The organism is Egibacteraceae bacterium (assembly GCA_040905805.1).
Classification (GTDB): domain Bacteria; phylum Actinomycetota; class Nitriliruptoria; order Euzebyales; family Egibacteraceae; genus DATLGH01.
Window position 1 is genome coordinate 16,879 of record JBBDQS010000138.1, and the last position, 54,260, is coordinate 71,138.

Annotated in this window: 46 protein-coding genes and 1 tRNA gene; 13 read left to right on the plus strand and 34 right to left on the minus strand. The window is 71.8% G+C overall.

The annotated features are described in order from the left end of the window. The 4 genes from WD250_15160 to WD250_15175 form a co-directional block, all read right to left on the minus strand. A partial coding sequence (locus WD250_15160) for a hypothetical protein (protein MEX2621554.1) occupies positions 1–848 on the minus strand: 848 nt, incomplete at its 3' end. A 3-nt stretch (positions 849–851) separates the two neighbouring features. Then, positions 852–1,178: a hypothetical protein gene (locus WD250_15165; GenBank protein MEX2621555.1), complete on the minus strand. Its 327-nt coding sequence runs from the start codon at positions 1,176–1,178 to the stop codon at positions 852–854. Then, positions 1,175–2,575 (minus strand): replicative DNA helicase, encoded by a 1,401-nt coding sequence (gene dnaB / locus WD250_15170; GenBank protein ID MEX2621556.1) that lies wholly within the window; start codon positions 2,573–2,575, stop codon positions 1,175–1,177. The genes WD250_15165 and dnaB overlap by 4 nt, the downstream gene beginning before the upstream one ends. After that, positions 2,572–3,468, minus strand: a complete 897-nt coding sequence (locus WD250_15175; protein ID MEX2621557.1) for a DUF4417 domain-containing protein — start codon at positions 3,466–3,468, stop codon at positions 2,572–2,574. The genes dnaB and WD250_15175 overlap by 4 nt, the downstream gene beginning before the upstream one ends. Before the next feature lie 490 nt (positions 3,469–3,958). Between WD250_15175 and WD250_15180 the strand changes: the two genes are divergently transcribed. Then, positions 3,959–4,699, plus strand: a complete 741-nt coding sequence (locus tag WD250_15180) for a phage Gp37/Gp68 family protein (GenBank protein ID MEX2621558.1) — start codon at positions 3,959–3,961, stop codon at positions 4,697–4,699. Here the strand turns inward: WD250_15180 and WD250_15185 are convergent. Then, positions 4,696–5,832, minus strand: a complete 1,137-nt coding sequence (locus tag WD250_15185; protein ID MEX2621559.1) for a three-Cys-motif partner protein TcmP — start codon at positions 5,830–5,832, stop codon at positions 4,696–4,698. The two genes, WD250_15180 and WD250_15185, sit on opposite strands and share 4 nt — an antisense overlap. A 244-nt stretch (positions 5,833–6,076) precedes the next feature. Here WD250_15185 and WD250_15190 point away from each other — a divergent pair, with 244 nt between their 5' ends. Further along, the gene (locus WD250_15190) at positions 6,077–6,853 is read left to right on the plus strand and encodes an AAA family ATPase (protein MEX2621560.1); all 777 of its coding nucleotides are present in this window, start codon (positions 6,077–6,079) and stop codon (positions 6,851–6,853) included. A gap of 71 nt (positions 6,854–6,924) precedes the next feature. Here the strand turns inward: WD250_15190 and WD250_15195 are convergent, their stop codons facing one another. Then, the gene (locus WD250_15195) at positions 6,925–8,787 is read right to left on the minus strand and encodes a hypothetical protein (protein MEX2621561.1); all 1,863 of its coding nucleotides are present in this window, start codon (positions 8,785–8,787) and stop codon (positions 6,925–6,927) included. Positions 8,788–8,914: 127 nt separating this feature from the next. Here WD250_15195 and WD250_15200 point away from each other — a divergent pair, with 127 nt between their 5' ends. Continuing rightward, a complete protein-coding gene (locus tag WD250_15200) occupies positions 8,915–9,874 on the plus strand; it encodes a hypothetical protein (GenBank protein MEX2621562.1) in 960 nt (319 codons plus the stop codon). Positions 9,875–10,205: 331 nt separating this feature from the next. Here the strand turns inward: WD250_15200 and WD250_15205 are convergent, their stop codons facing one another. The 12 genes from WD250_15205 to WD250_15260 all read right to left on the minus strand — a co-directional run bounded on the left by WD250_15205 (position 10,206) and on the right by WD250_15260 (position 23,520). After that, positions 10,206–11,330 carry a ParB N-terminal domain-containing protein gene (locus tag WD250_15205; GenBank protein ID MEX2621563.1) on the minus strand — a complete coding sequence of 375 codons (1,125 nt, stop codon included), beginning with the start codon at positions 11,328–11,330 and terminating at the stop codon, positions 10,206–10,208. Next, a complete protein-coding gene (locus WD250_15210) occupies positions 11,327–12,280 on the minus strand; it encodes a replication-relaxation family protein (protein ID MEX2621564.1) in 954 nt (317 codons plus the stop codon). Before WD250_15210 ends, WD250_15205 begins: the two co-directional genes overlap by 4 nt. Then, positions 12,277–14,541: a hypothetical protein gene (locus WD250_15215; protein MEX2621565.1), complete on the minus strand. Its 2,265-nt coding sequence runs from the start codon at positions 14,539–14,541 to the stop codon at positions 12,277–12,279. The genes WD250_15210 and WD250_15215 overlap by 4 nt, the downstream gene beginning before the upstream one ends. Beyond that, positions 14,538–15,074: a hypothetical protein gene (locus tag WD250_15220; protein MEX2621566.1), complete on the minus strand. Its 537-nt coding sequence runs from the start codon at positions 15,072–15,074 to the stop codon at positions 14,538–14,540. The genes WD250_15215 and WD250_15220 overlap by 4 nt, the downstream gene beginning before the upstream one ends. Positions 15,075–15,334: 260 nt before the next feature. Beyond that, positions 15,335–16,495, minus strand: a complete 1,161-nt coding sequence (locus WD250_15225) for a peptidoglycan DD-metalloendopeptidase family protein (GenBank protein ID MEX2621567.1) — start codon at positions 16,493–16,495, stop codon at positions 15,335–15,337. Next, complete coding sequence (locus tag WD250_15230; GenBank protein MEX2621568.1) at positions 16,492–18,231, minus strand: type IV secretion system protein; 1,740 nt, start codon at positions 18,229–18,231, stop codon at positions 16,492–16,494. The genes WD250_15225 and WD250_15230 overlap by 4 nt, the downstream gene beginning before the upstream one ends. After that, positions 18,228–20,711: an ATP-binding protein gene (locus WD250_15235; protein ID MEX2621569.1), complete on the minus strand. Its 2,484-nt coding sequence runs from the start codon at positions 20,709–20,711 to the stop codon at positions 18,228–18,230. The genes WD250_15230 and WD250_15235 overlap by 4 nt, the downstream gene beginning before the upstream one ends. A 2-nt stretch (positions 20,712–20,713) precedes the next feature. Next, positions 20,714–21,133, minus strand: coding sequence for a hypothetical protein (locus tag WD250_15240; protein ID MEX2621570.1), 420 nt, complete (start codon positions 21,131–21,133; stop codon positions 20,714–20,716). Then, the gene (locus WD250_15245) at positions 21,108–21,425 is read right to left on the minus strand and encodes a hypothetical protein (protein MEX2621571.1); all 318 of its coding nucleotides are present in this window, start codon (positions 21,423–21,425) and stop codon (positions 21,108–21,110) included. Before WD250_15245 ends, WD250_15240 begins: the two co-directional genes overlap by 26 nt. A gap of 10 nt (positions 21,426–21,435) precedes the next feature. Continuing rightward, positions 21,436–22,341, minus strand: coding sequence for a conjugal transfer protein (locus WD250_15250; protein MEX2621572.1), 906 nt, complete (start codon positions 22,339–22,341; stop codon positions 21,436–21,438). Further along, entirely contained in the window at positions 22,338–22,535 is a 198-nt protein-coding gene (locus WD250_15255) for a hypothetical protein (protein MEX2621573.1), read from the minus strand. The genes WD250_15250 and WD250_15255 overlap by 4 nt, the downstream gene beginning before the upstream one ends. Further along, on the minus strand, positions 22,528–23,520 hold the full coding sequence (locus WD250_15260) for a hypothetical protein (protein MEX2621574.1): 993 nt from the start codon (positions 23,518–23,520) through the stop codon (positions 22,528–22,530). The genes WD250_15255 and WD250_15260 overlap by 8 nt, the downstream gene beginning before the upstream one ends. Before the next feature lie 128 nt (positions 23,521–23,648). Between WD250_15260 and WD250_15265 the strand changes: the two genes are divergently transcribed. Then, the gene (locus WD250_15265; GenBank protein MEX2621575.1) at positions 23,649–23,987 is read left to right on the plus strand and encodes a helix-turn-helix domain-containing protein; all 339 of its coding nucleotides are present in this window, start codon (positions 23,649–23,651) and stop codon (positions 23,985–23,987) included. Next, entirely contained in the window at positions 23,984–25,267 is a 1,284-nt protein-coding gene (locus WD250_15270; protein MEX2621576.1) for a site-specific integrase, read from the plus strand. The genes WD250_15265 and WD250_15270 overlap by 4 nt, the downstream gene beginning before the upstream one ends. An 87-nt stretch (positions 25,268–25,354) precedes the next feature. Here WD250_15270 and WD250_15275 read toward each other — a convergent pair. The 9 genes from WD250_15275 to WD250_15315 form a co-directional block, all read right to left on the minus strand. After that, positions 25,355–25,428: transfer RNA gene (locus WD250_15275), tRNA-Met, on the minus strand. A 42-nt stretch (positions 25,429–25,470) separates the two neighbouring features. Then, on the minus strand, positions 25,471–28,509 hold the full coding sequence (locus WD250_15280; GenBank protein MEX2621577.1) for a UPF0182 family protein: 3,039 nt from the start codon (positions 28,507–28,509) through the stop codon (positions 25,471–25,473). Beyond that, on the minus strand, positions 28,506–30,029 hold the full coding sequence (locus WD250_15285) for a DivIVA domain-containing protein (GenBank protein ID MEX2621578.1): 1,524 nt from the start codon (positions 30,027–30,029) through the stop codon (positions 28,506–28,508). Before WD250_15285 ends, WD250_15280 begins: the two co-directional genes overlap by 4 nt. 66 nt (positions 30,030–30,095) lie before the next feature. Then, the gene (locus tag WD250_15290) at positions 30,096–31,316 is read right to left on the minus strand and encodes a hypothetical protein (GenBank protein MEX2621579.1); all 1,221 of its coding nucleotides are present in this window, start codon (positions 31,314–31,316) and stop codon (positions 30,096–30,098) included. Between the two features lie 197 nt (positions 31,317–31,513). Next, on the minus strand, positions 31,514–34,180 hold the full coding sequence (locus WD250_15295; protein MEX2621580.1) for an ATP-binding protein: 2,667 nt from the start codon (positions 34,178–34,180) through the stop codon (positions 31,514–31,516). 56 nt (positions 34,181–34,236) lie between these two features. Beyond that, complete coding sequence (locus WD250_15300) at positions 34,237–35,235, minus strand: rod shape-determining protein (protein ID MEX2621581.1); 999 nt, start codon at positions 35,233–35,235, stop codon at positions 34,237–34,239. 391 nt (positions 35,236–35,626) lie between these two features. Continuing rightward, positions 35,627–36,052: a molybdenum cofactor biosynthesis protein MoaE gene (locus WD250_15305; protein ID MEX2621582.1), complete on the minus strand. Its 426-nt coding sequence runs from the start codon at positions 36,050–36,052 to the stop codon at positions 35,627–35,629. A 22-nt stretch (positions 36,053–36,074) separates the two neighbouring features. Further along, positions 36,075–36,542 carry a DUF4190 domain-containing protein gene (locus tag WD250_15310; protein ID MEX2621583.1) on the minus strand — a complete coding sequence of 156 codons (468 nt, stop codon included), beginning with the start codon at positions 36,540–36,542 and terminating at the stop codon, positions 36,075–36,077. 32 nt (positions 36,543–36,574) lie between these two features. Continuing rightward, positions 36,575–37,618 (minus strand): NAD-dependent epimerase/dehydratase family protein, encoded by a 1,044-nt coding sequence (locus WD250_15315; protein MEX2621584.1) that lies wholly within the window; start codon positions 37,616–37,618, stop codon positions 36,575–36,577. A gap of 145 nt (positions 37,619–37,763) precedes the next feature. Between WD250_15315 and WD250_15320 the strand changes: the two genes are divergently transcribed. Continuing rightward, the gene (locus WD250_15320) at positions 37,764–39,014 is read left to right on the plus strand and encodes a zinc-dependent metalloprotease (GenBank protein ID MEX2621585.1); all 1,251 of its coding nucleotides are present in this window, start codon (positions 37,764–37,766) and stop codon (positions 39,012–39,014) included. A 429-nt stretch (positions 39,015–39,443) separates the two neighbouring features. Further along, the gene (gene ccrA, locus WD250_15325) at positions 39,444–40,793 is read left to right on the plus strand and encodes a crotonyl-CoA carboxylase/reductase (protein MEX2621586.1); all 1,350 of its coding nucleotides are present in this window, start codon (positions 39,444–39,446) and stop codon (positions 40,791–40,793) included. Positions 40,794–40,993: 200 nt separating this feature from the next. Here the strand turns inward: ccrA and WD250_15330 are convergent, their stop codons facing one another. The 3 genes from WD250_15330 to WD250_15340 are packed head-to-tail and all read right to left on the minus strand — an operon-like array spanning position 40,994 to position 43,720. Beyond that, positions 40,994–41,659, minus strand: coding sequence for a hypothetical protein (locus tag WD250_15330; GenBank protein ID MEX2621587.1), 666 nt, complete (start codon positions 41,657–41,659; stop codon positions 40,994–40,996). A 40-nt stretch (positions 41,660–41,699) separates the two neighbouring features. Further along, positions 41,700–43,010, minus strand: a complete 1,311-nt coding sequence (locus WD250_15335) for a HAMP domain-containing sensor histidine kinase (GenBank protein ID MEX2621588.1) — start codon at positions 43,008–43,010, stop codon at positions 41,700–41,702. Beyond that, positions 43,007–43,720, minus strand: a complete 714-nt coding sequence (locus tag WD250_15340; GenBank protein MEX2621589.1) for a response regulator transcription factor — start codon at positions 43,718–43,720, stop codon at positions 43,007–43,009. The genes WD250_15335 and WD250_15340 overlap by 4 nt, the downstream gene beginning before the upstream one ends. 93 nt (positions 43,721–43,813) lie before the next feature. Here WD250_15340 and WD250_15345 point away from each other — a divergent pair, with 93 nt between their 5' ends. Continuing rightward, on the plus strand, positions 43,814–45,022 hold the full coding sequence (locus WD250_15345) for a trypsin-like peptidase domain-containing protein (protein ID MEX2621590.1): 1,209 nt from the start codon (positions 43,814–43,816) through the stop codon (positions 45,020–45,022). Here the strand turns inward: WD250_15345 and WD250_15350 are convergent. Beyond that, on the minus strand, positions 44,988–45,404 hold the full coding sequence (locus WD250_15350) for a hypothetical protein (protein MEX2621591.1): 417 nt from the start codon (positions 45,402–45,404) through the stop codon (positions 44,988–44,990). The genes WD250_15345 and WD250_15350 overlap by 35 nt on opposite strands. Before the next feature lie 140 nt (positions 45,405–45,544). Between WD250_15350 and WD250_15355 the strand changes: the two genes are divergently transcribed. From WD250_15355 to cysS, 3 genes are read left to right on the plus strand one after another with little or no spacing between them, the layout of a single operon-like run. Next, positions 45,545–46,225 carry a ribonuclease HII gene (locus tag WD250_15355; protein MEX2621592.1) on the plus strand — a complete coding sequence of 227 codons (681 nt, stop codon included), beginning with the start codon at positions 45,545–45,547 and terminating at the stop codon, positions 46,223–46,225. A gap of 21 nt (positions 46,226–46,246) precedes the next feature. Continuing rightward, on the plus strand, positions 46,247–46,507 hold the full coding sequence (locus WD250_15360) for a GlsB/YeaQ/YmgE family stress response membrane protein (protein ID MEX2621593.1): 261 nt from the start codon (positions 46,247–46,249) through the stop codon (positions 46,505–46,507). A gap of 40 nt (positions 46,508–46,547) precedes the next feature. Continuing rightward, positions 46,548–47,687 carry a cysteine--tRNA ligase gene (cysS, locus tag WD250_15365; GenBank protein MEX2621594.1) on the plus strand — a complete coding sequence of 380 codons (1,140 nt, stop codon included), beginning with the start codon at positions 46,548–46,550 and terminating at the stop codon, positions 47,685–47,687. Positions 47,688–48,115: 428 nt separating this feature from the next. On the opposite strand, the gene ettA is transcribed toward cysS, so the two are convergent. Then, on the minus strand, positions 48,116–49,795 hold the full coding sequence (gene ettA, locus WD250_15370) for an energy-dependent translational throttle protein EttA (GenBank protein MEX2621595.1): 1,680 nt from the start codon (positions 49,793–49,795) through the stop codon (positions 48,116–48,118). 190 nt (positions 49,796–49,985) lie between these two features. Here ettA and WD250_15375 point away from each other — a divergent pair, with 190 nt between their 5' ends. Continuing rightward, positions 49,986–51,041: a transglycosylase family protein gene (locus WD250_15375; GenBank protein ID MEX2621596.1), complete on the plus strand. Its 1,056-nt coding sequence runs from the start codon at positions 49,986–49,988 to the stop codon at positions 51,039–51,041. 34 nt (positions 51,042–51,075) lie between these two features. Here WD250_15375 and WD250_15380 read toward each other — a convergent pair whose 3' ends face one another. Further along, positions 51,076–52,236, minus strand: coding sequence for a hypothetical protein (locus WD250_15380; protein MEX2621597.1), 1,161 nt, complete (start codon positions 52,234–52,236; stop codon positions 51,076–51,078). A gap of 159 nt (positions 52,237–52,395) precedes the next feature. Beyond that, a complete protein-coding gene (locus tag WD250_15385) occupies positions 52,396–53,280 on the minus strand; it encodes a hypothetical protein (GenBank protein ID MEX2621598.1) in 885 nt (294 codons plus the stop codon). 43 nt (positions 53,281–53,323) lie between these two features. On the opposite strand from WD250_15385, the gene WD250_15390 reads away from it, so the two are divergent. Beyond that, entirely contained in the window at positions 53,324–54,172 is an 849-nt protein-coding gene (locus WD250_15390) for a molybdopterin-binding protein (protein MEX2621599.1), read from the plus strand. The last annotated feature ends 88 nt before the right edge of the window (positions 54,173–54,260 follow it).

Consider the following 54,260-nt stretch of genomic DNA (forward strand, 5'->3'; position numbering starts at 1 on the left):
TCGGCCGCGGCCGCGGTGACGGCCGCGGTGACCATCGCGCGGCGCAGCCCCGACGGCAGAGCGGCGAGCTGCTTGTCGACCAACCCGCTGGCCGCGTTCTTGGCGGTGTCCAGATCGGTGGGGGCCATGTCGGGACAGGCAGCGGTGTGCAGCCGCCGCTCGGCGGCGATGAGCTCACCCAGTCCCCCATCGCCGTCACCGTAAGGATCGAGCTCGGCGAGGCGCTGGTTGACCTCGGCGAGCGCGATGGCGACCTGAGCGGGTGTTGCCTGCCACGTGCCGACGGTGGCGCCCGGGGCGGAGGTGGCTTCGGCGGCTTGCACGTCAGCGAGCGTGTGCCCGTGCACGCTGTCGATCTCGCCTGCGGCCAGCTGACCGTAGCGTTGGGTGGCCTTGGCTTGGATCTTGGCCTTGGAGGGCGAGTCGGAGGGGTAGGCGGGGTTGAGCCAGTGCACCAGCGCACTGCCGCTGACCAGCTGGGGATGCGCGAAGCCCTGCGCCGCCGCGAGCTCCTGCAGCTGGGCCTCGGGGAGGCTGGCCAGCACGTCAGCGGCGCCGACGGCGATGGCAGCATTCCAGTCCTGCTGGTCGTCACCGACGAGACCAGACTGGTCGAGCTCTGCGGTGGCTGTGGTGACCAGCCAGCCGAGATCCTCGTAGAAGTGCGCGGGATCGCTGTGCTCGGCGAGTCCCGCGATCAGCGCGGCGGTGTGGGCGAGCTTGCCCTCGGGCGAAGCAGTGTCAGGGGTCTCCTCGACAAGCTCATCGGCGGGGTCATCGACGAGCTCGCCGTCGTCGGCGGGGGCAACGGTGAAAGCCTCGTGGGTCTTCGCGCTGTCGCTGCCCACCGCCTACGCCTCCGCCTCGATGTTCAGCAAACCGTCGAGGGCGGTCTCCACGGCGTCGCGCAGCGCCATGCCGTCAGCGGGTGCGTCGAGGGGCGCGAGGTCGACCGTGCGTCCGTTGGCGTTCTCGGTCCAGAACTCGACACGGTCGTCCAGTGCCACCGCCGAGGTCGCGTTGAGCCGATCCCGCCAGATGTCCGCGGCGGGTTCCAGCGGCACCCATGAGGCGTGGTGGTGGCTGCCGTGGACGCCCAGAACGCCGACGGGGCGGGTGGCCGCGCCCGTCGTGGGGTCGTTGGCCAGCAGCACCCACAGCTGTGGCGCGGTGGTCACGGCGCCTCCCGGGTGGTGGCCGGGGCGAACTGTGCACGCTCGGCGTGGAAGACCAGGGGCACCATGCCCAGCGCACCGTTGCGGTGCTTGGCCACCGCCAGCTCGGCAGCGCCGGTCACAGGGGGCTGGGCCTGGTAGGCCGCTTCGCGGTACAGCAGCCAGACCAGGTCGGCGTCCTGCTCGAGCCCGCCGGAGCCGCGCAGGTCCGCCAGCTGCGGTCGGCGGTCGGTGCGTTCCTCGGGGCGGCGGGACAGCTGAGACAGCGCGAGCACCGGCAGCTCCAGCTCCTTGGCGAGCAGCTTGAGGCTGCGGGAGGTCTCGGCGAGCTCGCTGGCGTGGTTGTCCATCCGCCGGGGTGGGGCGAGCAGCTGCAGGTAGTCCACGACGACGAGCGCGAGGCCGTGCCGGCGTTGCAGCCGGCGGGCGCGGGCGCGCACGTCCGAGGCCGACAGCCCGGGCGAGTCGTCCAGGTGCAGCGGCGCGTCGGCGAGGCGGCCGACCGCCCCCGAGATCGCCGCCCAATCCGGGTCGCCCAGCTGGCCGGTGCGCAGACGCGACAGCGGCAGGCGGCACTCCGCGGACAGGATGCGCTGGACAATCTCGCCAGCGGACATCTCCAGGGAGAACAGCGCGACGGGCTGGCGCAGCCGAACAGCGGCGTGGGTGGCGATGTTGACCGCCAGGGCGCTCTTGCCGAGCCCGGGCCGGGCGGCCAGCAGCACCAGCGAGGCGGGCTGCAGGCCGGCGGTGAGCCGGTCAAGGTCCGGGTAGCCGGTGGCCAAGCCGGTCACGGGCCCTTGGCCCTCAAGGGCCTCAAGGCGCGCCAGCTGGTCGGTGACGAGGCCGCGGAGGGCGGACAGCTCACCGGGGGTGCGGCGGGCGGCGTGCTCGTGCAGCAGCGTCTCGGCCTGGTCGGCGATCTCCACGGCTGTGTCGCCGTTGTCGGGGTACATGGCCAGCCGGGCGATCTGGCTGGCAGCGTCGAGGATGCGGCGGCGCAGCGCGCAGTCGGCGACGATCCTGGCGTAGTAGGGGGCGGTGGCGGTCGTGGGGGTCGCCGACATGAGGTCGGCGAGCGCCACGGCACCGCCGACGTCGGCGAGCTGGCCGCGGCGCTCGAGCTCGTCGCCGACGGTGATCGGGTCGGCGGGCTCGCCGGCGTCGTGCAGGCCGGTGATGGTCTCGAACACGGTGCGGTTGGTTCCGCGGTAGAAGTCGGCGGGGCGCAGGATCTCGCTGACTTCGTCGATGGCGCTGGCCGACAGCAGCATCGCGCCGAGCACGCTGCCCTCCGCGTCGAGGTTGTGGGGTGGCGCCTGGCCGCTGGGGGCGCTCGGGCCCGGCCGTGGGCCGCTGCGGGGGCCGACGTGGCGGGCGGATGCGGGAGCAGCGCTCATGCCGTTGGCTCCTCCACCACCATCTGCTTGCCGTCCAGGCGCCACGTCGGCGGCGGCTCGGCGAGCAGGTCGGCGTAGTAGCGGACGCTGGCGGCGAACGCGTCGTGGTCGTGCGCGTGGGCGTCCACGCGTCCCTGTGGGGTCATGACGGCGCCGTGGCGGGCGTACTGCTGGGGGTTCTGGGACACCAGGACGAGGCGATCGCCGAACAGCGCGTGCAGCTCGCGGATGCGGCTGCGTCGGGAGGTGCCGCAGGCGATCAGCCGTGTGCCGGCGGGCAGCAGCAGCGACAGGTAGGCCAGGCCGGGCAGCGCCATGTCGTTCCACGAGGCGTCGCGGCGGAACGTCTGCAGGTTGATCGCCACGGCTGCCGGCGCGGTATCGGCCAGCCAGGCGCCGTAGCGGTCGAGGTCCTCCTGGCGGAACCAGTACAGGTTGGGCACCGCCGGTACGCCGGCGTCGCACAGCTCTTGGGCGAGCAAGAGGTTGCGGCGGAAGTTCAGGAGGTGCTCGGCGCGCGGCTGGTTGCCGTACATCGAGTAGTTGCACGCCAGCACGAGGTCCCACTGCTGCTCGGCGAGGCGTGGGATCAGCTGGCGGCGGCGAGTCCAGAACGCCTCGACGAGGGGATCCTCGCCGTAGCCGACGAGCACGGCCAACTGGTCGTGGTGCAGGCCCAGAGCCTCGCGTGCGGTCGTGTCCGTGAAGCGGGGCACGACGCGGTGGCTGGTTGGGCTGAACACCCGCCGTAGCCCGACCGCGTACGCGGGCCACCGAAGGTCAGCGTCGAAGCGGGCGAGGTCGTGACCGTCCACCTGCGGGATGAACGGCGGTAGCGCGGCGGGCAGCCGGGCCTCGAGCACGATGTCGTCGAAAGCGACCGTGCCGCCCACGTCGCGCATCCATGCCGCGATGTCGGTCCGGCTGCCGCAGCGGATCGGACACTGCCCGCAGCCCGCCTCACCCGCGGCCGCCGCATCGCTCCGGGCGCACCCGCAGTAGGAGCAGCTGGAGTTGCACCCCGAGCACACCGGCTCGGCCGCTTCGGGGTTGCCGACGAAGAACGAGCACCGCGAGCAGTCACAACCTCGCGCCGGAACAGGCACGGAAGCGGCCCGGGGCAGACTGGCCTCTTGGCTGGAACCACACACAACCATAAACTAGCATGTGTTACCATGAATAGTCTAGGACGCCTGGCCGGGCTCGAAGCCAAGTTCGACCTCGACGCCGAAGACGACGCCCCGAGATGCAGGCGGGGTGGCCTGACACGCGGCGGCCGACCGGGTTGTCTCGGCCCCACCGTAGGGTTGACAGAGGCTCAAGGCGCAGCCGGTCCGGTCCGGTTACGGTTTGAGCACGCCACCAAGGGAGACGTGGACAGCGATGGGCGACCGCAGCACGATCGAGTGGACCGAGGCGACATGGAACCCCGTCACCGGCTGCACGAAGGTGTCGGCAGGCTGTGACAACTGCTACGCCGAGACGTTCGCGGAACGGTGGCGCGGTATCCCCGGCCACCCGTACGAGCAGGGCTTCGACCTGAGGTTCTGGCCCGAACGGCTCGACCAGCCCCTTCGGTGGAAGCGTCCGCGGGTCATCTTCGTCAACTCAATGAGCGACCTTTTCCACCAGCGCGTCCCCGCGTCCTACGTCGACCGGGTCCTCGACACGATCAGGGCGACGCCGCACCACACGTACCAGGTACTCACGAAGCGTCCCGGAAAAATGGCGTCGGTCATGCGGCAGCTCCAGCCCGAACCACTCGACAACCTGTGGCTGGGCACGTCCGTCGAGGACGACGACCACGTCAGCCGGGTCGACCACGTCCGCGCAACCCCGGCAGCGGTCAGGTTCCTGTCCCTCGAGCCGCTCCTCGGCCCGGTGCCATCACTCGCCCTGACCGGGATCGACTGGGTCATCGTGGGCGGCGAGTCAGGGCCCGGTCACCGACCGATCGACGCCGGGTGGGTCCGCGACATCCGCGACCGCTGCAACGACGCCGGTGTCGCGTTCTTCTTCAAGCAGTGGGGCGGGGTACGTCCGAAGTCAGGCGGGCGCGCCCTCGACGGACGCACGTGGGACGAGATGCCGAACGCAGCCGTTGCGGAACCCGCCGCCGTCTAGGTTGCTGCTTCCCGGAACGTCACGTACGAGTTATCGGGAAACGAGCCCTTTCGGCGCTCCTTCCCGGGGACGCTCACGTCGGAGACGTGCTCCGCTTCCATCAGCTTCAGTGCTCTAGTCTTCAAGTGGCCCTCCAGGAACGGGGTGTCGCAGACCACGAACTCCTTCAGCCGTTGCACCGACACGGTCTGACCGGCGAACCGCTCAAGGATGGCTTCCTGCAACGGACGGGTGTCGACGTTGTCGCGGGAGAACAGGACCTGCTGTCCGCCGAGCCGCGCGCGGAACTCGTAGCCGCCGCCGGGATCGACTTTCCACATGGCCTCCTTCATCTTGCTGAGGCCGGTGGGATGGCGGGTGGCGTACACGAGGTCGTAGCAGGGCTGGCCGCTCATCGACCACATCCGGAACGCCTGAACGTACTTGAACTCGGCAACCCGCCTGAGCTGTTCGGCGTACAGGTCGATGAGGAACGCACGACGTTCGTAGGTGTCCATCTGCTTCGCTTCGTGCCACTCGGGCGTGCCGAGGAGCTCGTCGAGCGGCGTTTCGAACGCGTCATGATCAGTCCATCGGCTGGCGCTCTGAATGGCGAAGTTGGCGATCAACTCGCACCCGTCGAACGACAGAAGCTCGGCCACCTGATCCATGCGGATGCCCTTCACACCGTACGGATCGATCAGGGCCAGAGTTGGAGCGCCGACGGCGCGCTGGCGTCGGAGCATTTCGATCATCTCCTGTGCGACCGCGGCGAACGGTGAGTTGATCACCTCCCACTCGACCCGCGCACCGGCGGGCAGCCGGCCGTCTAGGTACGCCGCGACACGGGTGCGGAGCCGGTCAGCATGCTTCTTCTTCGTTTCGCAGAAGACGAACCTGAACTCGCACCCTGCGAGGATGTCGGCGGTGTCCCGACGGTTCAGCAGCGCGTCGAGCGCCACGAGCGGCGATCCCATCTCGCCTGTCGTATACCGCCCGGACCCTGCGAGTCCGTCGAAGTAGAGCAGGCGTTGACGGCGGCGCCCCAGGATCGGATACCAAGCATCCAGGTAGCCGCGGAGGATCCTGTGCTTGGCTTCGGTCTGGGGAGCCATCTTGAGGTCGTCGTCGTACGCGTCGCCGTCGTCGCTCAAAATGTCGTCCCCCCTCAAACAGACCTCTGACAAGGTAACAAGGCCACCGGATTCCTCCGAGGATATGCTGGTGCACCGCTGCGCATCGACTCGTGGTGCCGTCCGCGAGCTCGTGCCCTGCGATAAGGCTCGCCGGAACTCGAAGCTCAGCTCGCGGACGACGACTGACCCGCTGCGTCGACCGCCTGCGCCTGGGTGCGCCAGATGGGCGGAGCCGTCGCACCCAGTTGTTACGGTGAACCCCATGAAACCGGTAGGCGCGAAGATCGAGGGCTACAGGCGGTTCGGCGAGTCGAACCACGGGATCGACCTGCGCGGCGACCTCCTGGCCGTGGTCGGCCCGAACGAGGCGGGGAAGTCGTCGCTGCTCGACGCGCTGCTCCGTTTTGGGGACTCCGACCCGATCGACGGCGACGACCTGACCCGGAGCGGGGACGGCACTGCTCGGATCGAGGTGGTGTACCGGCTCGATGACGAGGACAAGGCGTCGCTCCACGAGAGGTTCGACCCGGCCCTGTCGGCCGAGGTGACACGCCTCGTAGTCGCCCGTGACCACAAGGGACGACGATCGGTTCTGCTGAGAGGTCGTGTGCCGAAGCCCTCGGACCTCCTCGACCGCCCGATCAAGAAGCTCGCGGCCGCCCGGAAGAAGCACGGGAACCGGCTCGACGACGAAACCGCGACCGAGCTTATCGAACTGCTGGACGCGTTAGCCAGCGGGAAGCCGCCGACCGAGCCGCCGAGAGAACTGCGCGCGTACGCCGACAGCACCCTTGCCGAACCGGAGGCCGACCCAGCCGACCGTCAGGTCGCAGAGGCACTGAACCGGGTGCTCCGGCTGGCCCACCGGAACCCGAACCAGGCCATGTCCTCGTACCTGTGGAAGCACAGGGCACCGGAGTTCCTCAAGTTCACGACCGCGGACAGGGACCTGCGCGCGGCGTACACGATCACGGAGAAGGGCAAGGAGCGGTGGAACGCCGCCCTGCACAACCTCGCCCGCTTCTCCGGGCTCGGCTAGCGTTCGGTTCCTTGCGCCGGCCGCGTGGGACAACGAGCCAGGCCTGTACCGGGTGTGCTGAGCGGGTACTGTCAACCGTGGGCACGCAGTAACGCCAACCGGCGAACATGGTGTGGCGGCTGTCGGTGGGTGAACGCCTCTGGTAGAGGGGGGAGGCCAATAGGCGGTTCCCACCCGTCACCCCATCGCTCGCTGGCCGTCTGTCCCATGGCGTGCAGGTCAACTGTCCAGCGTGGGATACGACCAAACTGTTCGCCGTATTCACCCATCTGTTCGAGAGCCTGATTGAATCGATCGCGCGCGTCAATGCTTCTCGCTGTGAGGGCCAGTCTCGCATCTACCCGTAAGAAGTTGAGCGCGAACTCGGGGTGCCCGGCAAGGGCCACGTGGCGTTCCCTATCCAACTGCTTGAGTGCGGCCTTATAGAGATCGCCGCTCGGATCCAACATCTCTAGCTTTGTTGCATTCAGCGCGGCCAGTGGTTCAGCTTGGCGGCGCGCCGCAGCGACCCGCCAGTCGTCCGGCATCCCCATCCTTGCCGCTTGGGACCATGATTCGGCGGCTGCTCGGGTCGCAGCGAGAAGATCCTGTGAGGCTTCACGGGGCCCAGACGTCCCAGCTCGGAGACGTCGCACCGGCACCGATGCCTCGACCAGCTTGATCTGCTGTTGCCATTCAGCAGCGTCGCGCACGCCAACCGCCCTCCTGACGTCTCCGTAGTCGGCGCGTAGCCGTTCCAATTGAGCGTCAGCGTAGCGAAACATGCGGTGGCCAGTGGCTACAATTAGTCGATCCATGTGCGTGGGCAGACGGCGCCAATCGTTGGGCGGCAGGATCGCGAGCAGTCTGCGAGCGACGACGAACGCGCCGCTGTCTTCTTCCACTCGCAATAGCTGCAGAAAGCCGCGGAGCGCTCGAACCTCGAGTTCGCCCCAGAGACCCAGCGACGCCTGGTTGTACTGAGGGGCAGCCTGCGGTGGTAGGACGCGGCTTTTCTTGCCGGTTATTCTGGCGATGCTGATGATTCGCAGGGCGGCATGGAACAGTAGCCGGGCCTCTCCTGGTCGAAAGTCATGCAGTCCATTGCGCTGCTCCGCAGCATGGAGTAACCGGGCGACCTCTCCAGACGTCAAGTCCACCTCGTACTGGAGCGCTCGATCCAACAGCATTCGAAGGTCGTTGGGCAAGTCGTCCATCGTATCCAAAGACAGGGGTAACGAATATGTCATAGCCCATGTCTTTACCTCATCGGCAGGAACGAGTGACATCACAAACCGAAGGACATATTTGCCCCTTTGTGGATCGCTGGCGGCTTGGCTACTCCCATCTCTGCTGGCTAGTTCCACCCCAGCTATCTGATCGATGAGGTCAGCGTTGAAAGTATTGTCGAATAGCCCCAATGCGGCCTTAATATCGAAAACTCGCAGGCCCCCAATTCGGCCCGATTGATCAAGGTTAGCCTCATCGTCCTGCTCAGATTCAGTGGGGCGCCGTGTAGTCATCCAGGGGTAGTGGCGGCCAGAACCTGTGTAGTCCTCGGGCACCGTTGGGACGGTTACGGATTCTGCCAACGCTTCGTACGCGCGGGTCATCAACTGTCTGAGCCGCCGCGGTTGGAGCCACTCGATTTCCGAGGGGCGTAACCTCCGGGTGTCTGCTCGAACGCGGATATCGGCGATCTTTTCGCGGGGAGGGCCCAGCAACCCGTAGAACTGGCCGACGGCATCGAGGCCACGTCGCTGGTCACGAGCGTCCCCGTCGGTGCCAGTGAGGCTGATTGCCCGCAGCAGCTCCTCTGCTAGCGCGATCCGCTCGTGCCACATGTCGTTGAGCACCGCGTTGGCTACCCGTCCAGCGAAGATCGGAGGCACAGGCGTTGTTGGTTGCCTACGTTTGAACGCCGCCGCCCGCCAGTTCGTCAGCAAGGCTTTCACTTCGGTAGCCGTGGGGCGCCGAGACGAACTAGCGGCTGATTGCCGGATCTGCATACCCACTCACCTGTGGACCGTTGCGCGGAGTCCATCGTACGGCCCAGGCATACGCCGACGACAAGGAGCTCCCATGACTAGCAAGCGCCACAGCACTCCCCCGCAGTGCGAGCAAGCCGCCTGCAGGACCTGCTCGTCCCTCATCACCCTAGATTGCCAGCCGCACGGCACCTGCATCAACTGCGTTCATCCCCCCGTCTGCGAAGCTCCCCCCTCCCTGCACAACGATGCGTCGGGCAACAGCGCTTCGGCTGACATCGCCGGCACTCCCATCGAGCCGATCGGTCCCTTCGCCCGGCTCAGTGGTGCGACAGCGCTCGCCCTGGGCTTCTCCGCCCGCTACGGTGCGGACCACCTCGGCGTCGCCCGTATCGACCAGCTCAGCAGTGAGCAGCACCGCCAGCTTGACCTGGTTGCCCAGTGGCCGCTGGCAGCGATCCGTTGGCGGCTAGAAAAGGACAACACCGTCCCCTGGGACCTGATCGACTCGGCCATCTTCGAGATGCGCCGTTACTTGGCGTTGATCGCTTTGTCCGACGAACCAGTAGGCATGATCTCACCCTACGTCGACGAGGCGTGGCACGCGTTTGTGCTACACACCCGTGAGTGGGAGGTTTTCTGTCACGTGGTTTACGGAAAGCTCGTGCATCACGCCCCGAACCTTCCTGATGACGTTGCAGCGCCGGTCCCGCCAGAGTTGCAGCGTTACGTAGGCATCTCGAGTGGTGAGACGGCGTCAGCTTGTCACGTTCGTCCTTGTGACGCTGAATACCCGGTCTTCCCTGACCCTGATGCTGACCCTCGTGGCATCCCCAACGGACGCAGTCCGAAACCCGGCGGCCCGATTTCCAGCACACCTGCGTCAGTGGTGACCCTGTACCGGACCATTTTCGCGGAGCCCATGGCACCAGTGTGGTTCGCGCACCTACCCAAGAAATCCATCGAGGAGAACTGCCAGGCTGGACCACTGGACTGCTTCGGCGGTTGCTGGAACGACCACGCTGGACGCATTGCCGACGACGCGTCCGTCTAGAAATATCGATGTCGCAGCCTGCAGAATGCCTATGACCTGAGGAACCGCCCGACAGGCAGTACGACCACAAAGGAGGTGAGCACCAGCATGAGCGATGGAGGATGGCCTAACGGGCCTGGCCCCGAGCCCCAGCACCCGGATGAGCGGTGGGACGATGGCCCGGCGTCTGAGCAGGGAAATAATCCGGCCGACGACGACTAGAAAACCCCGGTCCCCGCCGGGTGGGGCCCGCCGCAGCACCGCGGGGGGCCCCTTCTCCATGAACGCATCACTACACTCCTTGTCGGGCAACTCCCGAAAGCCTGCCTGTCGAGTTTGCGCCAGATCGCGGTTACGCGCCTGTGATGCAGGACAGAGTCTCTTCCAGGCAGAGGCGGAGCGTGCCGGCGTCCCGCTCCGCGAGCACGCCCCCCTTGATGAGAGCGCCGAGCAAGCCCTTTAGGGCCGCAATCGCTTCCGCGACCACCTCAGGCTTGACGAAGTCGGCGTGGCCCACCCCGTTTGCCGCGGCGAGTCCCTGGTGAGTTCGCGCCTCGTTCGCCGCATGACGGATGGCTTCAGCGTTCTCGATGGCGTCCTCTGTCGAGAGTTCCGGCTGGTCGAGACGGGCCTGCACGGCGGCAGCAAGGAGTTGAGGGTCGCGACGAGTGCGGAGGGCGTCCCAGATGTCGCGGGCGGCGGCGCGGTTGCCCTGGTCGAGCTTGAGGTAGCGCAGGCGGGTGTGCAGGGCGACCTTGGCGGCGTCCATCTCGGCGGACAACTCTTGGGGAAGGGTGGCGAACGCGCGGGCGAGCTGTTGGGCCTTTCGTTCGCCGAGCTGGATGCCCAGGCGGCGAAGTACCTCGTCCCATGGCGCTCCCATCCTGGAGTGGCCTGAGCGCAGGCGGAGGCGGTCCAGGGCGCGGAAGCGGGCGATGGGGTCCTCGAGCGCGGTGACCTCGTTCGGGATGGACACGCCGGCGGCGAGCAGCTTGGCAGCCAGCACCGCGCAGCGTTCGTACAGCAGCGCCGCGGCGAGCTCGCCGGGGCGCAGGTCCTCGCGCGCCAGGTTCTCCACGAGTTGCCAGACGCGGCGCTCCTCCTCCGACAACGGCCCTGGGCAGCAGATCGCCGGGATGGTCTCGAACCGCTCGTCGGCGTCTTGGTCGGTGGCCAGCCACTTGGCCGCCCGCAGCCGCCGCTCGCCGGAGACCAGCCTGCGTCGGCCGTCGGGAAGTTCCTCGACGAGGATGGGCTGCAGCACCCCGACGGTGGCGATGGAGCTGATCAGCTCGGCTAGCCCCTCGGGGGTGGTGGACGCGCCGGGCAGGCGACCCTGCACCTCGGTGAACGCCGCCCCTGGACCCGTCAGCGGCAGGAGCTCGAAGCGGCGGCGAGTCAGCCGCTCGGAGCGTGCCAGCCGCCGGGCGACCGTGGTCGGGTCGGTCCGCGAGGAGGCCGTAGCCGCTGCGCTCATCCGTCGGTGCCCGTTGCGGCCAGGGGCTCGCCGAGGTCGGTCACGGCTCGGCCGAGCAGGTCGACGGGCTCGTCTGGTGCCTGCAGGCGGCGCAGCACGCCGGCGAATGGCCCGTGGTGCTGGAGGTCCTCGAGCAGCACCAGCGAGATGGTCGGGGCGTCGGCGTCGCGCAGCACTGGGTCGACGCGCGCCACCGCGGCCAGCATCGCCAGACGCCGCTCCAGCAGGTGGCGTGGCTTGCCGTCGAGCACCACGACCACGCCGGGCAGGCCGGGGTAGCGCCGCCGCCACGCCAGGTCAGCGTCGTCGGGTTGGCGTGGCCGGTAGGTCGCGTAGCGGACGTAGCGGCGGAGCTTGTCCCCCAGCTGTTGCACCGTCATGGTCGCGCGGTCAAGCTCGACGAACCGGTAGACCAGCGTGGTGCGGCCCTGGGTGTGCATGGCGTAGTGCAGCAGCGCGTCGGCCACGAGCAGCTCGCCTCTTCCCGACTGATCACTGGTGCGGTGCGCGACCTCGTGGCGCCAGCTGCGGTGGTCGCAGTCGTGACCGTGGCGACCCGCCCACCGCACGAACGCGATCCCGACGTCGTTGACCGCCAGGGTGTGGCGTTGGAGCATCCCCCCAGCCGAGTCGGGTGTGAGCAGCATCCTCCTGGCACCGACGTGGGGGCCGGCGGCCTCGACCACGTCGGCGCCCTCGGCGGTGACGTACCAGCAGTTCAGGCCCGGGTGGTCGCGGTGGCGGACCCAGTCGAGCAGTCCCCGCCGGTGCAGGTGCGCCGCGATCTGCTGCATCCACCGCAACCCGCGGGTGTGCCCCGGCGGGGTGTGCAGCTCCCGGAGCTGCAGGGTGGTGAGCAGTCGGTGGGTGTAGGCGGACTCGAGCACATCGAGCTCGAGGTCGCGCAGTGGTCGGGTGCGCCGGCGGTGTTCGGTCACGGTGGCGGTCATCGGCTCGGCTCCTCCTTCGTGGGGTCATAGACCAGCGCGTCGGTGACCAGGCCGCTGGCTCGTCCCGGCTTGCCGGGTCTCGAACCATGCTGGGCATCGGCGGGTGCAGTGGGGCGGCGGGTCTGCAGGTGCTCGAGGATCCGCCCGTCGAGCCCGTCGAGCTCGGCCGCGACATCGCCGACGCGTCGTCTGCCGCTGCCCTGGTCCATCGCGGCGGCCAACGCCGGCAGATCCTCGGGGCGGTAGCAGTCGGCCCACATTTCGCTGACGGGCACGCCGCGGACCAGGAACGGCGGGGTGACGTCGCGGCCCAGGGTCACGCTTGCCAGATAGGTGAAGCGCTCCAGCTTGGTGATCGTCTGTGCGGTGACCTCGCCGGCGTACTCGCGGGCCAGCACGGCCGCCGCGCGGGCGTTGACCGTGGTGGTGGCCAGCAGGCTGCGGTTGGTGGTGACCGCGTCGAACGTGGCGGCGGTCAGGCGTTCGGGGTTCTGGTTCAGCAGGAACGCGCGCACCCCGTACTTGGCGGACTGCTCCAGCAGCGCCGCGAGGTTGCCCTGGCTCGCGCCGTCGTAGGTCTGCACCTCGTCGAGGAACACGTAGAAGGGTCGGCGTCGCTCTGGTGGGGTGTCCTTGCGTGACAGCGCGGCCTGCAGCAGGTCGTAGACCAGGAAGTTGGCGACCAGCCGGTCCTTGTCGCCGGTGCCGGCCGGGCACGCGAGCACGACCTTGCCCGCGTCCATGCACCGGCGCACGTCGTAGGCCGAGGTGGGCGAGCCGAGCAGCCCCTTGACCGCCGTGCTCGACGACAGTCGGTCGACAAGGTTGGTGACCGGCGTGATCGCGTCGCCGGGCAGACGGGGAAAGCGGGTGCTCCAGAATGCTTGGCAGTCCCGGGACAGCCACGGCAACACGGCGGCGCGCCAGTCGGCGTCGGCCAGCAGCGAGGTGATCTGGAAGACCGTGGGGGCAAGCTCGGCCGGCAGGTGGCGCGACAGCTCCAGCAGCGACTTGGCCGCCATCGCGGTCAGCGTCAGCGCCCGGTTATTGATCTCCCCCCAGCGCAGCGCGGACGCGAAGCTGTCGACCACCGCGGCCAGGCGCGTCTCGAGCTCGTCGGGGCGCCGGCCGTGCATGGTGAACAGGTTCCAGCCGACTTGCCGGTGGTCCAGTCCGCGCGGGGCGAGGTTGACCTCCACGACCCGGTCGGCGATGTCGGTCAGATGCGGTTTGATGCGTTCGAGTCCGTCCTCGTGGGGGTCGAGGAAGAAGCACCCGTGGCCTGCACGAGCGAGGTGGATGAACTGGTTGATCGCCAGCTCGGTCTTGCCGAAACGGCTGCGCCCGGCCATGTAGCTGAAGTAGGTGTCGGCCAGTGCGACCCCGGCCATCCGCGGTCCCTCGGGCCCGGTCACCAGACCCAGCGGCAGCAGGTCGCGCCGAGCGGTGGTGAAGGTCGGCAGGGCGTGCGGCGGTGGGGGCACGTACCCGCCGCTGCGGGCGACACCGGGTGCGTGGCAGTGGCGGGTGGGCGGCTTCAACCAGCCGGCGATCTCGTGAGCGGTGACCACACCCGCACGGGCAGGGTCGAACCGTCCGCTGGCGAAGCGCTGGTCGAAGCTGCGGCGCCTCCACAGCGAGTCGGAACCCAGGAAGGCCACGCCCAGATGGGTGCCGTGGATGCGCAGCCAGTTGTGGCCGGCCCAGGCTTCCCACGCAGCGACCAGCGCCTGCAGCAGCGCCTGGGGACGGCCGCGGATCGAGCTGGTGCAGCGGACGAGGACTTGAACGCCGAACAGCACGTCGGTGGCAGTGAGGCGATCCGCCAGCACGCGCAGGTCCCGTCGTTCCACGAGGCGTTGGATTTCCTGATCTGGTCCGCCAGTGCGGGACCGTCGTGGGGGCACTGGATGGCCAGCGCCGCTGCGGGCCTGCTCCCAGAGGTTCTGCCAGCGGCCTGACGAACCCGCCCCACCGGATTTGGCGCGGAGCTGTCGCCGGTGGCGTGCCTGCTCCGCCGGGCTGAGCGGCAGGAGGTCCACGACGACGGAGGCGCTCTCGCCGAGGTCGCCCCGCACAAGCCCGCCAGCTCGGACGAAGCCTTCGAGCGGATCGGGTTTGAGGGGCAGTTCACGCAGCGGGCAGGAGCCGTCACGGGCGAGCACGAGCTCGGCGCGCGCGACGTAGACGCGACGCCCCCGTGAGATGTCCCCCCCTCCATGGGGTGACGAGATGACGTCCCCATCTGTCGAGGTGGTCATGAGGCCCCCTCCCGTTCGACGTCGGTACCGGAGGCGTCCGCTCCGGCGGATGCGGGCGCGGCCGAATCGGGCGGCTCCTCAGCCTCGATGGGATGGATCTCGACCTCGTGGAAGCCGGGGTTGCCCAGGATCGAGGATGCCCGGCGGTGCCCCTCGAGGCGGTAGCGGATGGTGCCGTCCCCTTCTGCGTCGAGCCGGAGGCGGACGGCGTGCGCCGAGCGGTGGGTACCTCGACGGATCGCCCGTCGCGTACGAGCGAGCTGCGCGGCGTAGCGATCGATCTCCTCGGGGCTCGGGTCGAACGTGTCGGTGGGCAGCACCTCGAAGCGGACCCGCTGCGCGGGACGCAATGCCCTTCTCGTGAGATGCCTGCGGACCATGGCCAGGACGACCGTCACGGCCACGATGGCCACGACGGTGCGGACGACACCTGGGGTCGCCAGCCCGGCGACCTGTCTCAGCGTCTCCCCCACTTCCTCCCTGATGCTCGTTGTGGTCACGACCTGTTGGGATGCGGTCACTGTGGCAGTCATCTGCATCCGCTGCGTGCGCGCGCCGCGGTCGGAGGGTTCGCAGAACTGGCCCCGTGCTGGGAGGAGTTGTCGGCAAGCCGGGGCCCTGGCAACGGCGGTCGTCGCCGGGACATTCGCGGTGCAACGAGCGTCGAGAGGCGAACCAGGGAGCGCACGGAGCGGCGAACGAGCAGGCGAACGAGGCAGCGAACGAGCAGACGAACGAGGCAGCGCACACCTCGGGCGATGTGTGGCGCGACGTCGGGGGAGGTGGGCGGCCATCAGTGCGTGCACCCCCGAGCGGGTGCCGCGTCAGGCGACAGCGGGATGCCCTCGTACCAGGCGACCAGAAGATCTTGCGGACAGCGGTTGCGGCCCGCTGCGTCGCGGATGCCGAGGTGCAGGTGCGGTCCGGTGGAGTTGCCGGTGTTGCCCGACCACAGCAGCAGATCGCCTGCTGCGACACGGTCACCCTGGGCGACGGCGACCCCAGACGCGTGGCAGTAGATGTAGCGGTACCCGTCGTCGCCGTCTACGACAGCCCCCAGGCCGCAGCGGCTGTTGCGCGCCGGCACGCTGACGACAACGCCGCCGTGGACGGCGTAGACAGGGGTTCCCTCGGCTAGTCCGAGGTCCCAGGCGGGGTAGGTGTGGTGCGGGCGCCGCAGCAACGGGAGCGTCAGCAGGTCACGGTGCACCGGCAGGGCGTAGCTGCCGATAGCGAGGGGTGCTCCCGTGCTTGCCAGGTCGAGATGGTCGTACTGGTCGATCCAGCTGATCACTGATCGCACATACGCGCTCGAGCGGTTGTACGCGAGCAGCGCCTGGGACAGCTGCTGTCGGTCGGTGTAGTCCCCGGGGCGGGTCCAGCACAGGTGAGCGGCGGCGGCGAGCGCCGCGTCGTAGATGTTGTTGGGATCGCGGGTGCCGTCACCGTTGCCGTCCTGACCGAACCGCTCCCAGCTCGACGGGATGAACTGCATGGGGCCGACGGCACGGTCCCACACCGGGTCGCCGTCCCACCTGCCGCCGTCGGTGTCGGGGATGCGGGCGGTGCCGCGTGTGCCGTCCAGGGCGATGCCGATGATGGGCGGGTCGACGGTGCCGTCGGCCAGCACCGTCGCGCCGCCGTGGCTGGCGTGGCCCGACTCGACCTTGCCGATTCCAGCCAGGATCTGCCAGCGGACCGCGCAGCCCTCGCCGAGGTGGGGGGACAGCGTCTCGGCATTGAGGTACGCGTCAAGCACCACCGCAGGGATTCCCTCCACCGCCAAGCCGTGGTCCCCACGCGCGGGGGCGACGCCGAGGGTAGCGACGAGTACAAGCAGCCCGATCAGCCCGGTGGCCAGTCCGAGCAGCGCGGCGATGGCGAGCACCGCCGGGTGGCGCGCGGCGAGCACCCGGCCCGCACGGGCCGCCAGCGCCCGACCGTGCCCGCTCACCCGTCACTCCCCTGAACCTGCCGCTGGCGGGCCCGGAGGAGCTCGCGGCGGTACGCATCGACGGGGTGGGCGGCGGACTGGCGCCACTCGCGCCCGGTGGAGCGGGCCTGCCCGGCGGCGGCGGCCAGACGCTGCTGGACCCTTTGCGTCGCGGCACCCGTGGCCGCGTGGACCCGTGCGGCCCCGCGCGGCGCGGCCCTGGGGAGGTCGATGGTCAGGTTCGCGGCCGTCCGCAGACCGCTGCCGGTCAGCCTGGCGACGCGTGCGCTGGCGCTGGCGGTCCGGCTGGCGCCGGACCCGGTGCCCTCGCCCGGCATCTGCGTGCCTGCCCGACGGTGGGCCCGGTGGACGCTGGCGAAGTGGTGCGCCCTGATGACGGCGCGGTTGCGGGCGAGCTCCCGCAGGTCATGTTCGCCTTCTCCGGCCAGCCGGCCCGCCCCGAGGCCGGACAGGCCACCGGCGAGCGCGGGACGCATCCAGCCGCCGCCGTGCGTGCCGCCGATGCGGGCACCCTCCAGGCGGCGGCCAACACGCGCCACCAACGCCTGGGTGCCGGCGAGCACCCGCCGTCGCAGGATCACCATGGCGACCGTGGCCAGCACCAGGATGGCCAGTCGCTCCCGCACGCTGTGGCCGGCGCTGGACAGCAGCGCGGCGGTCGTCACGAGCATGAACGCCAGCACCGCCGCCATCGCCACGACCACCGCGATGCAGCGCAGACCGGCCGCGACCCAGCGCCACAGCAGCTGCCGGCCGCCCCCGGGCAGCGCGCCCAGGGTGACCGCGAACGGCGTGGCGGCGACGAGCACGACCGCGACCAGCTGCGCGACCACCACCGTGCACGCCACCAGCAGCATCACCGCGAGGACCACCAACGCGGCGAGCAGCACGAGCAAGGCACCCATGAGCCGCTCGACGGAAGGCCGGGCGTTGAACTCGGCGTAGGCACTGCAGGCCGGGCCGGCCGCCGCCATGAGCTCACGTGGCCCGTCACCCGTGCCGTGGGGTCCGGTCGCCAGCGCCTCGTCGCGCGCGTCCGCGCAGTCGCCGCTCAGGATCTCGCCCCAGTTGAGCAGGTCGTGGGGTTGGGCGATGAAGGCGTCCCTGACCCCGTCGGTGAGCGGCTGCAGTGCGTCTGCTACGCCCTCCGGGCTGCCGTCCACGGGATCGCCGCTGGTTGCCACAGTCCGGCCGGTGGCCACCTCGAGCACGGCCGCCGACAGCGCCGCGGTGACGCCGACGCCCCGGCGGAAGGCCTCGGCGGGGGCGGCCAGGAGCCCGGCGCCGAGCGCGAGCACGAGCACGGAGACCAGCAGCTCCCCGATGCCGCGGGCCATCCGGTTGCGCAGCACCTGCCATCCCCCGTAGACCACGGCGGCGAACAGCACCAGGTAGCGCAGCTCCAGGGGACCGACGAGCTGGTGCTGGTAGGCTTCGGCGAGGCGCCCGGCCGGTTCGGCGAGCGCGCCCGCGAAGCGGAACGCGTAGGCCCAGGTGACCACCCACACCGCAGCCGACACCAGCATCCGCACCGCGCCGAAGACGACCTCGCTGCTCAAGCCGAGCACCCGGCCGCTGACGTCGGTGAACCCCCCTTGCGCGTACCAGATCTCGTAGCGTGAGGTCGGGTAGGCGCCGGTCGGCTCGTCGGGCACGAGGGTCTCGGCGGCCGCGGATTGCCCGTCGGCGAGCAGCAGCACCACCACGAGCAGCACGACCACGGTCCGACCCGTCATGCCAGGGCCGCCAGTCCGGGTGCCTCTCCGCTGGCCTCCACACGCGGACCGGCCGACGGGTTGGTGTCGAAGGCGGCATGCAGATCCGGATCCGCGGGCAGCACCTGGATGAACCCGACGCGGCCGTCCCCATCACGGAACAGGGCCTGGCCCGATTGCGCGTGCGTGAGGAGCTCTCCTGCCGCCGAGTCGCCGTCGATGCCGAGGAAGCGCAACGCGGCGGGGACCGCACCCGGATCCTGGCGGAACACGAAACGGCTGCCGAGCAGGTGCGCGAGCTGGTCGTCGCCGAGGTCGTCGGCGTGCTGGGACAGCAGCCACACCGCTGCGTTGTGCTTGCGGCCGTCGCGGACGAAGTCGAGCACGAGCTGGCGGCCCTGCAGGCTGGCCGTGAGCGCCCACGCCTCGTCCAGGCAGGCAGCTGCGAACCGGGACCAGTCCGAGAAGGTGACCTGCCGGGTGATGGCGGCCACCAGGTACAGCAACGCCTGTGACAGCACCTGCTCCGGTAGGAGCTGGGGGGACAGGTGCGAGGCGGCCAGGTCCTCACGCCGGGGCAGAGCCAGCCCTGGCGTGTGGAAGACGAGGTAGTCGGCGTCGATGGCCAGCAGCTCACGGTCGGCGTCGAAGACCAGGCCGGCGAGCCGGCTGCGCGCCATCGCGCGGACCTTGCGGAAGACGGTCCTGGCTGCGCCATCCTCCTGCCCGAGGCGCTCGAGCTCGGCCACGACCGCGCCGATGGTCGCGTCCTGATGGGCACAGGCGGATTCGACCGCCTCGGCGATCGCCACCCCTTCAAGATCGGTTGGCGCCACCTGGGCGAGCAGGGTCAGGAAGCCGGTGGCGACCACGGCCCGCTCGTCGCCGGCGAAGACCCGCATGGGGTCCAGGCAGACCGGCGCGTCGGCGGCGAGCCGGACGATCTGCGTCCGACCGGGCAGCACCTCGGCGGCGGCCACGTACTCGCCGCGCTCGGTCCGGTCGAGCGCGACGACCCTGCCACCCCGCGCCAGCGTGGCGTGCAGCACCCGCTTGATCAGATAGCTCTTGCCGCTGCCGAGGTTGCCCGCCACGCCGACAGAGCCCGACCGCGATCGGCTGGGACCCCATGCCGGATCGAGCAGCACCGGGCGCCCACCCGACCCGCCAAGGTTCTCGGCGAGCAGCATGCCCTGCGGATCGCCGACCTCGTGCCCCACGAACGGCGCGCCCGCGGCCAGGTCCCGGGGCAGCAGGAACTGCGCGTAGTCGCGAGCAACCGCTGGCGTGGGGCTGGCGGGCAGCATGGCCGTGAACAGCGCGAGCTGACCACCGGTAGGGCGGGCCAGACCGTACTCGGCGGCGGTGAACTGTGCCTGCAGCTGCTCACAGCGAGCCTCGAGCCCGTCGAGGTCGCTGGCCCACGTGGCCAGCAGCAGGCTGACGCGCAGCTCGGGCTCGCTGCGGTTCGCGGCCAGCTCGCCGCGTTCCTCGTCCACCCCGGCGACCGCGTCGACCAGGTCGTGGGGCAGCCCGGCGGTCTCGGCCTCGTGCTCCTCGAACTGGCTGGCGAGCTGGCGGGCTTGGCGGCGGGCCCGGACCTGGGCGTCCTCGTTGGGCACCGCCGTCAGGCGCGCGCACCAGTCGACGGCGTAGCCGATGGTGTCGAGCTGGCGGAACCACTCGCCGCCGCCGTCGGGGAAGAAGAACTCGCGGGGCATGTCCGCGACCGCCAGGTGAGCCTGGTAGCCCGTGCCAGTGACGGTGTCCACGCGCAGGTAGCGGCGGTGCGAGGGCCGTGCCGGATCCTCGCGGGTGCCGCCCTCGTAGAAGACACCGTCGGCCAGGGGCTGCAGCGACGGCCCGGTGACCCGCCCAGCGTCGCCGTCGCCGACACGGCGTTCGCCGTCGGTCCACGCATCATCGAGGTAGGGCTCAGCGGTGCCCCGACGGGCCGCCCGGGCGTACAACCAGCGCAGCTCGCCGGCAGGCACCCGCTCGAGGGCGAGGAAGCGGCCCAGGCGGGCCTCGACGAGGGCGGCGTCGCGCAGCCGTGCCTGCACCGCACCCGCGTTGACCGGCACTGGCGGCAGGCCGAAGCGCTCCCCGACCCCCAGCGTGGCGGCCGCCCACGATGACCGGCCGGCGCGGCGGTCCGGCAGCCGGGTGACGAGGTAGTGACGGCGCTCGCGCGTCTCCGCGCCGATGAGCTGGTCAAGGGTGTCGGTCGCGCCGGCCCGCCAGGCAGGGCACGCGTCGAGGTCGACGCCGGCGACCATCGCCTCCACGATCTCACCGGGGTCGAGGAGGCGCGCGACGCCCAGCAGCATCGACTCTCCCGGCATCTGGGCGAGCGCGGCGCGCAGCCGTGCGTGGACCCGCAGCTTCTCGGCCACCGGCAGGTGGGGAAAGGTCACCGGCTCTATGCGGTAGGCAGCCCACACGCTGGCGTCCCGGCCCCACAGGAGGTGACCGGTGACGGCGCGGACCGGCAGGCGCACGGCTACGGCTCCCGGTGCTCGCTGACGGGCACGGCGGCGCCGCGCGGACACTGGGGCCTCGGTGTGGTCACCGCACGGCCGTGGCACACGCCCCGACGGGGTGCGGCGAGGTAGGTCAGCCCCCCGACGGCGGCACGCACCGGGGAGCGCCCTTCAACCCGGGCATGGCGGACGAGCCACGCCAACGCCAGCGGCACAACCGGGCCCACCACGAGGTTGACGGGACCAGGCATGTGCGCCCACACCGCACGGGTCTGCAACAGCAGCACCGCCGTGACGACCAGCACCGCGTACTGCGTGACCGTCATCGGTCCCCACCACGGGTACCAGCCGCCGATCTTGCCGATCACCAGCGGGTAGCGGCGGGCGAAGGTGTAGCTGCGGCAACGCAGCCGTTCAGGCTCGGTGGAACGCTCGCTCACGCTCGTCACCCGGCCCATCGGCAGCCGCAAACCTCAACCCGTCGGCGCCCAGGAGGGGCTCGGCGAGGGCGGGGGCGAGCGCGATGGTCTCCTGCCCCACCTTGCGCTCGAACCAGTCGATGTTGTTGACCGCCCAGATCACCGCGCCCGCGAGCAGCGCCGCGACTGCCACCGGCACGACCGCCTTGGTGCGGGCGTAGATCATCGAGACGGTGATGATCGCGAACACCACGATCCCCGCCCGGATGAGCGTCAGCATCTGGTCGATGATCCCGTGGGCCCACTCGAACATGGCTCCTCCTTCAGGTGGCTGGTGCAGACAAAGGCGCGGCCGGGTGGACCGTGGTGACCTCCCAGCGCCCGGCGCGCTCCACGACGTCGAGGGAGTAGCCGAGGACGGCGGTGCGCCCCGCGTCGTCGGTGGCCGCGACCTCCAGGCGCAACAGCACGCCGCCGGCGCGGCGCCGCACCAGCCCGGCACGCTGCACGACGACCTCGACGTAGGCAGGCGGCGAGACCGCCACGAGGTCGAGCCCCGGGGCGGTGTAGCGGTCCACCTCGCCGTCGCCCGCCAGGTAGGCCCGCAGGAACCGCTCGGCGGCCTCCAACGCCTCCCCCGGCTCCGGACGCCCGAGCGATGTGACCGCCAGGCGTGCGGGCTCGCCGGCGGATGGCGGTGCCGCCATGAGGCTGGGCGGGCCGGTGACCGCCAGACCGCCGGGGCTGTCGAAGACCCCGACGGTGTAGTAGCGCACGCCCTGGGGCTCGTAGCCGCCGGCGTCTGCGGCGAGGGTGTCGGCAGCGACGGTCACCGCCCAGTAGCCGGGGGCCTGCTCGTCGCTGGCGACCACAGCGGTCCGCAGGACGTACTGGCTGCCGGGGGTGACCGCGCGCAGGTCGACCGGCTGCGCCAGGAACGGCTCCACCGCTGCTTCCTGCCCCCTGCCGGCCCCGCCGAGGTAGGCCCACAGGAACACCTCGGCGGTGGCTTCCGCAGCGGTGGTGTCCGCCGGCAGTTGGACCGCTGCCGTTGCGGTGTCGCTGCTGGCATGCAGGAGCAGCGAGGCGATCCCGGCGCTTGCAGCCACCGCGACCAGCAGCCACAGCACCACGTGCAGGAGCCGCGTCAGCAGCAACGATGGGACGCGAGGCGCTCGACGAGGCCCAGGCTCGACCGACGCCGCGGCGTCGTGGGTGGTCCCGGTCACGCGACCGCGTCCTCGGACAGCCCGGCGACGCGTTCGGCGTAGGCGTCGGCCACCGGGATCGCGTCGTCGAGCACGCCGCGCAGCCGGCGCAGCGCGGTGGGGTCGAGCAGCACACCGCTGCCCACCAGCTCGTCGAGCTCGCATTCCAGGCGACGGTGCGTCGTCGCGGCGCGGGTCATCGTCAGGTCAGCCATCATGTGCCTCCTCGGGTGTCGGGACGGTGGGCAGCTCGAGCAGCTCCCCGGGATGGATCAGGTCGGGGTCGCCCGACCGCAGCCGGGAGCGGTTGTGGTCGGTGACCGCACGCCAGTAGCGGGCGACCTCCGTCACCGACGGGGCACGGCCCCAGTCCGCTGCCAGGGCCGCCTCGGCGACGACCCAGAGGTTGTCGCCTGCCACGACCTCGTAGGGCTGCCGCCCCGACGCGTCCGCGACCGAAGCCCCCTCGGGGGTGCCGTCCGTCGCAGCAGCGTCCTGGGCAGCAGCGTCCTGGGCAGCCTGGGCCGGAGCCGGCTCGGCGGGAGCCTCACCGCCAGTGGCCTCGTCGCTGGCCGGTCCCGGGGCCGCTTCCTCGCCGGCGTCGGGCGCATCGTCGTCGCGGCCGGTCACGTCGATCCCGGGCTCGTCGGGCAAGGCCGGGTGCGGACCGGGCAGTGGGGGGATGCCCGCTCCCGCTCGGGGGGAGGCGGGAGCGGGCGGCGGTAGGCCGGGGACGGATGGTACGTCGATGTCGATGTCGCCGGTGAGCGGGCTGGTGTCGGTGTGGTGGACCGGCGGCGGCCACACGGGCAGCTCGTTGGCCACCGCTGGGCCAGTCCCGACTGCGACAGAGGACCCGGCCAGGACGATCGCGACCGCCCGGTCGGCCACACGGCGGACAACCGGCAGGGTCGCCCACTCGACGGCGCGGATGGCGGCGGGTATCCCGCTGGCGCGCGCCACGAGGTACAGGATCGCGCTCGCCAGGATCCAGTAGGCCGCCGCCAGGCCGGCCAGCCGCAGCAGGGCCGCCCCCACGTCGCCCAAGGGCGTGACCTGCAACCACAGGTCGAGGTCGGTCCAGTCGACGCGGAACCGCGGGCTCTCCCCAAGTCGGTGCAGAAAGGCTGCCGCGCCGGCGGGCACCGCCAGCGCGGTGAGAACCTCGCCGACCCTCTGGACACGTGCGCCACCTTGCATGCCGCCATGGTCTACCACGAGAAACCATAAATCAACCCTTTACAGCGCATGGCATCCGACGCTACAGTGCCGAGCGAAGCGTGCGACATCACGTGGTTGCACGTGCCAACCGCAAGGGAGAGGACCCCATGTCGACATCGCGGAGATCGGCGTCGGGAAGCCGGGGCCACACGCGCCACAGCACCGCACGCCTGAGTGAGCTCCCCCCGACGCTGAGCGTGGACGAGGCCGGCGAGATGCTCGGCATCAGCCGGCGCAGCGCTTACCGGGCCGTGGCCCGCGGGGAGATCCCCACCCTGCGGCTGGGCCGGCGGCTGCTCGTGCCGACGCCGCGGCTGCTCGCGCTGCTCGGCGCGGCAGATGGATACGCCGCCGAGTTGCCGGCCGGAGACCCCGAGCGGGAGCAGAGTGCTGGCAGCGCGCCCGTACCCGCCCCGCACAACGGTGAGCAGGTGACCGCACGATGACCGGCCAGGTCTTCCGCCGCTGTTCGAAGTGCCTCACGCGACTCAAGCCGCGCGCTCGGCGCTGTGCCTGCGGGCACCCGAACTACAGCTGGTACTTCGCGGTCGACACGGTGCCCGGTCGCAAGAACCGCAAGCGGGTTCTTCGCGGAGGCTTCCCCACGCGGGAGACCGCGGAGTATGCCCTGAACGAGATCGTGCAGGCCATCGCTCAGGACTCCTACGTCGAGTCGTCCACCGAGACACTCGAGGACTTCTTCACGATCCGGTGGCTTCCCGCCATGAAGCCGCCCACCCTCGAGGCCACCACCTGGGCGGAGTACAGCCGCAAGATCCGCAACCAGATCATCCCGCGACTCGGCGCGCTGCCCATCCAGAAGCTCCAGCCCACCCACCTCAACCGCCTCTACGCCGAGCTGCTCGCGCACGGGCGCACCGACGACAAGGGCGGCCTGGCCCCCAAGACCGTGCGCGAGGTCCACGTCATCCTGCGCAAGGCGTTGAGCGACGCGGTGCGCTGGGGCCTGTTGACCCGCAACGTGGCCGTGAACGCCGACCCGCCCTCCTACCGCATGGCCAGCGTCGCCCGGCAGGCGATCATGCGGGTCTGGTCGGCCGAGGAGCTGCACGCCTTCCTCGACCACGTCCGTGACGACCGGCTGTTCGCCGTGTGGATGCTCGCGGCCAACACCGGCATGCGCCGCAGCGAGGTCGGTGGCGCCCGCTGGCAGGACCTGCTGTTCGACTCGGCGCGCCTGGCGGTGCGCCAGCGACTCGCCAGCGTCGACGGGCACCCGCAGCTGTCGGTGCCCAAGAGCCCCCGCAGCCGCCGGACCATCGACCTCGACCGGCGCACGCTAGAGGCCCTCAAGCTGCACCGCGAACGTCAGCTCGACGACCGGCGGCGCTGGGGTCCGGCCTGGCACGACCTCGACCTCATCGCCGCCCGCGAAGACGGCATGTGGATCCACCCCGACTGGCTGTCGGAGATGTTCCGCGCGCACGTCAAGGCGACGGGCCTGCCCAAAATCCGGCTGCACGACCTCAGGCATACGCACGCCAGCCTGCTCCTGGCCCGCAGCGCGCACCCCAAGATCGTCTCCGAACGGCTCGGGCATCACTCCGTCGCGTTCACGCTCGACACCTACGCCCATGTCATGCCCGGGATGCAAGCCGAAGCGGCGGAGAGCCTGGCCGACGCGATCTTCGACGAGCCTGAGCCCGACGAAGACGCAGAGGCCACCACAGGAGTCAACGAGGACGACGAGGAGGGCTCCGCGTGACCCCGTGCAATCTTGGTGCAATCTCGTTCGCGGGAGCGCCCGATGCGAAAATGAGAAAACCCCCGGCTGACCAGGGGTTTCTCGGAGTTGCGAGGGCGGGATTTGAACCCGCGACCTCCGGGTTATGAGCCCGGCGAGCTACCGAACTGCTCCACCTCGCGAGGCAAACGGTAGCAGCGTCCCGGAGGGGCTGCAACCGCGGGTCAGACCGGAGGCGGGTCTTCGTCTTCGCCCTCGGCGTCGGCGTCGGCGTCGGTCTCCGCTTCTTCCTCGTCCTCGGCCTCGTCGTCGGCGTCCTCGGTGCCCGGAGCGGTGCCCTCAATGAGCCCCTGGGCCTCCTGCAACAGCTCGTTGGCGTCCCGGGTCAGCTCGCGGTAGGCCCCGAGGTCCCCGGCCATCAGCGCCTCCTCCGCTTCGGCGAACCGTGCGAGGGCATCGTTGACGAGCGAGGCGACCCTCGGGTCCTGGGTGACGATGGGGCCGCCCTCCCCCGGCTCCTCGCCGGACGCCGGGTCACCGGGCAGGCTGTCGCGCGACTGTCCACCCCGGTCCACGACGGCGCCAGCCTCCGGCCCGAACATCGCCCCGAGCGCGTCGGCGAGGGTCTCCTCGAACACGACCCGCTCGCCGAAGACCAGCGCCACCCGGCGCAGCTCGGGGATCTCGCCCTGCTCGGCCCGCAGGAAGATCGCCTGCGCATACAGCAACGAGTCCTCGATGGGGATCACGAGCTGGTTGCCGTAGATCACGTTCGCGCCAGAGTCGTTCCAGCGCCCGATCTGCTCGGCGATGTCGTCGTTCTGGTCAACCTGCGCCTGCGCCTGCCCGGGACCGAACACCGTCCTGTCGGGGGGCATCAGGTACGCCTTGAGCTGCCCGAGATCCTCGCCGTCGCTGCGACCGGCGAGCCAACCGATCAGGTTGGGACGGTTGACCGGCACGAAGGGTTGGATGAGCGCGAACTCCTCGTCCACCTCGCCCGGCAGCCGCATGAGCAGGTAGTAGGGACGCATGGGCCGCGGAGCCTGCCGTTGCTGCTGCGGCAACCCCTGCTGGTTCTGGATGAACGCCGCGTCGACCGGGATCTCCCAGGCGTCCTCCTTGAAGAAGAACTGGTCGGCGTCTTGGATGTGGTAGGTCTCGAACAGCGACGCCTGCACCCGGAACATGTCCTCTGGGTACCGGAAGTGCGCGCGCAGCTCTTCGCTGGCTTCCTCCGCGGGGGTGAAGCTCTCGGGGAACGCGCCGCGCCACGCGCCGATGATCGGGTCGTCCTCGTCCATCACGTACAGCGTGACGGTGCCGTCGTAGGCGTCCACGACCGCCTTCACGCTGTTGCGGATGTAGTTGGCCCGGCCGGTCAAGCCCGGCAGCCGGCGGGTCTGCTCGACCAGGGCCAGCTCCCCGTCCGGCCCCTGGGTCGGCACGAGCTCGCGCTGCTCGGCCAGCGTGTGCTCCGCCAGGTCGATGCGCTCGGAGTACGGCACCATGTCGGTCGTGGTGTAGGCGTCCTGCACCCACTTCACCTTGTCGTCGACCGCCACCGGGTAGGGGTCGTGGTCAAACTTCAGGAAGGGCGCCACAGCCTCGACCCGGTCGCGGATGTTGCGGTTGAAGATCACCTTGCTGTCCGCGTTGAGCAGGTCGGACAGCACGAAGTTCGGCTCGGTGAAGCGAAACGCGAACGCCAGGCGCCCGAGCATCCCGCCGACGCTGACACCGTCGTCACCGGTGTACTCGTAGCGCTCCGGCTCGCCCTCGTCGACGGGGAAGTCGAGCTCGGCGACCTCGGTATTCAGGATCGAGTACTGCGGCGGGTTCTCCCCGAAGTAGATGCGGGGGTTGTCCACCTCCAGGGCCTCGTCGCCCTCCGGGGGGATGTCGCGCACGAAGAACACCGGCTGTCCCCCGCCGTCGGCGATGCTCACGTCGCTGGCCACGAACCCGAACCCGTGGGTGTAGACCAGCCGGCGGTTCTGCCAGTTCTGGGCTGCCTCCGGCAGGTCGTTCTCGTTCAGCTCCCGGACGCTGAGCATGACCTGCTCGACGCCGTCGGCGAACGGGTAGCGGTCCACGTCCACGTCACGGAAGTCGTAGTAGGTCCGCAGCTCCTGCAGCTGGGCGTAGGTGCTCTGCAATGTGGCCGGGTCCCACATGCGGATCGATTCGAGCGTGGCTTCGTTGTCCGCGACCTGCTCCGGCGTCAGCGACGAGCGAGCGGGGAAGCGCTCGAACTCGACGTCGTCGTCGATCACCAAGCCGAACGCGAACCGCGTCATGTCGAGGTTGCGGTCGATGTACTGGCGTTCCCGCGGCAGCTCCTGCGGGTCCACCTGCAGCCGCTGGATGACCGCCGGGTAGACGCCGGCGAGCACGACCGCGGCGACGACGAGGATGCCGACACCCGCCGAGGGCAGCAGCCACCCACGGAAGCGGAGGTTGACCAGGAACAGCACGACGGTCACGGCCGCGATCACGGTGAGCAGCTGCAGGGCGATCAGCTGGGCGTTGACGTCGGTGTAGGACAACCCGGTGACCGTGCCGCGCTGCGAGTAGCTGAGCATGTAGCGGTCGAGCCAGAACCCCCACGCCCGGACCGCCACGATCCCGGCCAGCAGGATCGACAGGTGCACGGCGACCTGCGGGGCGATCTTCTGGCCGGGCGACTGCGGACGGATGCCGCCGAAGAGGTAGTGCGCGACCGCGGTCAGCACGATCGTCAGCGCCAGCGCGGTGAACAGCCAGGAGTTGACCAGTGCGTGGAACGGCAGGATGAAGACGAAGTAGCCGAGGTCGCGGGCGAACTGCGGGTCGTCGATCCCGAACTCGGTGGCGTTGGCCCACAGCAGGTAGGTGTCCCACTCGCCCACCATCGACAAGCCCGACAGCACGCCGATCAGCACCGCGACCCCGAGCAGAAGCGGGCGCGCGAACGGCTCGACCGCCTCCCGGTAGCGCTCGACGCCCTCCTCCTGTGCCGACGGGATGCGGTACGGGGGCGCGAGCTTGCGGGCGAGCATCAGGTTGCCGGCGAGCAGGCCGGCCATGACCAGTCCCGCCACGATCCCGAGACCAACCCGCGTCGTCAGGAGCGTCCAGAAGACGTGCGCGAAGCCGAGGCTGTCGAACCACAGGATGTCGGTGTAGAAGGTCGCGACCCTCGTGCCGAACAGCAGCAGGACCACGATGAATGCCAGCACGAGCAGCCACCAACGGCGCCGCAACTGGTCGAGAAAACTCATGAAGAAGGCTCCGATACGGGAAGGGTGGTGCAGCTGCAGCCAACATGGACCGGCGGGGCGTCGTGCCCGCTAGGGTACGCGGCACCCATGGCCACCACACCGGCTTGGCTGTTGTGGCGACAACGGGCCTCAGGACAGCGGGGTTCCCGGCCCAGCACCCATCGGCGGTGCGTGACGCCGCCAGCGATCCACGCGTCCAACATGCCCAGCTCGTAGGCACGCAGCAGATGCGTGACGGCGAGCTCATGGGCGACGGTGCCCTTGAGCTCGACGAACACCCCGCTCACGCGCTCGGACCACGCCTGGGGTTCCTCGCCGGCGGATCGCGCCATCCGCAAGGTGGCCGCAAGCGGCTTGCGCACCCGTTCCGACAGCTCGGCCATGAACGCGTCGACCAGCGCGCGCTGGCCGTCCGGCGACGGCAGGTCGCGGTCGACCAGCAGGGATGCGACCGCCAAGCCCGCCTCGTAGGCCTCGCGCAGCGGCGCAACGGCAGCGTGGCGGATCGCTTCGATCTCCTCGCTCACCAGCGACTCGGGCTCGACGTCGCCGCCGGTGCGACGTAGCCGATCAAGCGCCACGTTCTGCACCTCCTGGAGGCCCCGCTTGATCGCACGGACCAGCTGGGGACGCAGGGGTTCCAGGGCCGCGCCGCGCAGGCCGTGGGGGTCGGCGGGGTCCTCCTCAGCGGCGGCGAGCCCGACGGGGCCGGCCAGCTCCGGCTGCGTCTCCGGTACCGCTTCCGCCGCGGGCTCCGGCTCGGGCTCCGGGTCCGGCCCTGGCTCGGGCTCCGGTACCGGCTCCGGTAACGCTTCCGCCTCGGGCTCCGGCTCCGCCTCCGATGGCCCTTCCGGTTCGTGCTCGTGTCCACGTTCTGGTTCCGGTTCGGGCGGGTGATGGCGTTCCGGCTCCGGTTGCGCCAGCAGGGGCGGCTCAGCAACCTCCATCGGCGCCGCGGCAACGTCCGCCGACGCAGTGAGCCCGGCGGTCAGCGCCTCCCGCACCGTCGCGGCAGGAAGCGCGGGCGCCGCGAGCTCGTTGATGACCTGATCGACGGTCCCGGCGATCTGGCGCAGCTGCTGGGAGAGGTTGGCCCGAGCCGCCTCCAGCCCGGCCACGATCTCCTCCGCCTCTTCGCGGCGCTGCTCACCCTCGGCGATCAGGCGCGCAGCCTGCTGTCGACCCGACTGGACCTGTCGGTCGGCGTCGACACGGGCCTTGCGCGCGATCGTCATCGCCGCTTCCCGCGCGGCGTCGAGGATGCGCTGGGTCTCGGGCCCGATGTCGAAGAACTGCTCCTCGGCCTCGGACGCCTCGTGCGGGGCTGTCTCGTGCGGGGCTGTGCTGGTCTCCTCAGCGGCAGGCAGCGCGTCGAGCTTGCCCTCCGCCGCCTGCAGGCGGGCTTCGAGCTCCCGGACGGTGTCGGCAACCTCGGTGAGGAACGCACGGACCTCCGCACGGTCGTAACCACGCAGGGAGACGAGGAACTCGCGCCCGTGGATCTCTTCAGGGGTGAACAACGCCGCTCCCTTCATGGCGAGACCGGCAGTCTAGGTGAGGCCGGTTGGCGCTCCGAGTACCCGCCGTCAGCTGTCGCCAAGCAACAGCTCCACGACCAGCTCCACCAAGCCCTTCACCGGCTGGCCGAGCAGGCCGCCCGGGCTGGGCGGCGGTGGCCCGGGACCGCTGTCACCGCCGTCCCCACCGGGTTCCGTCGCGGGTGGCGGTGGCGGCGTCGGCGCCTGTGCGGCGGTCGACGGCGGCGGCGGCGGGGCGGGTTCGGGCTGATCTGGCGTGGGCGAGGACGGGGCCGCGGGCGTCTGCCCGGACGAGCCACTGGGTTCGGTCGCCGGCGGCGGTCCCGACGGTGCGGCGGCGGGCGGCGCGTCCGCCGGGGGGGCCGCCGGCGCGGGCGGGTCCAGCCGGGCGGTGTAGCGGGCCTGCGCCACGTCGACCACCTCGGCCAAGCGCGTGGCGGTCACCCCCATCTCGGTGGCGACGAGGCCCCACCGCGCACCGGCGGCACGCAGGTCGGCGATGTCGCGGAGTGCCGCGACAAGCGCGTCGGGCGACCCGGACGGGGTCGCGGACTGGGCGACGAACAACCGCAGCAGCGTCTCGCCTGGGGACCCCGGCCCCGCCTCTCCGGCAACACCGCCGGAGAGCGTCCCGACGGCGGGTCCGGGGATCGCGGCGAAGGCCGCGTAGAACTCCGCGGACCTGGGCTCGGTCCCATACGCGCGGGACAGCCCGCGCGCCAGCCGCTCCGCCTCGCGGTCGAAGGCGATGGCGTCGCGCAGCAGCACCTGATCCCACGGGTCATCGGGCCGGTAGGTCAGCGGCTGGCCTGAGGCCGCCAGACGGCGCGCGGCCAGACTCGCCTCGCGCAGGGCGGGCAGCGTGCGCACCTCGGCCGGACGGCGCACCCGCACCTGACCGCTGTACACGCCGATGCGGGGATCGATTCCCAACGCCAGCCGGTAGACCCCCTCACCGGAGACCTCGACGTCGTCCCACCGACTCTCGAGGCCCCCGTCGCTGTCCGCGAGGGCCTCGCCGCGCTCCAGGCGGAACCAGTCGTCGCCGATCACCGCCGCGGCTTGCGGCGCGAACCACACCTCACCGGAGCTGAAGGCGATCCGCGCCTCGTCCTCCCCCGTCCGCAGCCGCGCCCCCGCCGGTATGGCCTCGCCGGCTCCGACGGTCGCCCAGACACCACCCACGGAGACCTCCGCCATGTCGCCGGCCACGACCTGCGCGACCTCCTCCCCGCCAGGATCGTCGCCCGTGCAGCTCGCGACGATCATCAGGACAGCAAGGGGCGCCAGCAAGGTCAACGTGCGGCGAGCGTGGCCTCCGCCGGGGTGACGGCGGCGGCGTGCGGAAGTGGACAGGACCGAGCTCCGAACGTGCAGTGCCGGCAGGGACGTCCACCCATGGTAGGCGGCACGCCGGGCATCCGGCTAGGGTCCGATTTGACTAGCCCTGGCCGTGCCGCATTGGCCTACCGGTCGGCCACCGGGATGACCAGGTGCACCGTCGACCCGCGGTCGGCCTGCGACTCCACGGACACGTCGCCACCCAGCCCGTCCATGATGCGCCGCACGAGCGCGAGTCCGAGTCCGAGGCCGCCGTAGGGGCGGGTCTCGCTCGCATCGACCTGGTAGAAGTCGGAGAAGATGCGCGCGGCGGTCTCCGGCGTCACGCCCACCCCCCGGTCGCGCACGGCGAGTCGGACCATCGACGCCGGCCCGTCGGTGTCCAGACGCGCCATGATGCTGACCGGCTCGCCGCCGGGGGAGAACTTGACCGCGTTGTCCAAGAGCTCGTCCAGGCATCGCCGCAGCATCCCGGGATCGACGAGCACGGGCGGGAGGTCCTTCGCGATCCGGCGGGTGAACTCCCGCTCCGGATGGTGCGCACGCCAGCCGTCGAGGACGTCGCCGACGAGCCCGGCCAGGTGGACCGGTTCCTGTTCCAGTCGCAGCCGCCCGCTGTCGAGCGCCGCGAAGTCGACCACCATCTGCACGATGCGCTCCAGCTGCGCCGCCGACCGCAGGATCTGGTTGGCGTACCGCTTGGTCGCATCCGGCCCCGTCTCCCGGCTCGCGAGGACGTGGGCATAACCGCTGATGGGTGTCAGGGGTGTCCGCAGCTCGTGGCTGACGTTCGCCAGGAACTCGGTCTTCATGCGCTCGACCTCGACCTCCCGGGTGACGTCGCGTAGCACGAGCACCCTGCCGAGCACCGCTCCGCTCGGGTCGTGCACCGGTGCGGCAGTCGCCGCCGCCGGGACCAGGTCGCCCCCGGTGCGTTCAAGCAGGAGCTGCACGGCGACCACGTCTTCGCTGACCGGCCCGCCGAGCGTGGCCGCCGCCGGTGCGTCGTTCGGGCCTTGGCCACGCAGCACCTCCTCCAGCGGCAGCCCCAGGGCGTCGGTGACGTCCCGGCCCACCAGACGCTCCGCGGCCGGGTTGAACATGATGATCTTGCCGTCGGCGTCCACCGCGACCAGGGCATCGCCCATCGACGAGGTCAGCGCCTCCATGCGGGCACGCAGCCGGGACTGGACGTCCGCGGCCTCACGCAGCTGCGCAGACTGGGCCGCCAGGGATACCGTCATCTCGTTGAACGTGCGGCCCAGCTGACCGATCTCGTCGTGGCTGTCGATCGCCGCCTCGGCCTCGAGGTCACCCTCGCGAACGGCTGCGGCAGCCGTCGTCAGGCGGCGGATCGGCGCGACCAGCCGTCCGGTGACCAACGCCGCCACGCCGCCGGCGAACAGGGCGCCGAGCAGCGCCAGCAGGAACAGCCGTTGGACCAGGCCACGCTCGAGCTGCGCGATGACGTCTGATGTCGAGGTGGCGACGACCCGACCGACGACATTGCCGGCGGGGTCACGGACCGGCTGGGCGGCCGCGTACCAGACCTGGTCGTCGGCGGTGAACGTCCCGCGGGTCGCGCCCGCGTCGACCTGCGCGACGATCTGGTTGGCGGCACCCGCCACCCCGCTGGAGGCGACGTTGAACGCCGCCCCCGTCTCCAGGATCAGCTCCACGTCCAACGGGGTGGCACTCTCGATCCATTGGCCGTCGGCCACCCGCCCGGTCAGCAGGGCGCCGCGGACAGGCTGCTCGGGGGACTCGCCCGGCACACCGACCGCCCCGACGCCGACGATCTGCCCCGCGACGGTGATGAGGTCGCCGGCCGGGGGCCCCCCGTCGAGCACCCCCTCGACGGTGGGGCTGCCGGCCATGCCCAGCACGAACGAGTCGACGGCCAGGTCCTCGGTCGGCGAGTAGGCGAGGCGCTTCTCGCCGCGGGGACCGATCACGACGAAGAAGTCCTGCGTGGCGAAGAACGCGTCGTAGGCGATCGCCAGGCCATCGCGGTCGTCGGGATCGAACCCGAGGAACGTCTCGCCGGCGACGCGAAACGGCCGCCCGGCGTTGACGGCGGCGGCCGGCCACTCCGCGATGTCCTCCGCCACCCGCTCGGCGGACCCGTCCAGGCGGCGGAGCTCCTCGGCGACCAGGTCCGCCGACCCGAGACCGGACAGCACCCCCGCCATCAGCACCACCACGACGAGCAGGCTGGCGACGAACGCGGTGACGAACTTGCCTTGCAGCCTTCCGGCGCTCGCCTGCCACAACCACGCGCCGAGCGCCAGCGACCCGGCGAGGACCAGCCAGCTCGCCGCGGTGACCGACGTGAGCGCGACCCACTCGGCGGCGCCCCAGGCGAGCAGCCCGCCGCCCACGAGGGCGGCGCGCCGCCCGCCCGTCAGTGCCCGGACACCGGCCAGAAGACCGGCGAGGGCGCTGACCAGCGCCGCGGGCACCGGCGCGACCGGGATCAGGACCGTCGGGCCGGCGAGCTGGGCCATGCTGCGCCCGGACAGCCCCAAGGCCACCAGCACCAGCCCTGCGGCCCGCAGCCATGCCACCGTGTCGCCGAGCCCGGTGACCAACGCGCCCGACAGTCCATGGCTGATCGCGATCGCCAGGCTGCCCACCGCCACGAGGGTGGCAGCCCTCCCGCCACCACCCGGCATGGGGTCGGTCGCAGGCCTGCCCGGGCGCACGACCACGACGATCGCCAGCCCGGCCGCGGCGAACAGCGCAAGCAGGCTGGCGGCCAGATGCAGCGGCGTCAACAGGCTGGCAGCCATCCTGACCAGTGTACGACCGGCCGATGATCACGGGTCTGCGGGGCTCGGCGGCCCGCTCAACTCGAGACGAACAGCTCCTTCAGATCGTTGAAGGACTCGATGGTCGTCCCCGCCCCCGTCACGACCGCCTCCAGGGGAGCATCGACCAGATTGACCTTCAGCTGGGTTTCCTGCGCGATCCGGGCGTCAAGCCCGCTGAGCAGCGCCCCACCGCCGACCAGCCACATCCCGCGTTGGAGGATGTCTTGGGTGAGCTCGGGGGGGCAGTCCCCCAAGGTGTCCACCACCGCGCCGACGATCAAGCTGATCTGGTCCTCGATCGCTTCACGGACCTCCTCGGCGCTCACCACGACGACCTTCGGCAGACCCGACGCGAGCTCCCGTCCACGGATCTCCGCCTTGGGCTCGTCGGCCTGCGGGTAGGCCGAGCCCACAGCCATCTTGAGCTCCTCGGCGGTGCGCTCCCCGATGGCCACGGCGTACTCGCGACGCACGAAGCTCTGCAGCGCCCCGTCGATGTCGAACCCCCCGACGCGCACCGCCCGGCACGCCACCACGCCGCCGAGGGAGATCACCGCCACCTCCGAGGTGCCGCCGCCGACGTCGACGATCATCGAGCCCTCCGGTTCGTGGACGGGCAGACCGGACCCGATGGCGGCCGCCATGGGCTCCTCCATGAGGTAGGCGGCGGTGGCCCCAGCCTGCACGGCGGCCTCCTGGACGGCGCGACGCTCGACCTCGGTGATCGCGCTCGGGACGCAGATCACCGCTCGGGCGCGCGTGAAGCGGCTCACCCCCACCTGCTGCATGATCAGCTTGAGCAGGCGGGCGGTGGTGTCGAAGTCCGTGACCGCCCCACCGCGCAGCGGCCGATCGGCGGTGATGTGACCGGGGGTCCGGCCGATCATGGCGTACGCCTCGTGTCCCATGGCGAGGACGTCGCCGTTGCGCTGGTTGACCGCGATCACCGTCGGCTCGTTCAGGACGATCCCGCGACCCTTGCTCCACACCAGGGTGTTGGCGGTGCCGAGGTCGATCGCGATATCACGGGACATGAGGGGACGTTACCCTCTGCCGCCCCCCGCATCCGCCGGCTTCCTGCTCCTGCCGCGAGCGGGCCGCCCCCGCGCGGCCTGCCCCGGACGGCGCGGCATCTGCCCGTGGGTACGGCCGGGCCGTGCCTGCCGGGGCGGGACGGGCCGTTCGTCGTCGTTGGCCGGATCCAGCGCGTCCAGTGCGCGGGAGAAACCCGCCACCGAGTCACCAGAGGTCGAACGACTGCGGCGATGGGCGCTCGCCAGGTTCACCGCGAGCCACGCGGCGACGGCGAGAATGCAGATGAGCAGGAGGGTGGACACCGCTCGGAGACTAGGCACCCCGCCACCCTGCCCGCAACCCCTCGGGGTGGCCGTCCGGACGGGGGGCCTCGGGAAGCCTCAAGGAGGCTCACGGCGAACCGGGGAAGTGCGCGCCGCCGTCCGCCCAGTGCTCCTGCTTCCAGATCGCCACGGTGGCCTTCAGGGTGTCGATGCCGTGGCGGGCCGCCTCGAAGGCCTCGTCCCGGTGCGCCGCCGAGACGGCCACGACGACGGCTGGCTCCCCGATCGCCAGCGTCCCGACCCGGTGCTCCAGCCACACGGCCCGGACCGCTGGCCACCGCGTCGCCACCTCGGCGGCCAGCGCGTCGAGCTGGCGTCCCGCCCGCTCGGCATAGGCCTCGTAGGACAGCGCTGAGACCGCTCGCCCCTCCGACTCCTGACGGATCGTGCCCGTGAAGACCACGACCGCGCCCGCCGCCGGGTCGGTGGCGAACGCGTACGCCGCCTCGACCTCGAGGGGGTCCTCGGTCAGTGCGGTGTGCAGGCGGGCCATGGCCGACCGCGTCGCGCCGCGATCAGTTCTGCCGCTCCAGCTCCTGCTCGAGATCCTCGAAGACGTTCTCGGGGTCCTCGCCCTCCATCAGGCGGTCGAGGGAGTCACGGACGTCGGGATCGTTGAAGGCCCCGGCGAAGCCCACGATCACCAGGACGAGGATCAGCAGGGACAGCAGGATGGCGATGATCCCGGTGACCAGGCCGCCGACCGCCAGCCCCTTCCCACCGACGCCTGCTGTCCGCGTCCGCCGGATGCCACCGATCCCGGTGGCCACCGCCGCGATGCCAAGCACCAGCGCGAGCAGGTTGACGAACGGGATCCAGCTCAGCAGGAGGGCGATGATCCCGCACACCAGGGCGGCGATCGCCAGGCCGTTGGACTGCTGCTGGGCGGGTGGCCCGCCCCCCGGGTCGTCCCAGGACTGCGGCGGGGGCAGCTGGCCGCCGGAGGGTGGTGGCGGCGGAGGCGCTTGGGGCGGCTGGGACATGTGGTTCCTCCTTGGGGGCGGTCGGCCCCCGGCTACGGTGAGCGCGTCGCCCGTCGTCCGACGACGAACCCGATCAAGGTCCCGACGGTCGCGAAGGTGGCGATGATGAGGTGACGGCGGCGCACGCGCACACGCCCCACCGTGAGGTACTCGCGGTGGGCGTCGGAGAACTCCCGCACGATCTCGCGGTTGGAGTGGGTGGGCGCCCACCCGTGGTCGTGCAGGCTGTCGGTGGCGAGCACGACGGGATGCATGACGTGGTGGACCGCTCCCGCGGACAGCTCCGAGAGCCCGCGGTCCCACAGCTGCTCCGCCGCCGAGAACGCCACCGTCTCGGGGACCAGCAGCGGCTTGCGCCCGAGCAGGCTGCAGAGCTCCTCGGTGGCCAACCAGCCGTCGGCGGCCACGTTGTAGGCGCCCGCCAGTTCGCCCGTCACGGCCAGCGCCAGCGCGCTCGCGACGTCGTCGACGTGCACGAACTGGCGGGGCGGGTTGTAGCCCCGCACCAGCGGCAGCCTGGGACTCTCGAGCTGGCGGGCGAGGAAGTCGTCCATGCCGGGCCCCAGCACCGGGGCGGGCCGCAGGACGCAGACGGCCACGTCGGGGTGCGCCATGGCCCACTCGGCGACCAGCTCCTCGCTCAGCAGGTGCTGGTAGCCGTAGCTGAAGTCCGGGTTCGCGCGCAGCGGGGCGTCCTCGGCCAGCGGCACGCGATTGTCGGGGTGGGCGCCGTAGACCGCCGCGCTGGACAGGTGCACGACCTTGCGGGCACCGACGCGGCCGGCCGCCGCCAGGACGTTGCGGGTGCCGTGCACGTTGCGGGCGAACATCGTGTCCTCGTCGCGCGTCGGACCGCAGCGGGCCGCCAGGTGCACCACGGTGTCCGCGCCCCGCAGCGCGTTGGGCAGGAGCCGGTCGCGCACGTCTGCGGTGCGGAAATCGACCTTGGCGCCGGGCATCTCGGGCGCGTCGAGGTCCACGGCCACGATGCGGGTGACCGATCCCTCCTCGCCGAGCCGGTCGATCAGCGCACGACCAATCGCGCTGCTCGACCCCGTGACCGCCACCGTGCTCATATTGACTGGCCTCCTGACCACCGCCGGAGGCTACACGTCTACCATGGCCAGGGTCCCGCAAACCCTGCGGTCGGACGCGACGGCCCGCCGGCAACGCCCCGCAGGTACAGCTCGCAGGTACGGCTATGACGGCAGGACGACGACGATGACGGATCCCTTCTCCGGCGGCTTCGACCCGCGCATGTTCGAGAACGTCCCGCTCTTCCGCGAGCTCGCCAAGGTGATGTCGTGGACGGGCGGGCCGGTCAACTGGGACCTGGCCGCGCAGACGGCGCTGGCGGTGGCCGAGCCCGGCGCCGCCGGTGAGCCCGCGGGGACGCTGCCCGCCGGAGAGGCGGCGGCGGAGCCGGCGACCGGCCGCGCCGACCAGGAGCTCGCGCGAGCGGTCGACGTCGCCGAGCTCTGGCTGGACCAGGTCACCGCCCTGCCCGCCGTGGAGGGCCCGGTCCGCGCGCTCGGGCGGGGCGAGTGGACCCGGCTGGCCTGCACCTCCGGGGGGCTCGGCGTGTACGTGGAGCCGGTCGCGGCGGGCATGAGCAGCGCCCTGGCCAAGGGACTGCCCCAGGAGCTCGAGGCCATGGGCGGTGCCATGAACCAGGCCATGGGATCCATGGGCGCGATGCTGTACGGGATGCAGATCGGCACCGTCGCCGGCCACCTGGCCGGGCAGCTGCTCGGCACGTACGACCTCGGGGTCCCGACGGTGGACCCCCGCACGATCGGCACCGTGGGCGACACCGCCGAGCAGTTCGCGCGCGACTACGACTTCGAGGCGACCGAGTTCACCTACTGGCTCGCACTGCGCGAGACCGCGCACCGGCGCCAGTTCGCCGGGGTGGACTGGCTGCGGGGGCACGTGGGCGACCTCATCGGCCGCTTCGCCGCCGACGCCGACCTCGACCCGACCCGGCTGATGGACCAGCTCGGCCAGCTCGGCATGGGGCCGGGCATGGAGAATCCGCTGGACCCCGCGGCCCTGCAGGAGGCACTGGGGCAGCCGGGCGCATTCGAGGTGGAGCCGACGGCGGCGCAGAAGGCCACGCTGGACCGGTTGCAGGCGCTGGTCGCGTTCACCGAGGGGTGGGTGAGCACCGTGGTCGCTGCGGCCTCGGACGGCAAGCTGCCCGCCCTGCCGCGCATCGAGGAGGCCGTCAGCCGGCGTCGCGCGGCCAAGGGGCCCGGCGAGCGCTTCCTGCAGCAGCTGGTCGGCCTGGACCTGCAGCCCCAGGACGTCCGCATGGGCCGCGCCTTCTGCGAGGCGGTGATCACCGCGCGGGGCCAGGCAGGGCTCGACCGCGCATGGCACCAGCCGGGTCACCTGCCCTCCACCGAGGAGCTCCGCGAGCCCAGCCGGTGGCTGGTGCGCATGGCCGGAGCCGAGCTGGAGTCCGACTGACCGCCTGCCGCGCACCGGTGCGCTCTCCCCCGGAGAAAAACCTTCGTCCACAGGGGCCGCCGCGCGTTTCCCCTGCTCACCGGCGTCCCCAGCCGGGCCAGCGCGACGATGATGCGCCGAGCATCCACAGTGTCCTCCCCAGGCCGCCGCGCGTTTTCGCAGGACTGCTCCCCACGATCCACAAGGTGGGGACAACGCTGTGGACAGCGCGGTTGACGCTGCTTTCCCCACCCCCGTATCGTCGCTTCCGTCAAGCGGTCGTCGTCAGCCACGAACCGTCCTCCAAGGGGAAGGGAGGACGGGAACCGGGCGGGTCGGGGGCCGTTTGGCGTTGCCGCTCCTGGCAACCCTGCGCGCGACGATGCCCTGCCTGCGCGCAGCGCCACGCCCCGCCGCGCGCAGCGCCACGCCCCGAAAAGGAGCGACCGGATGTCCGAGCCCCTGACCACCCTGCTTGACGCCGCCCTCGACCCGCACGCCGACCCGGAGGCGATCGACCGCCTGCCCCTGCCCGAGCGCATGCGTGCGGCGGTCGTCCGCAAGAGCGAGGCCGAGATGTTCCACGGGGTGGCCACCGCGGACAAGGACCCGCGCGCGTCACTGCACGTCGACGAGGTGCCGATCCCGCCGCTCGGGCCCAACGAGGTGCTGATCGCGCCGATGGCGGCAGCGCTGAACTTCAACACGGTGTGGACGTCGATCTTCGAGCCGTTGCCGACGTTCACCTTCCTCGAGCGCTACGCCCGGGAGTCGGCGGCCGGTCGGCGCCACGACCTCGACCACCACATCGTCGGGTCCGACGCCGCCGGCGTGGTCGTACGCACCGGCCCGGGCGTCACCGGGTACCGGCCCGGGGACCGCGTCACCGTGCACTGCAACGTCGTGGACCTCGAAGGACCCGAGGGCCACGACGACTCCATGCTGGACGCCCACCAGCGCATCTGGGGCTTCGAGACCAACTTCGGCGGCATGGCGGAGCTCGCGCTCGTGCGCGCGAACCAGCTCATGCCGATGCCGAGCCACCTCACCTGGGAGGAGGCCGCCAGCCTGTCGCTGACCCTGGCCACCAGCTACCGCATGCTCGTCGGGCGCAACGCCGCCCGCATGAAGCAGGGCGATGTCGTCCTCATCTGGGGCGCGACCGGCGGTCTGGGTGGCTTCGCGACGCAGCTCGTGCGCAACGGCGGCGGCATCCCCGTCTGCGTCGTGTCGAGTCCGGACAAAGTCGAGCTGCTGGCCTCCCTCGGGGTCGACCACGTCATCGACCGGTCTGCCGAGGGCTACGCGTTCTGGGACGGCGACCAGCAGGACCCGCGGGAGTGGCGTCGGTTCGGGCAGAGGATTCGCGAGCTGACCGGGGGGGCCGACCCCGACATCGTCTTCGAGCACCCGGGCCGGTCGACGTTCGGCGCCAGCGTCTTCGTGGCCCGGCGGGGCGGGACGATCGTCACCTGTGCGTCCACGTCGGGGTACCGCCACGAGTACGACAACCGCTACCTCTGGATGAACGTGAAGTCCATCCTGGCGAGCCACTTCGCCAACTACAAGGAGGCGTGGGAGGCCAACCGCCTGGTGGAGCTCGGCATGATCCACCCCATCCTGAGCCGGACCTACCCGCTGGAGCAGGCGGCCGAGGCCGCCCACGCGATGCACACCAACGCCCACACGGGCAAGCTCGGCGTGCTCGTCAACGCCGCCGCCGAGGGCCTCGGCGTCGTCGACACGGAGAAGCGCCGCCGCCTCGCGGCCGACCTGGATCGGTGGAAGCTGCTGACCTGACCCGACCGGTCCGGGGCGCGGGTGCAGACCGGTGCGTTGCGGATCAGGGCCACATGGTGGTCCCGTTCCTGCACGTACCCGGTCCGGGCCCTGCACGGGCCCTGCACGGACCCTGCACGGACCCTGCACGGACCCTGCACGGACCCTGCACGAACCCTGCACGGGCCCTGCACGGGCCCTGGCACGGGGCCCCCGACCGCTCAGCCGGTGCCCTCGAGGCAGTCGACGTGCTCCGCGGTGACCGGATCCAGGACGACGCCGTCGCCGTCGTCGCCGGTGGTCACCGTGGCCGTCCAGCCCAGGGCCACCCCCCAGTCGCCCGCGTCGGGATCCCACGCGAGAGGGGCGCCGCTGGCGTACAGCACGCCGTCCGCCGCCCCCTCGACGTCGCAGGCGCCGAAGGCCTGATCGGATCCCTCCACCAGCGCCGCGGGTTCCTGCAGGCCCTCGGGCCACGGGGGCAGCTGCCCCAGCGCCCCGGCCGGTATGGGCTCGAGGTCGAAGGCCCCGAGTGTGGGGCGCTCCTCGGTCTGGCCCTCCTCGGTGAGCGTCACCGTGAGCAGCCGGTCGGCGTCGGGGGCCACGTAGGTCACGCGCACCTCGGTGAGCCGGTCGCCGTCGACCTCGACGGCGCCGACGGCGACGCCGGCGCCCCCCCGCCCCCCCCCCCCCGCGCCGGCCGTCCGCGCGCGCGTCGCCGCCAGCGTGGCGGGCAGCCCCGTGGCGGGCGCCCCGCGCCGGTCGACCTGCCCCGCGGCGGGGCCCTCGTCGACCGGCTCGTCGAGATCGTCGACCGGCTGGCACGCCGCCAGCACAGCGATGATGCCCAGGGCGCACGCGACGGCGCGCAGGGTGCAGGGGATCATGACCCCAGAGTGTAGGGCGCGCCCCGCCGCGCCCCTGCCATCAGCCCTGACCCGCGTGCGCGGGCAGCAGCAGGCAGACCCGGGCGCCGGGACCGGCTTGCTCGACGCGCAGGCGACCCCCCTCCGCCTCCACGAGCGACCGGGCGAGCAGCAGGCCCCGCCCGGCGCGACCGTCCGCGCCGTCGAACGGGTCGTCGGCGAAACCGGGACCCTCGTCGGTGACGCACAGTCGCGCGCCGGGACGGTCGCGGCCCTGGGCCGCCGTGACGGCCTCGACCACGACCGTGATCGTGCCCTGCCCGTGCGCCAAGGCGTTGTCGAGCAGGACCTGCAGACACTGGCCGATCGCCGCAGCGCGCGCCCGCACGGGGGGTGCGGCCCCGCCGCGCACCACGACCGCGCGGCCCTGCGCGCGCGCGAGGGCCTGCCAGGCGTCCAGGCGCTCGGACACCAGCTCGTCGAGGTCCAGGCGCTGCGTGCCGGCGGGCGCTGCCGCCAGGGCCAGGAGCTCCTCGATGGTCGCCTCCAGGCGGTCCGCCTCGGCCATGGCCGCCGCGACCAGCTGCCACGCGCCGTCCTTGCTGACGGTGGCCTCCAGGGCCTCCAGGTCCAGTCGCAGGGCGGTCAAGGGGGTGCGCAGCTGGTGGGAGGCATCGGCGCTGAACGACTGGCTGCGCTCGATCATGGCCGCCAGGCGGTCCGCGGTCCGGTCAAGCGCCCCCGCCACCTCGTCGGCCTCGGGAAGGCCGCTGCGCGGCGCCCGGGCGGAGAAGTCGCCCTCGCCCAGCCGCCGGGCGGACACCGCCAGGTCCTCCAGGGGGGCGGCCAGCCGCCGGCCCTGCCACCAGGCGAGGAGCGCCGCCGCCACCAGGGCGCTCACCGCCAGGCCGGTGATCTGCAGCCACGCGCGTCGCACCCGGCGGCGCAGCCCCGCGTCGTCGGACGTGGCCCGCACGATCAGCGCCTCACCGGCGTGCTCGAGCGGGACCGCGACCGTGAACAGGTCCTCCCCCCGGGCCCGGCCGACGCGCCCCTGCAGGGCCAGCGCCACGTCGGGGCCGGTGGCGGTCGCGCCCGGGGGCGCGCCGCCGCTGTCGACGAGCACCTGACCCCCGGCCGACAGCAGCATGAGCCGCGAGTCGGTGCGCTCGGCCAGCACCTGCAGGACCAGCTGCAGCTCCCGGGCCGTCGCCTGGTCGAGCACGACCTGGGCGCCCTGGGCGAGCTGCTCCAGCTCGTCGAAGGTCTGCTGGACGAGCATGCCGCGCGCGGCCACCCCCAGCGGCACGCCGAGCAGCAGCACCGCCGCGGCCACGGCGGCGAGCGTGGAGGCCAGCAGCCGCCGCCTCACGCGGGCGGCTGGGTCTCGAAGCGGAAGCCCGTGCCGCGCACCGTGGACAGGTACCGGGGCCGGCCGGCGGGGTCACCGAGCTTGCGCCGCAGCCACGACACGTGCATGTCGAGGGTCTTCGTCGACCCGTACCAGTCGGTCTGCCACACCTGCGCCATGATGCGCTCGCGCGTCACGGCCGTCCCGGCCTGGGCGACCAGCAGTGCGAGCAGGTCGAACTCCTTCGGTGTCAGCGCCAGCTCCTCGTCGCCGCACCAAGCCCGACGCGCCGCGGGGTCCACCCGCACGTCCTGGGCGGCCAGCAGCGCCTCGTCGGCGCGCTCGGGGCCGTCCGCCCGACGCAGCAGCGCCCGCAGCCGCGCGAGGAGCTCGGCCAGGCGGAACGGCTTGGTCACGTAGTCGTCCGCGCCGGCGTCCAGGCCCACCACCACGTCGGCCTCGGTGCCGCGCGCGGTCAGCATCAGGACGGGCACGCCGGGGGCCACCGCCCGCAGCCGCCGGCACACCTCGACGCCGTCGAGGTCGGGCAGGCCCAGGTCGAGCACCACCGCCGCCGCCCCCTCGGCCGCCGCGGCCAAGCCGGCCTGTCCCGTCGCGGCGCGCACCACCGGATAGCCCGCCCCACGCAGGGCCGCCGCAAGCGGGGTGGCGATGCCGTCGTCGTCCTCGACCAGCAGGATGGGTAAGGTGCCACCGTCGATCTTTGCCACGTCTTTACCGGATGTCGCCACGCGCTTTGCCTTCGTCCGCCTACCGTCGTGGTCATGCACACCACCCAAGTCTCGCCGCCTTCGGAGCGTCCCGTGGACCACACGATCCATCCCACCGACGAGTCGTCCACCAACGGCTCGCGGCTGAAGCTGCCACCGCCGCCGGCGTCCCCCCCGACGCCGGCCGGCGGGACGGCGGCGCGGTCACCCGGCGTGTGGCGGACGGCGGTGGTGGCCGCACTGGTCGCCGGCCTGGTGTCCGTGGCGGTGACGCTGTCCCTGGTGGATCAGCGCACCCCCGAGCTGGCGTCGCCCTCGCCCACCGACAGCACCGCGCAGGATCGTGCGGCCGACCAGTCCGTGTCGGAGCGGCAGCAGTCCGTGGCGCAAGGACAGGGCTCCGTAGCGGAGGTGGCGGACGCGGTGCTGCCGTCGGTCGCCCGCGTGGACGTGGCCGGCGCCCGCGGTCCCGGCTCGGGCTCGGCGGTGATCTTCCGCGAGGACGGCTACCTGCTCACCAACAACCACGTCGTGGCCGACGCCCGACAGGTGCGGGTCACCCTGCCCGACGGCACCCCCCGTGACGCCGAGGTCGTCGGCACCGACCCCGCCAGCGACCTGGCCGTGCTCCTCGTCGAGGACGCCACCGACCTGCCCGTGCCCGACTTCGCCGACTCGCCCCCACGCGTCGGGGACACGACCATCGCCATCGGCTCCCCGTTCGGGCTGGAGGGCACCGTCACCACCGGCGTGGTCAGCGCCCTCAACCGCAACGTGCCGACCCCCGGGGCGCCGCTGGTGGACCTGATCCAGACCGACGCGGCGATCAACCCGGGCAACTCGGGGGGCCCGCTGGTCAACGACCGGGGGCAGGTGATCGGCATCAACACCGCGATCATCTCCGGGTCGGGGGGCAACGTGGGGCTGGGCTTCGCCATCCCGTCCACCACGGTGCTGCCCATCGCCGAGCAGCTCGTCGACCAGGGCTTCGTCGAGCACGCCCAGCTCGGTATCCAGGGCCAGGACGTCGATCCGACCGTCGCCGAGCTCTACGGACTGCAGGTGACCGCCGGTGCGCTGGTGGTGGACGTGGCGTCGGGCAGCGCAGCCGCGGACGCCGGCCTGACCGCCGGGGACATCATCACGGCACTCGACGGTGAGGAGGTGACCTCCATGGCCGACCTCGTGGGCCTCATCCGGGGTCACTCACCGGGCGACGAGGTCACGATCACGGTCGTGCGCGGCTCTGACGAGCGCACCGTCGACGTCACGCTGGGCTCGGCGCCGTCCGAGACGCGGTAGGCACGCCCGCCCGGTCCAGCGCGTCGCACAGCAGGCGGCGCAGCCCCGCGTCGTCCACCCGGCTCTCCTGCAGCGCGGCGTCGTCCCACGCGACGATCAGGCGGTTCAGGTCGCGGCTGCCGAGCTCGGGGATCAGCTCCAGGACCCGCAGGTCCAGGGTCTGGTGCCCGGTCCCGGCACGGTCCGGCCCGAAGGTCGCGACCACGTTGGCGACCAGGCAGCCCCCGGCGTCGCTGGTCCAGGCCCCCGCCATCAGCGGCAGGTCCTGGCGGTTCGCCACCGTCGCCAGCGCGTCCTGTGCCGCCGGGGGCAGCTGCGCCACGGCCCGGCCGAGCCGGGCGCGCGCATCGAGGCGGCTGTGCGCCCGCACACTCCTGCGCATCTCCGAGCTCCTCGTCCCGACGGGGACCCTCGCGGTCGCCGGTTCGTCCCCCAGCGTACGCGTCGCGGCGCCTCCCGGGAGGCGCCGCGCCGGATCCGGCCGCTGGGTGCGCTAGCGTTGCCTCCCACATGGGCATGCGCGTGAACCAACGCAAGAACGTCGTCTACCGCGGGGGCCGACGCCGGCGGCTGCCTGACGTGCCCGGCGTCGCCCACGAGCGGCCCTGGTGGGACCAGGGCGCGGTGGTCGCCGGGGTCGACGAGGTGGGTCGCGGCGCCTGGGCCGGTCCGGTCACCTACGCCGCGGTGGTGCTGCCCAGCGATCGCCGCATGTACAAGCTGCGGGACTCGAAGATGATCGACCCGCAGCGCCGCGAGGAGCTCGCCGACCGGTTGGCGGGGTTCGCCGTCGGGATCTCCGTGGGCCACGCGACCAACGACGAGCTCGACCGTCTGGGCATGAGCGAGGGCATCCGCCTGGCCGCCCGCCGCGCCGTCGACGGCCTGGACGTCCGCCCCGACGTCTGCCTGCTGGACGGCAACTGGGACTTCCTGGCGGGCTACGGCACCCGCAACGAGCGCATCGTGCACGGTGACGCCTGGTCGGCGTCGATCGCCGCGGCGTCGATCGTCGCGAAGGTCACCCGCGACCGGCTCATGATGGCCGCCTGCCCCGACCACCCCGCCTACCGCTTCTCCAGCAACAAAGGCTACCCCTCCCCCGTGCATCAGGCGGCCCTGGCCGAGCACGGACCCTGCGTCCTGCACCGGCGCTCCTGGGCACCGGTCGCCGCGCTGGCACAGCAACGTCTGGCCTTCTGACCGCCGGGTAGAGTGCCCGCCATGACTGCAGCGACCATCCTCGGCACGCTCCTCGCCGGCTTGCTCATCGGCGCCCTGGCACGGCTGGTCACCCCCGGCACCGCCGGGATGGGCTGCCTGCCGACGGTCGCGATCGGCGTGGGCGGGGCCTTCCTCGGCCAGCTGCTCGCGGGCGCGCTCGGCGTCGGGGTCGGCGACCAGGGCTGGCTCGGGCTGCTCTTCAGCGTCCTCGGGGCGATCCTGCTGCTGCTGCTCCTGCAGGCGATCGCGGGCCGGCGCTAGCTAGGCCCGGCCTCCCGGTGCGCCCCGCTACGCTGGTCGGATGAGACTGTTCGACACGCGGCAGCGCGCCGTGCGCGACCTGGCCGCGGGCGCCGCCGTGCGGATGTACGTGTGCGGCATCACGCCGTACGACTCGACCCACCTCGGGCACGCCTTCACCTACATCGTCTTCGACGCCCTCATCCGCGTGCTGGAGCACCGGGGCCACACCGTGCGCTATGTGCGCAACGTCACCGACGTCGACGACGACATCCTGCGCAAGGCCCGGGAGCTCGGGGTCGACTATCTCGACCTGGCCCGGCGCGAGGTCGCCCGGTTCGATCGGGACCTCGCCGCGCTCGGCCTGCGGCAGCCGGATGTCGAGCCGCGTGCCACCGAGACCGTGCCGGCGATCGCCCGGGCGGTGCGCGGCCTGGTCGACGCCGGCGTGGCCTACCCCACCGGCGACGGCCGGGTCTACGTCGACACGCAGGCCACCGAGCAGTTCGGCCGGCTCGCCCGCCTGGACGCCGACGAGGCGCTGCGCCAGTTCGCGGAGAAGGGCGGCGACCCGGAGGCGCCGGGCAAGCGCGCCCCTCTGGACTTCCTGCTCTGGCAGCCGAGCGGGCCGGACGAACCGAGCTGGGACAGCGACTTCGGGCCCGGTCGGCCCGGCTGGCACATCGAGTGCTCCGTGATGGCCCAGGAGCACCTCGGTGCCACCATCGACATCCACGGGGGCGGCAACGACCTCGTCTTCCCCCACCACGAGGCCGAGATCGTCCAGGCCGAGCACCTGACGGGCGACGCCCCGTTCGCCCGCTTCTGGATGCACACCGGCATGGTCGCCTGGGACGGCGCGAAGATGTCCAAGTCCCTCGGCAACCTCGTCTTCGTGCGCGACCTGCTCGAGCGCTTCGAGCCGGGCGCCCTGCGCCGCTACCTGCTCGAGCACCACTACCGCGCCGACTGGGCGTTCGCCGACGACGAGCTGGCGGAGTCGGCCGGCGCCTTCAAGGTGTGGCGCGACGTGGCCGGAGGTGACGGGGCGCGACCGGACCTGGTGGCGCCGTTCCACGCCGCGCTGGACGACGACCTCGACATCCCCGGAGCCGTCGCGGTCCTGGACGAGGCCGCCGCCGCCGGTGCGGGCGCCACGGTGCGCGAGCTGGCGCCGATCCTCGGCTTCGTGCTCGGCTGAGAAAAAGTTTCGTGAATCGTGTGTAGGCCTGGCGGGGCGGGGGCAGAGTAGGTCTCAACAGACGCGCGCCAGTTGGGTCAGCCCGCAGCCCATCGCCGAGCGCTCGAGGCCCCCGCCCGACCACGGGGGCCTCGAACTTTTTCGGCTCTTGTGACCAAGGTTGGCGACGAGGGCGCAGGAGTGGGGCAGGCGTGCGCGCCGGCGCTGCGACACGACCCGTGCACCACTTTGGCGGTGGTCGCGTGGCCAGGCCAGATCCCCGGCCGCGTCGCCGGGCCAGCGCACCACTTTGGCGGTGGTCGCGTGGCCAGGCCAGATCCCCGGCGGCGAAGGTCGCGGTCTCCGCGACCGCGCGACAAAGGCGCGGCGAGACGCCGGGTTGAACCCACGGATCGTTGAGTTGAGAAGGCCCACTCTTTCCCGCGGGCCTACCAGCGCACGAGCGGGCGGTACTTGATGCGGTGCGGCTGGTCGGCTTCGGCGCCGAGGCGCGCGCGGCGGTCCGCCTCGTAGTCGGTGTAGCCGCCCTCGAACACGTGCACCGTGCTGTCGCCCTCGAAGGCCAGCATGTGGGTGGCCACGCGGTCGAGGAACCACCGGTCGTGGCTGATCACCACCGCGCAGCCGGCGAACTCCAGCAGGGCCTCCTCAAGCGCCCGGAGCGTGTCCACGTCGAGGTCGTTGGTCGGCTCGTCGAGCAGCAGCAGGTTGCCGCCGCGGCGCAGCAGCTTCGCCAGGTGCACGCGGTTGCGCTCGCCGCCGGAGGCGTGGCCGACCTTCTTCTGCTGGTCGGGTCCCTTGAAGTTGAACGAGGCGACGTAGGCGCGGCTGTTGACCTCGCGCTTGCCGAGCTGGAGGGTCTCCAGCCCGTCGGTGATCTCCTCGAAGATCGTCTTGTCGGCGTCGAGGGTGTCGCGGGACTGGTCGACGTAGGCCAGCTCCACGGTCTCGCCCACGCGCAGCGTCCCGGCGTCGGGCTTCTCCTCGCCGACGATCATCCGAAACAGGGTCGTCTTGCCCGCGCCGTTGGGGCCGATCACCCCGACGATGCCGCCCGGCGGCAGCCGGAAGCTCAAGTCCTCGATGAGCAGGGTGTCGCCGAAGCCCTTGCTGACCCCGTCGGCCTCGACGACGACGTCGCCGAGGCGCTGCCCGGTGGGGATCGTGATCTCGGCGGTGCCCTCGCGCTGGGCGGGCCCCTGGGCCAGCAGCGCCTCGTAGGCCTGGATGCGCGCCTTGGACTTCGCCTGGCGGGCCTTGGGCGAGGCGCGCACCCACTCCAGCTCGTGGGCCAGGGTCCGCTGGCGGGCGGACTCCTGCTTGTCCTCGTGGGCCAGGCGCGCGTGCTTCTGCTCCAACCACCCGGTGTAGTTGCCCTCGAAGGGCATGCCCTTGCCGCGGTCGAGCTCCAGGATCCAGCCCGCGACGTTGTCCAGGAAGTAGCGGTCGTGCGTCACAGCCACCACCGTGCCCGGATACTCCTCGAGGTGGCGCTCCAGCCAGGCGACGCTCTCCGCGTCGAGGTGGTTGGTCGGCTCGTCGAGCAGGAGCATGTCGGGACGCGACAGCAGGAGGCGGCAGAGCGCGACGCGGCGGACCTCGCCCCCCGACAGGGTGGCGACGTCGGCATCCCCAGGCGGGACCCGCAGCGCATCCATCGCCACCTCCAGGGTCCGGTCGAGGTCCCAGGCGTTGGCCGCCTCGATGGAGTCCTGGACGGCGGCGAACTCCTCGTAGACCTTGGTCATGGCGTCGTCGTCGAGCGGCTCGGCCATCTGGGCGGACAGCTCGTTGAAGCGCTCCAGCAGGGCGGCGGCCTCCCCCACACCCTCCATGACGTTGCCGCGCACGTCCTTGTCGGGGTCGAGCACCGGCTCCTGCGGCAGGTAGCCGACGCTGACCCCCTCAGCGGACCACGCCTCCCCCTCGAACTCGGTGTCGACGCCGGCCATGACCCGCAGCAGGCTCGACTTGCCCGATCCGTTCGGGCCGATGACACCGATCTTGGCTCCGGGCAGGAACGACAGCCAGATGCCGGACAAGATCTCCTTGTTGGGGGGGACGACCTTGGCCAGGCCTTTCATCACGTACACGTACTCGAGTGCCACGACGGGCTTCTTCCTCACGGGGGCACGACAGGACCAGCGGACAACTGTAGCGGTGCGCCGGCCCGGTATGCTGACCGGACCTGCCATCCGCTAGGCTGCCGTCGGCCTTCCCCACGCCACGGCTCGAAGCTCGGAAGGAACCACCGTTCCCACTGCCGAGGACGTGAATGCGCGCGCGCCCGTGCGCACGATGCAGATGCTGCTCGCCGCCACCGCCTTCCTGCTCGCCGGGGGCGGCTTGGCCCTGGCCGGCGGCGGCCCCGGGTCGGGGACCGACGCCGGCCGCCCCGTCCAGGCGACGGTGACCGACGTCGCCGTGGCCCCCCGCGACAGTGGGGGCGCGCGGCCGAGCCGCGATCGCCCGTTGGACACCGCCGACCCGGCCGCGCGCCCACCCGCCCCCCCGGGGGCGCCCCCGCCCCTCGAGGACTTCGGCGCCGTGACCGTGCACCGTCCAGCCGTGCGGCTGGACGCCGTGGCCGCGGACAACCCCCTGGGTGCCGTCCTGGAGCACCCGGACGTGCGGTTCGCCACCGTGGTGCACACCACCACCATGGCAGTCGCCGGTGCCGACGGGCAGCTGCACGAGGTGACCGTCGCCGCGGTCGACCCGCGGGGGTTCCGGGTGCTCACGCCCCAGGTCACCGCCGACGCGCACGATCTCTGGCAGCACCTGGTCGACGGCAACGCGGTCGTCAGCACCGAGGCGGCCGAGCGGGTGGGCGCCGGCCTCGGCGGGGTGCTCGACCTCGTGGATCGGCCCGAGGTGCGGGTCGGGGCCATCGCCGTGCTCGGCGTCCCCTCCCCGGCTGACGTGATCGTGAGCCGTGACGCCGGGTTCCATCGGGGCATCGGGGAGTCCCCCTCCCTGCTGGTGTCCATCAGCGACGCAGCACGCGCGTCGCGGGTCGCCGCCGAGCTCGCCGAGCGGGTGGCGGCGCACGCCACGCCCCTGGTGGAGGATCGCGTCGTCGAGCTGGGCCGGACCCACGTCCCGGCGGACCAGTGGGACGGGGTGTGGGACCGCCTCGCCCAGTGCGAGTCGAGCGGGCGCTGGCACCTCGACTCGGGCAACGGCTACTACGGCGGCCTGCAGTTCCTGCCGTCGAGCTGGCACTGGGTGGGGGGCACCGGCCTGCCCCACGAGGCCAGCCGCGAGGAGCAGATCGCCCGGGCCAAGATCCTGCTGGCCCACCAGGGCTGGGAGGCCTGGCCGGCCTGCTCGGCCGCCCTCGGCTACCGCTGACGAAGCCGGATGCCGCCGGGCGTCGGCGCGGGTGCTACTCGGCGCGCAGCGCCCGCAGGGGGTGCCAGGACTGCTGCGGGGTGGTGTGCAGGTCGTAGAGCCCACCGCCGAGGACCTTGCCGTCCCGCAGGGCGTCGACGAAGGCCGGCACGTGGGGGAGGCGGTCGGCGATGCCGCCGGCCATGTGGATCGGCAGGTTGGGATCGCCGGTGCGCACCCGCGTCTCGAGGATGTTGTCGAGGTTCCAACGGTAGGTCGTCCCGGGATCCGTGCCCCGAAAGGAGCTGTAGCTCATCGGGATGTACACGTCGTAGAAGGGCCGCAGCTGCGCCCACGGGAACCCGGGCCACCAGCTCGGCCGCAGGTCGAGCTGGAGCGGCGGCAAGACGATGGCCGCCAGCGGGAAGTCGGGACCTGCCCACTCCCGCAGCTCGGCGGACAGCTGCACGACCCGGCGGCTGCGTTCGGCCACGTCGGCCAGACGCTCCGCCTCGATGTCCAGGCCGAAGGCGTCGGGCCGGTCCCCTCGGGGTGTGGTGAAGGAGATCGCGGCCTGTGCCCGGCGCAGGTCCGTCGCGGGGTCCAGGTGGTCGGGCAGGTACCACGTCATCACCCGCATACCCAGGTCGTGAGCGGCCTCGATGAGGCGACCCAGCCGGGCCGGGTCGTGGATGTCCGCCGGCGAGCTGAAGCGGCCCGTCTGCACGAAGATCGCCTGCGCGCCCCCTGCGGCCGCCCGGGCCGCCTGCTCCTCGGGGCTGATCTCGACGTCGTACAGGTCGACCCAGGTCGACAGTCCGGCGAAGGTCGCGAGCCGCGGTTCGGCAGGGACCAGCGGGATGCGTGCCGCCTCTCCGGGCGCGGGTGCGGGTGGTGGTGGGGCCGGCTGCGCGGGCGGCTCGGGGGCTGGCGCGGGCAGGAGATCGGGGACCGGGACGGGAACGGGAACGGGCGGCAGCACCGGCAGGTCCACAGCCCCGATGGCCGACTCGACCACGGTCCCGGCCGCAGGAGCACCCGGCACCACGGGCGCCACGTCGAGGCTGCTCAGCCGCACCCCGGGGGTCACGGTGGGCGCGGCGTCGCGCGCCACCACGCTCAGACCCGACGCCAGCAGGGCCAGGGTCAGCACCAGCATCCACACCTGGCGGGTGACCTCAGCGGGACGGGGCGAGCCGGCGGGCGAGGGCGTCACGGCAGCATCATGTCGACAGGACCTTCCGCACACGGGTCAGAGGCCGGTCCCGGAACCCGGTCGCCGGGTCCGGCCTGGCCAGCAGTCAACGAGCGTAGCGGTCAGCGGGTGACGCGACAGCGATGGATTGCGTCGTTTGCGTCGACTGCGGCCCAACCCTCACGGGAAGATCGTCAGCGCGCCGATGGCCAGACCCAGGCCGGCGGCGGCCCAGGCGGTCTGCCGCAGCTCCGCCAGCATGCCGATGACGAGGCCGAGCAACGCGAAGAGCCCCATCAGGTGCACGCTCCGGACGAGGGCCTGGGCCTCGAAATCCAGTCCCCCGAAGGCGGCCAGGCCGACCAGCACGGCGGGGGTCACGAGCGTCGGCCTGGCGACCGTGCCCGCGCCACGGGCACGGCCGAGCATCACCACGACGGCGGACGCGATCCCGACCGGCCAGAGCAGCAGCGCGGCGGCGATCACCATGCCGCCACCGAGCTGGCCCCGCGCCGCCATCGACACCAGCAGGAGCACCGCCGCGATCCCCGCGGCGATGCCGAGGATGCCGGCGATCTGGCGAGCGCCGGTGTACAGGGCCTGGGGCGTGCCGCGGAACGCGTCACGGGCCTTCACGCTGCCGTACGCCGCCAGGAGCGCGTACCCCAGCCACTGGGCCGTGCGCACCAGCACGGCCTCGATGCCGGCAAGGTGGTCCGCGCCGGCGAGCGGGATCGCCGCCAGCGGCGGCACCTGCGCCAGGAGGGCCAGCGCCACCCCGGCCAGGGCGATCGGCAGCGCGAGCGCGACGCCGAGGCCGAACGCCCTGCCGGAGAAGCCCGCCAGGCCGTACATGCTCCAGGGCTCCTTGCGATAGCGGATCAGCAGGAAGGGCACCAGGATCGTGGTCACCAGCGGCAGGAGGATGCCCAGCGGCACCCGGATCCCCGGCACCCGTTCCACTTGGGTGATGCGCAGGACGGCCTGGACGATGATCCCACCGAACACGAACACCGCCCCGGACAGGAAGAGGTCGGAGCGGGCGTCTTCGGTGCTCGTGTACATGAGCCGCATCCTACGATTCCCGGCGGCCGGTATCCTCGCCGCCATGACGGCCAGGCTGCGGGTCTCCATTCTCGTGATCGGCGACGAGATCCTCGGTGGGTTCGTCGCGGACACGAACTCCGGCTGGCTGGCGCAGCGCCTGCAGACCGTCGGCGTGCCCCTCGACCGCGTGGTGACGATCCCCGACGACGTGTCCGCGATCGACGAGGCACTGCAGACCGAGCTCGCCCGCACCCGCCCGCGGGTGCTGCTCACCTCCGGGGGCATCGGCTCGACGCCCGACGACGTCACGGTCGAGGCCGTGGCCACCAGCCTGGGTCGCGGGCTGGAGGTCCACCCGGACCTCGACGCGCGGATCACCGCAAGCCTAGCGCGCACCGAGGCCGCGGGAGTCCCCGTGTCGGACGAGCACGCGCAGTCGCTGCGCACGATGGCGCGGGTCCCCGGCGGTGCCTACCTGCTGCGCACGGCCGCTGACCAGGCGACCGCCCTCAGCCCAGGTGTGGCCGTCGACGTGGACGGGGGCAGCGGCGCCGACGGCGGGGCCACGATCGTGATCCTGCCCGGCATCCCCTCGCTGCTGCAGCGCATCACCATCGACAGCGTCGAGCCGGCGCTGCTGGCCGGTCGCGGCCGGCCCGACCACGTGGTGGAGCGCACCCACGGCTACCCCGAGTCCACCCTCACGCCGATGCTGCAGCGCCTGACGGCCACGTTCCCCGACGTGCACGTCGGCTCCTATCCGGGACGCGAGTGCCTCGTCCGGCTCCAGGGGCCGCGGGCCCGCGTCGAGGCCGCCGATGCCGTCCTGGCAGCCTACCTGGAACAGCTCGCCGCCGACCCCGCCAGCGACGGGCTCCGCGACCTGTGGCAGAGCCGCTGGCGCGACTGAGGTCGGCAGCGCGCATCGGGCCCACGGGCCGCGCGCTAGTCTGGCCGCCATGCCAGCACCTCCATGGCGGTCGCAGCGCGCCCCCCCC

Bases quoted from the DNA above. Each gene is read 5' to 3' on its own strand.
- dnaB (MEX2621556.1), bottom strand. From the start codon at position 2,575: ATGAGCGCTGCTCCCGCATCCGCCCGCCACGTCGGCCCCCGCAGCGGC.
- WD250_15180 (MEX2621558.1), top strand. From the start codon at position 3,959: ATGGGCGACCGCAGCACGATCGAGTGGACCGAGGCGACATGGAACCCC.
- WD250_15190 (MEX2621560.1), top strand. From the start codon at position 6,077: ATGAAACCGGTAGGCGCGAAGATCGAGGGCTACAGGCGGTTCGGCGAG.
- WD250_15200 (MEX2621562.1), top strand. From the start codon at position 8,915: ATGACTAGCAAGCGCCACAGCACTCCCCCGCAGTGCGAGCAAGCCGCC.
- WD250_15205 (MEX2621563.1), bottom strand. From the start codon at position 11,330: ATGAGCGCAGCGGCTACGGCCTCCTCGCGGACCGACCCGACCACGGTC.
- WD250_15210 (MEX2621564.1), bottom strand. From the start codon at position 12,280: ATGACCGCCACCGTGACCGAACACCGCCGGCGCACCCGACCACTGCGC.
- WD250_15215 (MEX2621565.1), bottom strand. From the start codon at position 14,541: ATGACCACCTCGACAGATGGGGACGTCATCTCGTCACCCCATGGAGGG.
- WD250_15220 (MEX2621566.1), bottom strand. From the start codon at position 15,074: ATGACTGCCACAGTGACCGCATCCCAACAGGTCGTGACCACAACGAGC.
- WD250_15230 (MEX2621568.1), bottom strand. From the start codon at position 18,231: ATGACGGGTCGGACCGTGGTCGTGCTGCTCGTGGTGGTGCTGCTGCTC.
- WD250_15245 (MEX2621571.1), bottom strand. From the start codon at position 21,425: ATGTTCGAGTGGGCCCACGGGATCATCGACCAGATGCTGACGCTCATC.
- WD250_15255 (MEX2621573.1), bottom strand. From the start codon at position 22,535: ATGGCTGACCTGACGATGACCCGCGCCGCGACGACGCACCGTCGCCTG.
- WD250_15260 (MEX2621574.1), bottom strand. From the start codon at position 23,520: ATGCAAGGTGGCGCACGTGTCCAGAGGGTCGGCGAGGTTCTCACCGCG.
- WD250_15265 (MEX2621575.1), top strand. From the start codon at position 23,649: ATGTCGACATCGCGGAGATCGGCGTCGGGAAGCCGGGGCCACACGCGC.
- WD250_15270 (MEX2621576.1), top strand. From the start codon at position 23,984: ATGACCGGCCAGGTCTTCCGCCGCTGTTCGAAGTGCCTCACGCGACTC.
- WD250_15280 (MEX2621577.1), bottom strand. From the start codon at position 28,509: ATGAGTTTTCTCGACCAGTTGCGGCGCCGTTGGTGGCTGCTCGTGCTG.
- WD250_15290 (MEX2621579.1), bottom strand. From the start codon at position 31,316: ATGATCGTCGCGAGCTGCACGGGCGACGATCCTGGCGGGGAGGAGGTC.
- WD250_15295 (MEX2621580.1), bottom strand. From the start codon at position 34,180: ATGGCTGCCAGCCTGTTGACGCCGCTGCATCTGGCCGCCAGCCTGCTT.
- WD250_15300 (MEX2621581.1), bottom strand. From the start codon at position 35,235: ATGTCCCGTGATATCGCGATCGACCTCGGCACCGCCAACACCCTGGTG.
- WD250_15305 (MEX2621582.1), bottom strand. From the start codon at position 36,052: ATGGCCCGCCTGCACACCGCACTGACCGAGGACCCCCTCGAGGTCGAG.
- WD250_15310 (MEX2621583.1), bottom strand. From the start codon at position 36,542: ATGTCCCAGCCGCCCCAAGCGCCTCCGCCGCCACCACCCTCCGGCGGC.
- WD250_15315 (MEX2621584.1), bottom strand. From the start codon at position 37,618: ATGAGCACGGTGGCGGTCACGGGGTCGAGCAGCGCGATTGGTCGTGCG.
- WD250_15320 (MEX2621585.1), top strand. From the start codon at position 37,764: ATGACGGATCCCTTCTCCGGCGGCTTCGACCCGCGCATGTTCGAGAAC.
- ccrA (MEX2621586.1), top strand. From the start codon at position 39,444: ATGTCCGAGCCCCTGACCACCCTGCTTGACGCCGCCCTCGACCCGCAC.
- WD250_15330 (MEX2621587.1), bottom strand. From the start codon at position 41,659: ATGATCCCCTGCACCCTGCGCGCCGTCGCGTGCGCCCTGGGCATCATC.
- WD250_15350 (MEX2621591.1), bottom strand. From the start codon at position 45,404: ATGCGCAGGAGTGTGCGGGCGCACAGCCGCCTCGATGCGCGCGCCCGG.
- WD250_15360 (MEX2621593.1), top strand. From the start codon at position 46,247: ATGACTGCAGCGACCATCCTCGGCACGCTCCTCGCCGGCTTGCTCATC.
- cysS (MEX2621594.1), top strand. From the start codon at position 46,548: ATGAGACTGTTCGACACGCGGCAGCGCGCCGTGCGCGACCTGGCCGCG.
- WD250_15375 (MEX2621596.1), top strand. From the start codon at position 49,986: ATGCAGATGCTGCTCGCCGCCACCGCCTTCCTGCTCGCCGGGGGCGGC.
- WD250_15385 (MEX2621598.1), bottom strand. From the start codon at position 53,280: ATGTACACGAGCACCGAAGACGCCCGCTCCGACCTCTTCCTGTCCGGG.
- WD250_15390 (MEX2621599.1), top strand. From the start codon at position 53,324: ATGACGGCCAGGCTGCGGGTCTCCATTCTCGTGATCGGCGACGAGATC.